Source organism: Paenibacillus polymyxa (assembly GCF_018614975.1).
Taxonomy (GTDB): domain Bacteria; phylum Bacillota; class Bacilli; order Paenibacillales; family Paenibacillaceae; genus Paenibacillus; species Paenibacillus polymyxa_E.
In genome coordinates this window covers 1-57,671 of record NZ_JAGGNR010000009.1, presented here as the reverse complement: position 1 = coordinate 57,671, position 57,671 = coordinate 1, and the positions used below count along the sequence as shown (strand labels likewise).

44 protein-coding genes (1 of these 44 running past the window's edge) are annotated in these 57,671 nt (G+C 46.9%); 16 read left to right on the top strand and 28 right to left on the bottom strand.

Annotated elements, in window-relative coordinates; translation table 11 throughout:
• Positions 1 to 1,118, bottom strand: partial view of a sugar ABC transporter substrate-binding protein gene (locus J7E78_RS07225; protein ID WP_215075611.1) — the 5' portion only. 169 nt of this gene lie to the left of the window's left edge; 1,118 of the gene's 1,287 nt are visible here — the first part of the coding sequence; it begins with the start codon at positions 1,116 to 1,118; its stop codon lies beyond the left edge, outside the window.
• Between the two features lie 445 nt (positions 1,119 to 1,563).
• Between J7E78_RS07225 and J7E78_RS07220 the strand changes: the two genes are divergently transcribed.
• Positions 1,564 to 2,598 carry a LacI family DNA-binding transcriptional regulator gene (locus J7E78_RS07220; protein WP_215075610.1) on the top strand — a complete coding sequence of 345 codons (1,035 nt, stop codon included), beginning with the start codon at positions 1,564 to 1,566 and terminating at the stop codon, positions 2,596 to 2,598.
• A 175-nt stretch (positions 2,599 to 2,773) separates the two neighbouring features.
• Here J7E78_RS07220 and J7E78_RS07215 read toward each other — a convergent pair whose 3' ends face one another.
• Positions 2,774 to 3,532 (bottom strand): SDR family oxidoreductase, encoded by a 759-nt coding sequence (locus J7E78_RS07215; protein ID WP_215075609.1) that lies wholly within the window; start codon positions 3,530 to 3,532, stop codon positions 2,774 to 2,776.
• Positions 3,533 to 3,958: 426 nt separating this feature from the next.
• Between J7E78_RS07215 and J7E78_RS07210 the strand changes: the two genes are divergently transcribed.
• Positions 3,959 to 4,552 carry a TetR/AcrR family transcriptional regulator gene (locus J7E78_RS07210; protein WP_215075608.1) on the top strand — a complete coding sequence of 198 codons (594 nt, stop codon included), beginning with the start codon at positions 3,959 to 3,961 and terminating at the stop codon, positions 4,550 to 4,552.
• A gap of 154 nt (positions 4,553 to 4,706) precedes the next feature.
• Here the strand turns inward: J7E78_RS07210 and J7E78_RS07205 are convergent, their stop codons facing one another.
• The 5 genes from J7E78_RS07205 to J7E78_RS07185 form a co-directional block, all read right to left on the bottom strand.
• Entirely contained in the window at positions 4,707 to 5,846 is a 1,140-nt protein-coding gene (locus J7E78_RS07205; protein WP_017690481.1) for a toxic anion resistance protein, read from the bottom strand.
• 20 nt (positions 5,847 to 5,866) lie between these two features.
• Complete coding sequence (locus J7E78_RS07200) at positions 5,867 to 7,555, bottom strand: vWA domain-containing protein (RefSeq protein WP_215075607.1); 1,689 nt, start codon at positions 7,553 to 7,555, stop codon at positions 5,867 to 5,869.
• Between the two features lie 12 nt (positions 7,556 to 7,567).
• Complete coding sequence (locus J7E78_RS07195; protein ID WP_251034884.1) at positions 7,568 to 8,299, bottom strand: hypothetical protein; 732 nt, start codon at positions 8,297 to 8,299, stop codon at positions 7,568 to 7,570.
• Positions 8,300 to 8,692: 393 nt separating this feature from the next.
• Positions 8,693 to 9,259 (bottom strand): Uma2 family endonuclease, encoded by a 567-nt coding sequence (locus J7E78_RS07190; protein ID WP_215075605.1) that lies wholly within the window; start codon positions 9,257 to 9,259, stop codon positions 8,693 to 8,695.
• Between the two features lie 82 nt (positions 9,260 to 9,341).
• The gene (locus J7E78_RS07185) at positions 9,342 to 11,663 is read right to left on the bottom strand and encodes a beta-L-arabinofuranosidase domain-containing protein (protein WP_215075604.1); all 2,322 of its coding nucleotides are present in this window, start codon (positions 11,661 to 11,663) and stop codon (positions 9,342 to 9,344) included.
• Positions 11,664 to 11,845: 182 nt separating this feature from the next.
• Between J7E78_RS07185 and J7E78_RS07180 the strand changes: the two genes are divergently transcribed.
• On the top strand, positions 11,846 to 12,610 hold the full coding sequence (locus J7E78_RS07180) for a helix-turn-helix transcriptional regulator (protein WP_215075603.1): 765 nt from the start codon (positions 11,846 to 11,848) through the stop codon (positions 12,608 to 12,610).
• A 128-nt stretch (positions 12,611 to 12,738) separates the two neighbouring features.
• Positions 12,739 to 13,251 (top strand): GNAT family N-acetyltransferase, encoded by a 513-nt coding sequence (locus J7E78_RS07175; RefSeq protein WP_215075602.1) that lies wholly within the window; start codon positions 12,739 to 12,741, stop codon positions 13,249 to 13,251.
• Positions 13,252 to 13,314: 63 nt separating this feature from the next.
• Here J7E78_RS07175 and J7E78_RS07170 read toward each other — a convergent pair whose 3' ends face one another.
• Positions 13,315 to 13,404 carry a hypothetical protein gene (locus J7E78_RS07170; RefSeq protein ID WP_311516955.1) on the bottom strand — a complete coding sequence of 30 codons (90 nt, stop codon included), beginning with the start codon at positions 13,402 to 13,404 and terminating at the stop codon, positions 13,315 to 13,317.
• 242 nt (positions 13,405 to 13,646) lie between these two features.
• Positions 13,647 to 15,401 carry a methyl-accepting chemotaxis protein gene (locus J7E78_RS07165; protein ID WP_215075601.1) on the bottom strand — a complete coding sequence of 585 codons (1,755 nt, stop codon included), beginning with the start codon at positions 15,399 to 15,401 and terminating at the stop codon, positions 13,647 to 13,649.
• A 301-nt stretch (positions 15,402 to 15,702) separates the two neighbouring features.
• On the opposite strand from J7E78_RS07165, the gene J7E78_RS07160 reads away from it, so the two are divergent.
• Both J7E78_RS07160 and J7E78_RS07155 read left to right on the top strand, forming a co-directional pair.
• Positions 15,703 to 16,332: a TetR/AcrR family transcriptional regulator gene (locus J7E78_RS07160; RefSeq protein WP_215075600.1), complete on the top strand. Its 630-nt coding sequence runs from the start codon at positions 15,703 to 15,705 to the stop codon at positions 16,330 to 16,332.
• Complete coding sequence (locus J7E78_RS07155) at positions 16,329 to 17,303, top strand: alpha/beta hydrolase (RefSeq protein WP_215075599.1); 975 nt, start codon at positions 16,329 to 16,331, stop codon at positions 17,301 to 17,303. Before J7E78_RS07160 ends, J7E78_RS07155 begins: the two co-directional genes overlap by 4 nt.
• 103 nt (positions 17,304 to 17,406) lie before the next feature.
• Here the strand turns inward: J7E78_RS07155 and J7E78_RS07150 are convergent, their stop codons facing one another.
• The 3 genes from J7E78_RS07150 to J7E78_RS07140 form a co-directional block, all read right to left on the bottom strand.
• Positions 17,407 to 18,759, bottom strand: coding sequence for an amino acid permease (locus J7E78_RS07150; protein WP_215075598.1), 1,353 nt, complete (start codon positions 18,757 to 18,759; stop codon positions 17,407 to 17,409).
• 138 nt (positions 18,760 to 18,897) lie between these two features.
• Positions 18,898 to 19,179 (bottom strand): hypothetical protein, encoded by a 282-nt coding sequence (locus J7E78_RS07145; protein WP_215075597.1) that lies wholly within the window; start codon positions 19,177 to 19,179, stop codon positions 18,898 to 18,900.
• A 155-nt stretch (positions 19,180 to 19,334) separates the two neighbouring features.
• Positions 19,335 to 19,790, bottom strand: coding sequence for a GNAT family N-acetyltransferase (locus J7E78_RS07140; protein WP_215075596.1), 456 nt, complete (start codon positions 19,788 to 19,790; stop codon positions 19,335 to 19,337).
• Between the two features lie 255 nt (positions 19,791 to 20,045).
• Between J7E78_RS07140 and J7E78_RS07135 the strand changes: the two genes are divergently transcribed.
• Together J7E78_RS07135 and J7E78_RS07130 are read left to right on the top strand one after the other, a co-directional pair.
• Complete coding sequence (locus tag J7E78_RS07135) at positions 20,046 to 20,621, top strand: GNAT family N-acetyltransferase (protein WP_215075595.1); 576 nt, start codon at positions 20,046 to 20,048, stop codon at positions 20,619 to 20,621.
• Complete coding sequence (locus J7E78_RS07130; RefSeq protein WP_215075594.1) at positions 20,618 to 20,965, top strand: DUF1801 domain-containing protein; 348 nt, start codon at positions 20,618 to 20,620, stop codon at positions 20,963 to 20,965. The genes J7E78_RS07135 and J7E78_RS07130 overlap by 4 nt, the downstream gene beginning before the upstream one ends.
• A 79-nt stretch (positions 20,966 to 21,044) precedes the next feature.
• Here J7E78_RS07130 and J7E78_RS07125 read toward each other — a convergent pair whose 3' ends face one another.
• The 5 genes from J7E78_RS07125 to J7E78_RS07105 form a co-directional block, all read right to left on the bottom strand.
• The gene (locus J7E78_RS07125; RefSeq protein WP_215075593.1) at positions 21,045 to 22,349 is read right to left on the bottom strand and encodes a DUF1963 domain-containing protein; all 1,305 of its coding nucleotides are present in this window, start codon (positions 22,347 to 22,349) and stop codon (positions 21,045 to 21,047) included.
• Between the two features lie 107 nt (positions 22,350 to 22,456).
• The gene (locus tag J7E78_RS07120; protein WP_215075592.1) at positions 22,457 to 23,635 is read right to left on the bottom strand and encodes an alanyl-tRNA editing protein; all 1,179 of its coding nucleotides are present in this window, start codon (positions 23,633 to 23,635) and stop codon (positions 22,457 to 22,459) included.
• Positions 23,636 to 24,013: 378 nt separating this feature from the next.
• Positions 24,014 to 26,161 carry an alpha/beta hydrolase family protein gene (locus J7E78_RS07115; RefSeq protein WP_215075591.1) on the bottom strand — a complete coding sequence of 716 codons (2,148 nt, stop codon included), beginning with the start codon at positions 26,159 to 26,161 and terminating at the stop codon, positions 24,014 to 24,016.
• Between the two features lie 209 nt (positions 26,162 to 26,370).
• Entirely contained in the window at positions 26,371 to 28,140 is a 1,770-nt protein-coding gene (dhaK, locus tag J7E78_RS07110) for a dihydroxyacetone kinase subunit DhaK (protein WP_215075590.1), read from the bottom strand.
• The gene (locus J7E78_RS07105; RefSeq protein WP_215075589.1) at positions 28,140 to 29,282 is read right to left on the bottom strand and encodes a glycerol dehydrogenase; all 1,143 of its coding nucleotides are present in this window, start codon (positions 29,280 to 29,282) and stop codon (positions 28,140 to 28,142) included. The genes dhaK and J7E78_RS07105 overlap by 1 nt, the downstream gene beginning before the upstream one ends.
• A gap of 303 nt (positions 29,283 to 29,585) precedes the next feature.
• On the opposite strand from J7E78_RS07105, the gene J7E78_RS07100 reads away from it, so the two are divergent.
• Together J7E78_RS07100 and J7E78_RS07095 are read left to right on the top strand one after the other, a co-directional pair.
• Complete coding sequence (locus J7E78_RS07100) at positions 29,586 to 30,620, top strand: PocR ligand-binding domain-containing protein (protein WP_215075588.1); 1,035 nt, start codon at positions 29,586 to 29,588, stop codon at positions 30,618 to 30,620.
• A gap of 105 nt (positions 30,621 to 30,725) precedes the next feature.
• Complete coding sequence (locus J7E78_RS07095; protein WP_215075587.1) at positions 30,726 to 31,715, top strand: aldo/keto reductase family protein; 990 nt, start codon at positions 30,726 to 30,728, stop codon at positions 31,713 to 31,715.
• On the opposite strand, the gene J7E78_RS07090 is transcribed toward J7E78_RS07095, so the two are convergent.
• The 3 genes from J7E78_RS07090 to J7E78_RS07080 all read right to left on the bottom strand — a co-directional run bounded on the left by J7E78_RS07090 (position 31,712) and on the right by J7E78_RS07080 (position 34,693).
• A complete protein-coding gene (locus J7E78_RS07090) occupies positions 31,712 to 32,590 on the bottom strand; it encodes a LysR family transcriptional regulator (RefSeq protein WP_215075586.1) in 879 nt (292 codons plus the stop codon). The two genes, J7E78_RS07095 and J7E78_RS07090, sit on opposite strands and share 4 nt — an antisense overlap.
• Before the next feature lie 127 nt (positions 32,591 to 32,717).
• On the bottom strand, positions 32,718 to 33,818 hold the full coding sequence (locus tag J7E78_RS07085) for a threonine aldolase family protein (RefSeq protein ID WP_215075585.1): 1,101 nt from the start codon (positions 33,816 to 33,818) through the stop codon (positions 32,718 to 32,720).
• A 14-nt stretch (positions 33,819 to 33,832) separates the two neighbouring features.
• On the bottom strand, positions 33,833 to 34,693 hold the full coding sequence (locus tag J7E78_RS07080) for a LysR family transcriptional regulator (protein WP_215075584.1): 861 nt from the start codon (positions 34,691 to 34,693) through the stop codon (positions 33,833 to 33,835).
• A 181-nt stretch (positions 34,694 to 34,874) separates the two neighbouring features.
• Between J7E78_RS07080 and J7E78_RS07075 the strand changes: the two genes are divergently transcribed.
• The 3 genes from J7E78_RS07075 to J7E78_RS07065 all read left to right on the top strand — a co-directional run bounded on the left by J7E78_RS07075 (position 34,875) and on the right by J7E78_RS07065 (position 37,419).
• Positions 34,875 to 35,864 (top strand): quinone oxidoreductase family protein, encoded by a 990-nt coding sequence (locus tag J7E78_RS07075; RefSeq protein ID WP_215075583.1) that lies wholly within the window; start codon positions 34,875 to 34,877, stop codon positions 35,862 to 35,864.
• A gap of 391 nt (positions 35,865 to 36,255) precedes the next feature.
• Positions 36,256 to 36,474 (top strand): bacteriocin immunity protein, encoded by a 219-nt coding sequence (locus J7E78_RS07070; RefSeq protein WP_215075582.1) that lies wholly within the window; start codon positions 36,256 to 36,258, stop codon positions 36,472 to 36,474.
• Positions 36,475 to 36,630: 156 nt separating this feature from the next.
• Positions 36,631 to 37,419, top strand: a complete 789-nt coding sequence (locus J7E78_RS07065; protein WP_215075581.1) for a formate/nitrite transporter family protein — start codon at positions 36,631 to 36,633, stop codon at positions 37,417 to 37,419.
• 245 nt (positions 37,420 to 37,664) lie between these two features.
• Here the strand turns inward: J7E78_RS07065 and J7E78_RS07060 are convergent, their stop codons facing one another.
• From J7E78_RS07060 to nirB, 7 genes are all read right to left on the bottom strand, one after another.
• The gene (locus J7E78_RS07060; protein ID WP_397330473.1) at positions 37,665 to 38,105 is read right to left on the bottom strand and encodes an acetyltransferase; all 441 of its coding nucleotides are present in this window, start codon (positions 38,103 to 38,105) and stop codon (positions 37,665 to 37,667) included.
• 148 nt (positions 38,106 to 38,253) lie between these two features.
• Positions 38,254 to 39,819 carry a glycoside hydrolase family 30 protein gene (locus tag J7E78_RS07055; protein ID WP_215075579.1) on the bottom strand — a complete coding sequence of 522 codons (1,566 nt, stop codon included), beginning with the start codon at positions 39,817 to 39,819 and terminating at the stop codon, positions 38,254 to 38,256.
• A 150-nt stretch (positions 39,820 to 39,969) separates the two neighbouring features.
• The gene (locus tag J7E78_RS07050) at positions 39,970 to 42,681 is read right to left on the bottom strand and encodes a beta-glucosidase (RefSeq protein WP_215075578.1); all 2,712 of its coding nucleotides are present in this window, start codon (positions 42,679 to 42,681) and stop codon (positions 39,970 to 39,972) included.
• A gap of 557 nt (positions 42,682 to 43,238) precedes the next feature.
• Positions 43,239 to 48,209, bottom strand: a complete 4,971-nt coding sequence (locus J7E78_RS07045; RefSeq protein ID WP_215075577.1) for a DUF4132 domain-containing protein — start codon at positions 48,207 to 48,209, stop codon at positions 43,239 to 43,241.
• Between the two features lie 24 nt (positions 48,210 to 48,233).
• Complete coding sequence (locus J7E78_RS07040; protein ID WP_215075576.1) at positions 48,234 to 48,653, bottom strand: hypothetical protein; 420 nt, start codon at positions 48,651 to 48,653, stop codon at positions 48,234 to 48,236.
• A gap of 339 nt (positions 48,654 to 48,992) precedes the next feature.
• Positions 48,993 to 51,125 carry an assimilatory nitrate reductase catalytic subunit NasC gene (gene nasC, locus J7E78_RS07035; protein WP_215075575.1) on the bottom strand — a complete coding sequence of 711 codons (2,133 nt, stop codon included), beginning with the start codon at positions 51,123 to 51,125 and terminating at the stop codon, positions 48,993 to 48,995.
• A gap of 20 nt (positions 51,126 to 51,145) precedes the next feature.
• On the bottom strand, positions 51,146 to 53,257 hold the full coding sequence (gene nirB, locus J7E78_RS07030) for a nitrite reductase large subunit NirB (protein WP_215075574.1): 2,112 nt from the start codon (positions 53,255 to 53,257) through the stop codon (positions 51,146 to 51,148).
• Positions 53,258 to 53,684: 427 nt separating this feature from the next.
• Between nirB and J7E78_RS07025 the strand changes: the two genes are divergently transcribed.
• On the top strand, positions 53,685 to 54,914 hold the full coding sequence (locus J7E78_RS07025; protein WP_215075636.1) for a nitrate/nitrite transporter: 1,230 nt from the start codon (positions 53,685 to 53,687) through the stop codon (positions 54,912 to 54,914).
• A gap of 120 nt (positions 54,915 to 55,034) precedes the next feature.
• Here J7E78_RS07025 and fabF read toward each other — a convergent pair whose 3' ends face one another.
• Complete coding sequence (gene fabF / locus J7E78_RS07020) at positions 55,035 to 56,273, bottom strand: beta-ketoacyl-ACP synthase II (protein WP_215075573.1); 1,239 nt, start codon at positions 56,271 to 56,273, stop codon at positions 55,035 to 55,037.
• A gap of 138 nt (positions 56,274 to 56,411) precedes the next feature.
• Between fabF and J7E78_RS07015 the strand changes: the two genes are divergently transcribed.
• Together J7E78_RS07015 and tnpA are read left to right on the top strand one after the other, a co-directional pair.
• A complete protein-coding gene (locus J7E78_RS07015) occupies positions 56,412 to 57,275 on the top strand; it encodes a helix-turn-helix transcriptional regulator (RefSeq protein WP_215075572.1) in 864 nt (287 codons plus the stop codon).
• Between the two features lie 190 nt (positions 57,276 to 57,465).
• Positions 57,466 to 57,671, top strand: a 206-nt coding sequence (gene tnpA / locus J7E78_RS07010; protein WP_215075571.1) for an IS200/IS605 family transposase, incomplete at its 3' end; no start/stop codon positions are given.

Genomic DNA, 57,671 nt, shown 5'->3' with positions numbered 1-57,671 from the left:
AGGAAGGCCTTGTTGATCGAGTCCTCCTGCAGCTTCGGATCAGCAGCTACGTTTTTGTTCGCAGGAAGTGTACCGTTCAGGTCAAAGTTCTCCATCTGGGCCTCTTCATTGGAAAGGAACGCTGCCAAGAGCTTCGACGCATTCGGGTATTGTGTAAATGCATTCACATAATAGGCTTTAACACCTGAGAAGGAGGTCATCGGTTTGCCATCAATTGCCGGAAGCGGAGCAACGCCAAAATCAATACCTGCATTGCGATAATCGGCAATGGTCCACGGACCGTTAATGTCCATCGCCAGCTTGCCGCTGGAGAATAATCCTTTTTTGATGTCATAGTTCACATCGCCCATCTTAAGTGGCAGCACTTCCGACTTCAGTGTCTGCAAGAACTGTCCACCCTTCTGGGCTCCTTCGTTATTCAGACCGAGATCCGCGCTGTCCATCCCGTTGTCTCCAAAAATATAACCGCCCTGTGAAGCCAGGAATGCATAGTTATAGTAAAATTGCTGCAATTCCCACATTAGCGCATACTGATTGGATTTCACATTATTGAACGTTTTGGCGAAACTGATAATCTCATCAAAGTTTTTCGGAGCTTCTGGATACAATGCTTTGTTGTAAAAGAGAGCATAGGTTTCCACGCTGTACGGATAGCCGTACAGGATATCCTTGAACGTCACCGCCTTCAGTGCGTTGTCGCTGGTGTTCTCTACGGTCTCTGCTTCGAATATGTCATTGGGCAGAATAAGTCCCGCCTCTGAAGCGCTACCAATCTTATCGTGTGGGAAAACAACGACATCTGCCGCCAGACCCGCCGGGCCATCCGTCGTTAGTTTGGTTACCTGATCGGTTGGAGGTAATTCCTCCATTTTGACCGTTACCCCATACTTCTCTTCGAATTTTTTGGCTCTTTGCTCAATAAAGCTGCTTTGATTTTTATCCTCCCAGATCACCAGGGTTGCCCCTTCTTCAGGCTGAAGGTTCTCGGCTGTCAGCTCTACAACTTCCTCCGGATTCTCACCTGCCGTAGTTGGAGATGGACTTCCGCCTCCAGCCCCGCACGCAGCCAGTGTAAAAGCCATCATGACGGACAATGTTGCCCCTTGCCATTTTCTCATGTAAAATGTCCCCTTCCCTCTGCTTGGTCCAACAAAGTTCGCGCTTTTCACCCTTTTGTCTGCGTATGTTGTCAGGTTTTGCATCCCATATTCTCTTTTGTACAAACGTTTGCTCAAATGGAAGACAAGATGACCTTTCCGTTCAATATGTAGGGGTAAACAAGTCAAGAAGTATGTAAATCCACCGATGTAAGCGCTATAATAACAATCACATCATACAATAACGAACTTTATTTGCACAAACGTTTGCACAATCCATATTTGCTCAATTTCAACCAATTTCCTTCTTCTACCTACAGTAATTTCCTGTTTCCTTGTTCAGACTCTTTCTTCCTTTATTTTACTTCGTATGCATCCCTTACTCGGCAGTTAGCAATTGATTTCTCGTATCCTTTGGATTACCATAGGAGAATATTTATACGATTGTTCAGAAGGGATTTTTTACATGATTACGATCAAGGATATTGCCAAATTGGCGGGTGTTTCCCCTTCTACAGTGTCACGGGTGATTTCCAACCATCCCAGAATCAGCACCAAGACGTCTCTCAAGGTGAAGCAAATTATGAAAGAATTGAACTACCATCCCAACATCATCGCGAAGAGCCTGGTTTCCAAAACAACACATACCCTTGGCATTATGCTTCCACGTCCTGCAGAAGAGTTGTTTCAGAATTACTTTTTCGGGGAACTGCTGCGAGGTATTATTGCACATGCCACCCGTATGAATTACGAATTGCTGCTAACAACCGAAACATCATCAGACAATGAACTGCACGCGATATCACGCCTTGTGCATGGCCGTAGAGTGGATGGTATTCTGCTGCTTGGGTCCAAACGAGATGATCCCATCATTTCTTTTTTGGAAGCGGAAAAGTTTCCTTTTGTGTTAATCGGTCGCAGTGAAGCTCATCCAAATGCCCCCATGGTGGACAACGACAATGTGCAGACCGCTTATGATGCGACTCATCATCTGATCGCTCAGGGACATACTCGAATTGGATTTGTCAGCGGTCCACCGGACATTACGTTATCGCATGATCGCATGTTAGGATACCAAAAAGCGCTTGCCCAAGCCGGGCTGGATGCCGATAGTGACTGGATCGTGGAAGGCGAATTTCTACAGGAAAGTGGATTCAGGGCGATGTCGCTGTTCATGTCCTTGCCGGACAGACCCACCGCAATCGTTGTCATTGATGACAATGTGGCCTTCGGAGTATTGAGAGCTCTTGCCGAGCTTCATTATCTGGTGCCTGAAGATATCAGCGTGGTCAGTTTTAACAATATTGCGTTATCTGAACTGGCTTCACCCCCACTAAGCTCTATAGATATCGGAACCTATCAGCTGGGCTATACAGCCGTTCAGGTCTTGTTGAAAATTCTAAGCGGGGAACCACAGCCTCATAATCCGGTCATTATCCCCCATCGTCTGATCGTGCGTGAATCCTCACTCTTTTCCAAGCCAAAGCCACCCTCAGATTGATTCATTTCGAGTATCCGTGTAGTAATGCAAACGTTTGTCCTACACGAACTATGAACTGTTATTCTCCACAGTATGTAGGTGCATAGGTGTAAAAAAAAGAAGCCGCATATCCTCATGCGGCTTCCTTAATTCACACACTATTTCCGTACTCCATGCTCGACTGCACTTGAAAGGATTAGTAAGAGCTCCAGCCAGCATCTGCTGTAACGACAGTTCCGTTCACGAAGCTGGCCTCGTCCGATCCGAGGAACAGGGCCACTTTGGCGATCTCTTCGCTCGTCCCAATGCGTGGGTTGGTTGCCATGCCCAGCTGTTGTCGCCCTGCACCGTATGGACTAATGCCAGTCATGGAGGTGCTGATATTGGTTGCCACGGCTCCTGGAGCAATCGCATTACAGCGAATGCCTTGCTCAGCATACATGTATCCTGTATTTTTGGTGAAGCCTACGACCGCATGTTTGGAAGCTGTATAGGCTGCGCCTGCACGTCCGCCGTGCAATCCACCTGCTGAAGCAATGTTCACGATGACACCTTTTTGTTTTTCCAGGAAGATCGGCAATACTTTACGCGTTGTCCGCATCACACTGGTTGTGTTCACAGCGAACAATCTCTCCCACTTCTCATCCGTTACATCTGCTGCCGGCTCCATGCCATCCATAATTCCTGCATTGTTAATCAGAATATCCACTGTACCATATGTGCTCACCGTCGTATCGATCAGATTTTGCACATCTTCTTCTTTGGCTACATTGGCCAGGACGACAATCGCTTCTCCGCCCTGAGCTTTAATATCATTTACTACCGCTTGTGCGGATTCCTCGTTAATATCCGATACAACAACTTTCGCCCCTTCTTGAGCATACAACGTGGCAATTGCTTTCCCCATACCTGAACCAGCCCCTGTAACAACTGCAACTTTATCTTGAAGTTTCATTCCATGTATCCTCCTTTGTGTATTCGTTTACAATAAGTTAACAAACAAATGTTCATTAACTCTTATCCTTAGTATAATAAGTCATAGCGTTTCACTTCAATCAGTAAAAGCTTGCCCAGTTGTACGTTAAACAACACTACTAAGCCCAAATGTACTTTAATTAATAAAGTGAACTATAGAGATTGAACTAAACATTTACACGAAACGGAGAGGACAGAAATAACCTGAAGAAGCGAAGCGTTCGTCTAAAAGCTTTCTGAAAGAAAGCTGCATCGGAAGCATAAACTTCGCCTTTATCCCCGGATTTACCATTTATAAAAGGAATCAAAAAATCTGGGGATAACAGTGATCGGAAGGTTGTTCTGTCATCGAAGTGATCAGTGTAAATATGCTTTAGTTCAACTTATATAGCGAGGAGGAAAATAGATGTCTGAAACTCCGAATTCAATGGACCGAAGAATCAAGAAATCAAAAGCTGCACTGAAGCATGCACTCATCCATTTGATGCAAAAACATCCCTTTAAAGAAATATCGATTACGGATATTGTGCAGCGAGCCGACCTGAACAGAGGTACATTTTACAGGCATTATCAGTACAAGGAAGACCTGTTCAATGAGATCATCAATGATGTGATTCAGGATCTGGTGACTTCTTTCCGCAAACCTTATCAGGATAAGGAAGAGTTTGAGGTTAATCTGATGCCGTCTTCGGCGATCACTATATTTGAGCATGTGCACCAACACGCACAATTCTACACATTGGTTGTGAAATCTGAGGCCTCCTCCAACTTTCAGCGCATGATCTGTGATGTTCTTCGGGATCTGGCTTTACAGGATCTGAACCACATCTTCCCGCAGCATATCAACCATGAAATATTGGCAAGCTACCAATCTCATGCGATATTCGGCATGATCATGGAGTGGATTCGTCAGGAATTCAAGCACAGCCCCGCCTACATGGCCGAGGAATTATTTAAGATCATTCATTACAAGCCTGACAATGTCGTGTTGAGAAACTGAGAATTTCAAATCGTCATTCTTCCCTATAAGGAATTCGAACAATACCTAGATCAGATATCAACTTAGCACCGATCATCATTCAAATCCTAAAAGCGACCATCCCCAAATGATGAATAGGGAATGGTCGCTTGGTTCGTTATAATAAATGTTTTAATTACAGCCCCAGCTTCTGCCCTTTCTCCAACCGCTGAATCTGCTGCTCGCCGGTATCCGCAAGTTCACGGAACTGATTAATCGTCTCACGCATTCTTGGCAAAGCCTCCTGCTTATAAAGACTGATTGAATCGAGCGCTGACAGCACATCGGTGAACGCCTGTTTCATCGTATCCACGGAGATGCTGGCTTCATACGCCTGCTTTTGGATGGCAATCCCCTGATCCTTGAGCATCTTGGATGTTCCGGCGATCAGATCGTTGGTTGTCTGGTTCAGCAATTCAATCTTCTGCAATACAATCTTCTGATTATACAAAGCACTTGCTACAGTAACGGCAATTTTCAATGCCGAGATCGTTACATTCTTTGCCCGGTCTACCCCTCGGATCAGTTCCTTATTATTGCGGATGACTACTTCAATCGCCATGATGCCCTGCTGGTTCACGACCAACATCTGCTGCAGATCCATCACCCGCTGACGGAGCGGGAACAGCACTTCTTCTGTAATAAAACGAACTTTCTCGGGGTCCTCATTGCGGACCTTGGCGGCTTCAATCTGCGCGTCGATGGACTCATCCATGAGCACGCCAAGCTGGATTTCCTTTTGCAATCTTTTGGTGAGCTCCCGCAGGTTCTGCTGTTCGATCTCAAGGGTCGTATTATCGTTACGCAGGGTGGACCTGCCTTTATCCAAAGAGGTTACGATGTCAGCGATGACTGCGTCCGCCTTCTGGTATTTCAGGAAATAGGCGCGAAGCGGATTGAACAATTTCCCAAGGAAACCGGTCTTGGCAAAGTCGACCACGCTCGGGTCGAGATCCTTCAGTTGCATATGCAGCTCAGTCAAGCCTTTGGCGACCTGACCGCCCTCGTCTCCTGTCTTGGACAGATGTCCAACGGAGACTTGAAGCAAGGCGTTTTTCTCGGAAGAGGATCTCATCGTGTTCATGCCAAAGCCGTCTATGGATTGCAAAATCTCTTTGCGTTTCTCCAGGGATTCGAGATCCAGTGTCATGATCATCTCTACGTTGGCATTTGCCACTTGTTGAAGCTCCGCGACCTCGGCGGGCACCGGTTTCACTTCTTCTTCGATCACCTTCTGAATTTCCTTCTGGCTCGGTATTTCCATTGAAAATGACATCTACAGTTCCCCCTTTAAATTTACATCTGTACGTTAAACAGGTTTCCGATCTTGTACACGACATCGTCGGTATCGGCATTGATGCTTGCAGCCTCGTTAATGCTGGAGATGCTTTCCAAAGCCTTGATGTCCGCGTTGTAGCCAATCGTATAGATTGGCACTTTGTACGTTTCAACCAGATCCCGAATATCCTTGAGGGTGTGACCTTCGTTGGTCTCGCCATCACTCAGGACAAAAATCAACGGCTTCACGTTTGGATCAGCAGCCATATAATCTTCCAGCATCTTCATCGCCACTACGATTCCATCAAAGGTCGCCGTACCACCGCCAGCTTGCAGACTATCAACTGTACCAACAAACATGGACTGCTGGTTCGTATCATACTTGGCAATCGGCAGATTCACGGTTACGCCGCTGGAGTAAGAAACTAATCCAATACTGTTCTCGGTGCCCAGGTACTTCTGACCTTTGCGCAGGGACTCCTTCAGTCGGTTAAGCGGTTCGCCGTCCATACTTCCGGATACATCCGTCACGAACACAGCGGCAATCGGTTTGCTGCCGTTCTTCTTCTCTTTCCATACTTTCTGCGCGGACAGCAACGTGCCGCCATCCACGGTAGCCAGTTCGGATTTGTAGTCCTGCAAACCGTTGAAGCCAAACTCTTCCGCCGATTGTTGGTACTTCGCCTGGGTTACGAATTCCGCGAACTTCTGGATAATCTCCTGTTTGTTCTGCGGCAATTGTCCCAATGCATACAGCGGGCTATCATGTCTCACGCCAAAAGGTGTAAAGACGTATCCACTCTTCAGATCAGCGGTATTCACATACGTCTGGTATTCGAGTACAAAGGCATCCAGTCTGCCAGACTTGGCAGACTCCCGCATTTGAATCGTTGTCGAGGCCGTAAACGGCACATTGGTCTGGAATTTCTCAAATCCCTCAATAGCCTTCTCACCAAGCGGATTGGCGCTGTCATACGTATTCAGTGCGGTCACCAGGAAATTCAGCCCTGTGGAGCTGGCAAATGGATCGGTATATCCCATCGCGAGTTCATTGTTGGCAATGGCTTCAGTTACGGTTTTTACATTAACGGAGCCGTACGTATCAACCAGTGCGTCATACTTGGCTTTGGAAATGACAATCCCCGGAACGTTCCCGACCAGTCGCTCGGACACCATCTGAACCTTCACCCCACTAGCCTCAACCATCTCGCCCCACAGTTCGTTAGAAGGTGTAAATGCATCCGGCATATACTTGCCCGACTTGATATAATCGGTCGCTGTTCCGGAGGCGATGTTGCGGATTTTGACCGACACCTTTTTCCCACCAACGGTAATGTTCGCTTTGTTGAACTCCTCGCCCACTTCGGTTAACCAACCGTCTACCCCGCTGCCCGACTTCTCTGTGGAAGAGAAGATTTCGACGTAATCATTTGTTGTATTCTCTACGGCAATTGCAAATTTGGAGATATCCGGCAGTGATTCTGCCACATCGACAGGGTCGAGATCAATCTGTCCTTTGACCGGCTCCGCCGTCGCTGGTGCAATGTCCGCGTACAGTTTACCCAGCTCCTTACCTGCATTCTCTGTGCTCACCTGTGTGGTTGACTTGCCAAAGTTCGACGTCAGTGTAATCCCTGCATAGACCAGACCGAATACAAGTACCAGCATTACAATCGATATGAAAAAAAACTTTCCCTTCTTGGCCATACGAGCAACCCCTCACTGTCTGTATAATTTGGTGTGCTTGATTAATTGATCAATCTCCTGCATACAAGGCATCTGTTCAATATCTCCGGCTTCAAAGCTGTCGAGCCGTGAAATCTCCAGTAACAGCTGATCCAGCTTGAGCAAAATCTCCTCATTGGTGTGTAGTGCATTCTTCACATACGACAGATAATCGTTGTATACCTTGGTTTTTTCCTGAAAAAGCTTCTGGGGAAGTGTGGAGGATTTGGATTTCATCATGTTGGCATAGTCGGCTTCATCAAATACATTCAACCGGTTCAGTACACTGCGGATGTTCAGGTATAACAGCTTCTCCACTTCCAATGTGACCGCAGCGAATTTCTTGTAGCTCAGTTCCCCGGGATCAAACCGCTGATGAAGCACATTCAGGAGTGTTTCTTTTTTCTTTTTCATCCGGTTAAGTTGGGACAGCCCCAGCGTGATATCTTCTTCGAGGACTTTGATGCGTCTATAAAAAGATAGTGCTTCCACATAATCTTCATGTGTTTCGATATGCTTCACGGGCAGGACTACCGGCTGTCTGAACAGCAAAATGTAACTCCCATACAAGAGTGCCATTGCACTACCGAACAGAATGGTAACGGATAGCGCCGTTGTGAATGCACTCTCCTCGAAATTCAGCCCGATAAAGCCGGGTGAGAATGCGAGAACATTCACAGCCACAATACCGAGGATTAATCCCAACAATTTTATGTACTTAATCATGTTCAATCATCCGACCTCCTTTCATGTTAAATATTGAAGCTTCATGTCGTCATTTTCCTGTTCAACTTATTCTTATTGTACATGATGTTAACGCTCTCAGGTGGATATGATTGGATATTTGAATACTCATAATATACGTGGTTTGGGCTTATCCCATTTCATATTTTCAGGGACAACGTGGAACTTGGCAGGAAATGTTGTGGTCAATCATAAAAAGTGAGTTCTACGATACAGCAGATTGTGGAGATGAAATGTTATCAGGTAATACGTGAAAAATAGCTATGCGTGTCATTTTATATATAAGACTTGTCTGAAAAATAGTAATGCAAAAAGGACGAATCGGAGATCATCCGGTTTCGTCCCTTATGTATTGGTTCACTTTTTTTGTTTCCTCTACCTGAGCTTGAACAACGAATCCCTCGGAATGTGCAAGTCAGGATATACGACGGAAATAATCGTTTCCTGCTCTGTATACAGATGACGGGTCTGGTAACTGCCATCCTCCAGCGTGTATACATGGACGGTTTGATTGCCGGGGTCAACAATCCAGTATTCGTTCACGCCATATTTCTGATACAAGTTAAATTTTTCGTTAAAATCCTTTAACGCAGTTGAAGGAGATAACACCTCGATAATTAAAGAAGGTGCACCGTGACAGCCACTTTTGGATATCTGGTCTTTGGAGCACACCACCGATAAATCAGGCTGTACAACTTGATCTGGTAGGTCATATTGTTCATTTTCGCTAAAATACACATCAAAAGGAGCAACAAACACGAAACATTCTCGATTCTGAAAAAAAGTCCGTAAGGAGAAGTGCAGCTCACCCACAATAAACTGGTGCAATGAAGTGGGTGCTGGAGACATATTAAAAGCTTTGCCGTTAATTAATTCCCATGCCCCCTCCCAAGTTAACCAATCCTGAAAGTTATAAGTACCTTTATTATCGGGTTTTGCCACACTTCCAACCTCCTCTATCACCTAACCGTAATTTATTTTCATTATAACATTGTGTTTGCGCCTTTTCATATCATGCCTCTTATTACGAAAAGATGGAATCCGGTTTGGTTCGCATGGTGCGTACCTCTACAACTTTCCCGGCACAACCATTGTCGCCTTTCGCCTGGAACATTACCGTAACGCTGTCTTTGCCTGATGTAACGGTCTCAGGAATATCATAGGTCACATAGAACACTTCGCCGATTTTGTTCATATGAATTCGCTGCTCCCCAATGAGTGTTCCATCTACAGTAATGGTGAATTGTCTGTCATATAACGTACCTTCCCGTTCAAACGGGGAATGATCTCCGCCCCAATAGGCCACACATAGGTAATTGGTTGCTTCACGATCCACTGCCAGTTGGTAACTAAAGTAAGCCCCACTGATGCCAAAAGCCTCTCGCCACATATGCAACTTCTTACGGGCATCTGTGGTTGAACCGTTGTAGTGCTCACCACGGCAGTTGCTATCCAGTTGATGTCCTATTTCATCCTGCTGACCGTCAGCCTGAACCCTGTCGATTGTGATATCATTCAACTCTTTCTCCAGCGCATCCCCTTCATCGTTAAACGGCCAGTACACGGTATAAAATTCGTGATGCACATCATAGAACGGAATAAGCTTCACGGCTTCGCCTGTGGAAGTGACATCTTGGCTAAGTTCAAATGTTAACGTGTCTGCATCTACAACCTTGATCCACTCTCGTACATCCTCCTGCTCCGTCCAGATCACAGGTACGGGGGCAGTCTTGGGATTCAGTGCTGTTTCGTCCACAATCGTATCCTCGGGCAGACCCTCGCTTCCCAGTGCACCGGCGAGTACTATTGGCCCGTACAGGAATGCCACCTTATGGGCATCATCCCGGGAGGTGTACTGGCGGAGTGACATCGGCAGTGTGATGGTAATGACATCGCCAGCAGACCATGTGCGGTCGATGGACAGATAGCCGGGTTCCATCCGTGTATACGGATGTTCCGTATCCCCGTTGACGGTTGCCGTCATTGGCTGTTGCAGCCATGAGGGTACGCGTAATCTTAGATGAGCCGAGGCGTTGCCTCCGGTGATCGTCAGGGTCACCTTTTCCGAATAAGGAAAGTCGGTTTCGAGCTTCAGGGATATTCCCTGAGACGTCCAATCCAACTGGGATGCGATATATAGGTTGACGTACAGGTCCAGCTCATCCTCGAAATAAATCGCCTCGGCATATTTGCCCGGGTTCTCCATGCCTGATCCTGTGCAGCACCACCAGGCGGTATCGTGAGTACCATAGATTTTGTAGTGGCCTTGCAGCGTTGATGCAAAATACGTTTTGTTCCCCGTATCGGGGTCCTGCGTGCCGAGGATGTGATTGTAGATGGCGTTTTCATAATAGTCCATGTAGGCGCTATCGTGATTCCAGGCGAAGAGTTGTTTCGTTAAATGCATCATGTTGTGAGTACAACAGCTCTCTCCTGTTTTGATCCCCAGACTCTCCATGCCCTTTGCTTCGTAATGCTCCGAGATGCTCGTCGCACCAAATACGTAAGAACGATGATGAACCGTAGTATTCCAGAAAAACTCCGCCGCGGTCCGATAACTCTCATGGGTATGATCCTGGTTGTAGATTTCGGCTGCACCGATTACTTTGGGAATCTGCGTATTGGCGTGTTTGCCTTGAAGATCGTCTTGCTTATGCTCCAAGGGTCTCAGGATCAATTGATGGGTGAATTTGTTAGCGATCTCAAGATATAAGGCTTTGCCGGTAATCCCATACAAATGTGCAAATACTTCATTCATGCCCCCGTGTTCACTTTGAAGCATCGTCTGGATCTGTTCTTCTGTCATCGGGAGCAAACCTTCTACTGCCCAATCTGCAAATCGAGTAACTACCTCAAGTGCCTGTCTATTGCCAGTGAGTTTATATGCATCAATCAGCCCGCGATAGATTTTGTGCACACTATACCAGGGAACCCAGTATTCACCGATATTGAATCCACCGATATTCTCTGCTCGAAAAGCCATGTGGAAAGGTTCTTCGGACAAACCACCGATGTACCCGCTCCCCGTGGTCTGCTGGATTCTCGCCAGTTCGGTGACCGCATAATCCAGTCTTTCTTTTAACGTCATATTCCCGGTCGCCTGATACGTTACAGCCAGGGCAGACAGATAATGTCCGAGGGAATGTCCACTGATGGTGCGTGCCTCCCATCCCGCATAGCGTTCTTTTCGGGCAGGTAAACCATGGGCTTCGAAGCATGGAGCCAGGAATCGATCCATGTCCAGCGATAACAGATAACGCTCTCCAACCTCTTGTGATGTTTGGAACACACCATTTAACAGATCTACATGCTCCGGTCCCAGAAATCCTTTTTTCGTATCAATCATTACACTCACTCCTTCTCGGGATGTAATAGATATCCATTGATTCTTGAGGGGTAAAATCCGTTTTATTATCCATATGACTAATACTCTTCAATCCACTGTAGAGCTTGAATATCCCCATACTATCAAATAAAATACAATTACATCAGACTCATAATCCAAGAAAAGGTGGATAAATCCGTCCTATGCAAAACCGACTGGAACATTACCTGTGCGGCAAGTTCATATCCGAAGGCAGCTGGAGCCACATGAGACGCAGCATGCCCGTTCACGAGATCATTTTGATGCTGGAAGGTGAGATGTACATCGCGGAAGAAGAGGAACAATATGTAGTTCGTGCCAACGATCTGTTGTTTCTGCGCGCCGGTCGCACCCATTACGGCTACCAGATCAGCGAAACACCCGTCAGCTTCTACTGGGTTCACTATGATGCCGTGCAGGCAGAATTCAGTCGCTTTAGGACACATGCCACCATTCAGGTGCCTTCCATGGCCAATCAGTTATTCAAGCAGTTGCTGCATGTGTCATCCTTCTCACCAGAGGAAGCCAACGCTGCTTTGTTACTGTTGTTCAAGGAGCTGGAGCGCAATATAGAGACGGATTATCGCCCGCATAATGCAATTGTGGACCATATCTGCAAGTGGGTCGATATTCATCTGCATACTAACATCACGGTGAGTCAGATTGCGGAAAATTTTAATTTTAATAAAGACTATATCTCCAAAATGGTGAAACGCGAGAAAGGTACTGGACTTAAAACTTATATCCTCACCGAACGAATTCGCCGGGCAAAACAGCTGCTGCTGAATACCAATGCCAGTGTAAAAGAAATTGCCGGACAGTGCGGCTTCTCCGATTACAAGCTGTTCCTGCGTATGTTCAAGCAATACGAAGGCAATACGCCAACCGAATATCGCAATCATCTGTATTCCACACAGCTCAATCGTTGATGCGCTATGATCTATAGAAATGACTGAGTTAACTATAGAAAATTTGAATAAATCGGATTGAATCCGTTAGGGTAAAATGCAAGAAACTACATTCCATACTTAACCCATAAGAGAAGGAGAATTATAAAATGACAACGGCTGCCGTTACGATTCATCCTGCCACAGAAGCAGACCATCCAGAGATTGTAGATATCCTTGTTGCGAGTTATGCCGAGTATCGGGAGACTTTTGAGCAAAATGAACGCTGGGAGGCCTACCTAAAAGATATTCGAGAGTCTGTGGTTAATCCGTACCTGACACAATTATGGGTCGCAAAGATTGATGATCAGATCGTCGGTACAGTTCAATTATTCGAAACAGCGCGCAAGGCTTATCCCAACTTTGAATTGCCAATCGATTATCCGTTTATTCGGCTGTTGGGTGTTGATCCAAAATGGAGAGGTCACGGGATTGCCAGAGTATTGCTCCAGCAATGCGTAGATTCTGCCAAAGAAATGGGCAAAAATACAGTGTATTTATATACGGGCGGTCAGATGGTCAATGCCATCCGTTTGTATGAGCGTTTTGGATTTACAGAGGATGAGGAATTCAGCTCCGAGAGTAGCGGTGGCAAGGCGATCTGTTACCGTTATGATTCCTAGTGTTGGGTAACAGCAACTCGCAAGCCGCGAGCGGAGAATGAAACGTAAAACCACGATCACCATTCAGTCCAACAAATCCAAATTGAGTACACGGTTATAGCGACCCTGGATACAGTACTCACATGTTCCACAACGGTACAACGGCTCTACCACGACTCGATCCCCTACACTGATACCGCTAAGGATTCGCCCAACGCTTCAGACAGGCGATAGAGCTGGATCATTGAAAAGTTTCAACCTAAAAAAGTGCTCCACCCTTTGAAGGAAGTTTGGGATGAACACCAACTTCTCCAAGAGCGGAACACTTTTTTTACTTTTCACAGTCACATAACAACCTATATTTTATACTCTTGTCTAACTACCTCTTGCGTTACTATTACTACACCTTACTCAAACTATACTTTAACTTTGCGCACGGCTTCGCTCATCTCATTCGTCTGCTGCTCCAGCATGGTGGAGGTCTGCGCCACCCTGTTGAACATGGCCGACTGTTCACGCATCAAGCGATAGATTTCATCCGAATGATCCGACACCTCGGCTGAGATCTGCGAGATCGTATTGACGGAGGCTGCGGCCTCTTCCGATCCTGCCGAGATTTCCTCTGCGGCAGCGGAGACTTCCTGAATGCGACAGGTCACCAGTTGGAACGCATCAACCACATGAGCAAATGCTTGCTCCGCTTCTTTGGTAATCGTAACACCTTGTCCAATCTCGGTTGCGGCAACCCCCATCTGTGAGCCAATCTGCTGTGATTCTTGTTGAATTCGAAGTAACAAGTCGGAGATCCGTTCCATGGATGTGCTTGAAGCCTCAGCAAGCTTCCGAACTTCATCCGCCACAACCGCAAAACCTTTCCCATGTTCTCCTGCATGTGCTGCCTCAATGGATGCATTAAGCGCAAGCAGCTTCGTCTGACTCGCAAAATCACGAACCGTGTGCAGGGCACCCTCAATTTCCTGGGAGTAGTTGTTCAGCACCTGAACCATTGCTACAACTTCACCTGAAACATTGGAGATGCTCTCCATCTGTGTTTTCATCAGTGTCATGCTCTGTTTACCAGACTCCGCTGTAGCAAGTGCACTTGTTGCCGCATCCGATACAACCATCGAGGATTCGGAAATATCCGTTATTCCTTTTGCAATCTCTTCCATCGCATTTGCACTATCGCTCACACCCTGCTTCTGCGTATGTGCCCCTTGCCTAATCTGTTCGACAGATTGGTCAACCGTCTTGCTCATCTCAAGCATCTCTTCGGTACTGCGATTAAATCCCTTCGTTGATTCAGATAAAATATCTGTGGTTACTGCTACGCCTTCAACCATGTTACTCACAATTTTATTCAAATTCCCGGACATATGTATCATCGCTTGATATGTTGTTCCAATCTCATCCTGGCTCCGCAAACGATATGACGTCAAAATTTGATTTGCTTCTGCAAGCTCACCCTTTGCCATTTTTTCCACACTCGCCTTAAGCGGTTGAAGTGGTCGCAGTCCCCTTACGATAAACCACATGACAACGGCAATGCCTATAAGTGTAATTAAAAGCAACAAAGCATAAAAAGGAATACTCGATTTCATAATATCTGACTCAATACTTCCGATCACCGATACTGCCGTATCGATACCAATTACACCTGTTACAGCGCCATTACTATCCAGCATGGGAGCATAAGAGGAAATATAGTTGCCATACTCCTCATTGTTAATGATGGAAGAACTGGCTGGTTGCCCCTGCAACAGCTTCTGAACAGCCTCCTGAGGGACATCCGTTACTTCATTAATCGGTGAGGCTTTATCTGCATCCTTCATGCCGTCCACCATAATAAGTGGCGTACCTTTGTCATCTATTTTGACGAAATACACATACATTGCACCAATGCGTACGCGAAAGTCATCCAGTTCATCACGAATCTTCAAGAATTCGTCATTCTCCTTGGGGTCCTTGGCAAACTCGGCATAAGATGCTGTATCCAGCTGATTCACATAACTCTGAGCAATCTGGATATTGTAACTCGATATGGCCTCCTGCGCAGCCAGCTTCATATTAGCCACCTGTAACAGCATACTGCCAACGGCTATAATCGTCATGGCCAGTGTAACGACTGCAACAATGCGTACAACCAAACGTTTCCTAAAAAAACCGATCATCCGCTCCTCTTCCTCTCCCGTGAACCCAAGCCTTTTTGACTAGGCAATACCCAAAAAACGCATGCTTGAAGCACTATGTATGGGAAAATAGTAAACGAATATGTCGAAATAGGCAAGAAAATATTGGGTTACCATAAAACGCTATCATGGCTGTGGTAGCTTTGTTAGCAGAAACTACATCTAGGCATACTTTCAGCAAATGATGAACAACTTACTATTGCCATACGGAATTAATTCGGATATATTATTAATTAATTGATCAGTTAATTAATTAAATTGAAATGATGAGAGGAGAATTCATTTGGCCAGACCCGTTAATGAAGAAAAGAGACTTGAACGGCGTAAACGAATCTTGAAAGAAGCAGTGATTCTGTTTGCCGAGAGCGGATATTCCAATACCACCACGGCTATTATCGCCAAGACGGCAGGAGTGACTTCCGGAACCATCTTTCAATACTTTCCAAGCAAAGAAGCTCTGTTCCATGCCGCTGTACTTGAACCGCTTGATGATATTCAGAAGAAATCACTTGCTTCTCTACAACAAAAAGGAACACCAGGTACGTTGATTAAAAACATGGTAGAAGAACAATTCAGTCATATTTACTTCTACACCAATGAGTTGCGACTCGCTCAATCTGTCTTGGGGCAACGAACCAGATTCCCCGAACTTACACAGAAAGTCCTTGAAAGCATAAAAATAATGACGGATACGATTGAAGCTGTCTATGCAAAGGGGCAATCCATGGGGGAGTTCAACAAACGTTTCTCTCCAGCAATGATCTCTCGGAGCTATATCTCCTTTTTGAATGGAGTAGCCTTGACTCTCGGGGAAGACATTCTGCATCATCCTGAGTGGGAGAATCTGAAGGGACATGCCTTTTATCTGTTTGCACCAATACAACATGATGACACACTGGAGGAATCTGAATGAGTCAACCCTCTTTACCACCCGTTCTGACATTTAAAGGTCGCATGGAGAAACACAAGAGACTGTTATGGGGCCTGGGGATTGCACTTGTGCTCATTGTGGCTCTTGTATTCTTTGTATCCTATAAAGTAGTAGACACGTTATTACACCATCCACGAGATACCAATGTCAGCTACGAGTTGAATATGGAGAAAACACCTTACGAAGAAGTCGAATTCGAGAGTTTAAAAAATGATAATACGATTCGAGGAACTTTCTTTCCAGCGAGTATATCTTCAGGCACAGCAAGTAACAAAACAATTATTGTCGTACATGGGTATACGAGTAATCGTTTAGTCAAAGGCCGTACTCCCAAGTTGGTAGAGCATTTCGTTCCAAAGGGGTATAACGTACTGGCCTTTGATCTTAGCTCACAGGGTAAGTCCGATGGAAATTTGATTACGCTGGGTCTACATGAGAAATACGATTTACTTGGGGCTGTAGACTATCTAAAATCCAGAGATCACGCAGGAGACCATATTGGAGTTATTGGCTTCTCTATGGGGGCTGCTACTTCTCTACTGGCCACAAGTGAAAGTGATGATATCCAGGCTGTAATTGCAGATAGTCCATTTCGTAATGCCGGTTTATTTCTGAGAGAGGGCCTGCCATTCTTCTCAGGTTTACCTGCATTCCCTTTCAGTTATACATCAACATGGATGGCCGATTGGGTCTTTAACGTTGATCTTGATTCCGTATCACCTATGGACGCGGTTAAAAAAATGCAAGACAAGCCCGTTATGCTCATTCACGGTACTGGGGATCAGCAAATAAGTTATAAAAATACAGAAAAGATCTATGAGTCTTTGAAAAATAATCCCAATGCAGAAGTATGGTATCCTCAAAATACGGAACACATTGATGCGATTAATCATTATCCGACTGATTATTTCCAAAGAATAGATCACTTTATGGATAAGTATGTAGGACAATAGATTGAATACCAAAAGACTATTAACACAAAGAACATCCCGGCTCGAATACCACCGCCGGGATGTTCTTTGTTACGTATTATCGCACATTGATATAACACCAATACTAAACTGTTCGTCCATTCGTCTTCCTGAATCGAATCAGGGACCATATAATCAGCAACGCGAGTACGGCAAGACAGATGCTAATGCTGAACCGATTACCTTCATCAAACACAAACATCACCGCAATCACACTAAGACATAGTACCACGACTCCGGTTATGTAAGGGAATCCCCAGACTTTGAAGGTCGGTTGCACCGGATATTTCTTCCGCAGTTTCAACTGTGATGAGGCAATACAGATCCACACAAGGATTACGACAAACCCCGGAACTGCGAGCAATACGCGGAAAAGTTGATCCTGCGCGAACAGGCCAAGCAAGGAACCTCCGAGCAAAACTACTGAGCACACCAGAAGTGTGTTAACAGGGCTACCATTGCGATTGGTCTGTGACAATGCCTTCGGAGCTTCCCCGCCCACTGCCATGGAGTGCATCATCCGGGATGCACCATAGATACCTGAATTCGCAGCAGACAGAACTGCCGTCACCAAAATAAAGTTCATTATGTGTGCTGCTCCCGGCAGGCCTGTAGAGGCAAGCACCTGTACAAACGGACTGCTCTCCGGCCCAATTTCATTCCATGGGATAAGACCACAGATGATGAGAATCGGCAAGGTGAAGAACAGAATAATTCTGAGCATGAAATTGCCCACGATTTTGGGCATCACTTTTTCTGCATTTTCCGTCTCGGTCAGGGTCAGACCAATCAGCTCCGATCCCCCGTAAGAGAACATGACCACAAGCAGTGCCGAGAAGATCGATGACCATCCGTTCGGGAAGAAGCCTCCTGCTTGCGTATAATTCTGCAGATATGGCGTGTTATCACTTGGGATAATACCAAAGATCAACCCTGCACCCAGGAAGATAAAAATAATGATCATGGCAATTTTGATCCCGGCCAGCCAAAACTCAAATTCCCCGAACACACCTACACTTAACAGATTAACGAGTATAATGAACGCCGCACAAGCCAGACTCAGCATCCACAGCGGTACTTCCGCGAACCAATACTGTAAAAAACTCCCGGCAGCAATCACCTCAATGACACATACCGATAACCACAGAAAGCAATACATCCATCCCATAACAAAGGATACTCGGCTACCAAATGCCTCCTGCACGAAGTCTTTCATATTTTTGTTCTTGTACACCGTAGCCATCTCCGCCATCGCGGCCATAACAACCAGCAGCAATAATCCGGCAAAAATGTAAGTGACAATCACGCCCGGACCCGCGAGTCCAATCGTCTCTGCACTGCCTTTGAAAATTCCTGTTCCAATGACACCACCCATAGCCATAAAACTGATGTGTCTTGGTTTAAGCTTCTTCTGTAGTGTTCCTTCTGTCTGAGCCAATTCAAGTCCTCCCGATGTAAAAAAACGTCTGTAATGCTATCTTGTTTCATAGACATAATGTCCAGTATACCCTATTGTCCATCAATCAGCCCAGAAGTTCCTTATGACCAATTCATCCCAAACCTCTAGAGACATAACCTATGTTTTATACCCCACAATCGCATGAAGCAATCTATGTACAATCCAGCTGATTAAACTGTACACTGCCCCATAGATGAACCAAGCGCCTATGTTACTACCCAATGTTGAAAGATCACTCGCGATATACAACAAAGGCAGCATAAAAGAAATAATCAGCGCTACCCATAGTCTAAACCATTTGGCAAAATAACTGCATACTCCAAGCAACACAGCAATGATGGGACATAACACCAAGACGGCAAACAGCGGATTCATATGATCAACCAACCAATATATCATCCACGACTCCCTCCACCCTTTTCATAGCATGGTCCATGTTGCATCATTGAGTTTATTCTACTCTTTTTCCAAACTTGAATATATATGATATGTTGCAAATAAAAAAACCAGCGTCTTGTAAAAAACAGAATACTGGTTCTCTCATGCGGATCAAATTAGATTGTTTTCGTCATAAACGTGCTGTTCGGGTCCAAAGTATAATCTGCAAATGGTTCACAATATTCAAATCCGAAGTCTTCGTACAGCTTCCGTGCCGGGATAAACGAATCCATTGAGCCCGTCTCCAGACTAATTCGCTTATAGCCACGGTCTGCAGCAACGCCCATAATATGGGCCAAAATCTTCCTTGCTACGCCTTTTCTCAGATGAGCCGAAGAGGTACGCATCGATTTCAACTCTGCATGCTCTGAGTCAAGTTCTTTGATAGCCCCGCAGCCGAGCAAGTCGTTCCCTTCCCAAGCACACCAGAAAGTAATTTCGGGCTTCTTTAGTCCATCCAGATTCAACGCATGAATACTCTCTGGAGGCGAATCTGCCGCCATCCCTTGCAAGTGCTCCGCAATTAAAGCCTTAACTTGGACTCCACTCAAATTATCCACTTTGATCTCCATAACGTACCACTCCCGCCGACATCTTTATTGGTTTTATCACTGAATGTATATCAATCATTTCATCTTACTACCGTGTTAGGTTTTATGACAAGAGGTTACTTATATCCACTGAAAGACGCTATTGTGATTCACCTGTAATTTCCAGTATGATGAGGCTATCAGATGCCAAAGGGGCGAGGTCTATTGCGAAATATACATAGAGTTAAATGTGAAACTAAGGTGAAGCAAGCTTAACCTATTTTAAAGGAGACCCCTATGACACTAACTACGGACAACCTGTTTTATAGCAAACGATTAAAGATGACGCCACCACGTCCTGAAGACGTGCAGACCATGCTGCAATGGAACGAAGACCCGGAGTACCTTCGGAATGTGGATACTGATCTTGCCATTCCCTATTCAGAGAAACAGTTGGAAGATGAGGGCGAAACGAAGAACAAGGAAGTTTACTTCAGACTGCGCACGCATCAAGAGGATACACTGATTGGTTTTGTCGTCATTCACAGCATTGAATGGAACAACCGCTGCGGACAGCTTGCCATTGGCATCGGACTTGCCAAACATCGCAACAAGGGATATGGCACGGAAGCGTTGAATCTTATTTTACGATATGCATTCTATGAGATGAATCTGGACAGGGTTGGCCTTGATGTCATCGCCTACAATGCCAAAGCAATCCGTTCCTATGAGAAGGTTGGTTTTCAGTTGGAAGGTCGGGCACGCTCAGCTGTATATCGTGATGGTAAGCGTTACGACCGCTTGATGATGGGAATCCTAAGACCAGAATGGGAAACACACAATCAGATCCATACGGAGGGTGAACAAGTATGACCAAGAATGCAGAAGTTACTGCGTTTATTGAACAGATTCAGATCCCCTGGCAAATACAAGTCGCTGAACAATTGCGCCAGTTGGTGCATGATACCATCCCTGACGTGCAGGAACGCGTGCAATACAAGAAACCTCATTTTTTGAAAAACGGAAAGTATGCTGCGGTCATCTCGCCTTCCAAACAAGCCATGTCTTTCACCATCTTCAATGCAACTGGACTCGATCTCCCCGATGGGATATTTGAAGGCCCGGAAGAACGAAAAACGATCAAACTCAAGGAAAAAGATACGCCGGACTATGAGTGGTTGGCTGGTTTGTTAAAGCAGGCATCTGCGGAATTGTAGATGGATGCGGTACAGCATGAAGGGGCACCCCCATGAAGTTCAAGAACTTCGGGATGCCCCTTATTGTTGTAGTCTGCCATCAAGATTGCTGGTACGATACGGCGGTCATCTGGCACGGCTCACATATGAACATGTAATACATACCCTCACCATATTCCTCAACCTCGCCCCAATCCAGTTGTGCGACAGCCTTCATTCTCGTGGAACAGCATGGACATGTTGGGTACTCCGCATCTTGAACCCATCCTGGATGGCCGCCGACCTGAGATAGCGATGGCTCCATCGCCCACTCACTGGCATGGAATGCATGACGTGATGAAGTCGCAATCCGAAACTGCCGGCCCGCATCCGGTGCAAGTTTACCATAGTCGTCCAGGTCAATCTCATCCATACCCACAGGCATGACATTATGTAAACTCCATAACGGTTCCCCTGCTGCGTCTAGCTCCATGTAAACCACACCGTAACTGCTACATATCACGCAAGTCCGTATCTGAAGTTGCTGGGCATGCCAAGACACGTCCTTCAGAGCGGGATGTTTAACATCCAGATTAATTAAGCTGGTTAACGCATTGCCACACCATGGACAGCAATTATTACTAGGGTTCAGCACCGAGAGTGAATCTCCAGTTAACTCCACGTTAGGTCCTTCACTCTCTTTTACTTTATAGAGTGAATAACTTGGGGTGGTGAATAATTCCCTGCACTGCCCGTCTTTTGTAAGCTCCCAACCAGCTTCAGTGGTGTAATGCTCAGGTGCCACGTGCAATTCACTCGCCCAAGATGGCGGAGACTGTCTCCACTGCCGGAACTGTTGCACGACAACATCATCTCCGATATGGGCCAGCATGAGCAATATGTGGTTCCGATTCTCATCATCGGTGTTCACTTGCTGCAAGAGACGTTCACGATCCTCACCCGAGGCACTTTTATACAAAATGGCAGGATAATAGATCTCCTGCTCCAGCAGCTCAGGAATTTCGGCAGTCAACGATATATCATGGTAGCAGACAAGGTATACCAGAATGTCTTTGCCTGTATCTTCATCACCTGTACGAATCTGTTGCATCGCATAACGCTTCATCTGATCTTGTTGCTCTACAGACAAGGATAGATATACCTGTTCTTCGGATTGTTCATAGGGTACATATCGAATTAGTGGATCGCGAACCTGAGGTTCATGCATGATTTTCAAAATTTCGACCGGGTCTGTGATCCCTGCATACAAGTTCACGTCACGTCGATTCGCTTCAATGTATCTCTGGCGCTCCTCGCGCCCCATCTCCTGCTTGCAAGGCATGCAATACCCTCCTGTTCTGGCAGCCGTTGCTGGTAAAATGGTATTGGCACACCCCTCCAGAATACACGGAATTCGTTCTGTCATGTTCCAACCTCCTTCAACTATTGGCAATGGAAAACACGCCACAATGTGACGTGCTTGTCCCTTACTCATATTTCAATATCTGCGTGTCTCATAAAGGAAAATGCGAATCAGTGATGTCCCAACTGGTCCTTGGTGAATTCGTAAAAGGCAAGTGCATCTTCACTGCTGGCAAAGCCTGCCTGAGCCATTTTTTCACTGCCGCCACCTTTGCCATGGTAGGCTCCAAGATTGCCTTTAAAGAAAGGTCCACAAGCCCATTCGGGCGGCTGTCCGTTCTGTGCCAGAACAACTTTGGCCTCCGATATGCTGGCAAAGAGTACAAGGCCTTCATGGTCTGCCGTCAGCTTGGTTGCCAGGCTCTGCATATCCTTGAGTGATTTGTCTTCAAAGATCTGAGCAATCACCAGCCCTTGCCGAGCAGCCAGAAGTTCCTCCGCATAATAGGCATCATTCATTGTTTTCACTGCATTCAGCTCGGTTTGCAGCTGCTTTTGCTCCAGTTCCATTTTCTCAATGCGCTCCAACAATTCGTCCTTACTGGTCTTTAATTTAACCATGATACTATTGAGCACATGTTGTGTGGAGGTGAATTCATTCAGCGCCCTTGTACCACATTTGAAATAAATGCGGGTGCCGCCCTTCACCTTTTCGGTTTTCAACAGTTTGATGATGCCAATCTCGCCTGTTGCCGACACATGGGTTCCGCCGCAGGCGTTATACTCCACACCCTCGATCTCGACGATGCGGATATCTTCCGTTACCGCAGGTTGCTTCACTAGTGGCAATTGTGCAGCCTCTTCTGCTGTAACCCAGGAAGTGTTGATGCGAGCATTACGATAGATCTGATGATTCACCTCTTGTTCAATGGCGGTCAATCGATCCGCACCCAGTTCAGCCGCAGCCACATCAATCGTGTCATACTCCGTACCGAGATGGAAACTGAGCGTCATCGCTTCAGCCATTTTCAACGTCATTGCCGATAACAAATGCTGTCCCGTATGCTGCTGCATATGATCGAATCTTCGCTCCCAATCCAGTTCACACTGGACTTCATTCTGTTCAGGAGCGCGTTCCAGTTTATGCCACACCTCTCCGTCTTCGATGTTCACATCAAGAACAGCGATGCCGCCAATTTGTCCCAGATCACAAGGTTGTCCACCCCCATGCGGGTAAAAAGCAGTCTCTGCCAATGAGACATATACGCCGTCTTCCTTGTCCACTCTGCCTGTAATCGTTGTATGCCACTCTCTGGTGTAAGCAGAGTCATAATAGATTTTTTGCGTCATTGAATCATCCTGATCCCTTCTCGTTCAAATGGTTTTTACCGATCTGCACCTAACCTCCAGATTACACTATCTGGAACCGCGAATCCAATTTTAAGGCACACAAGATCGGTCCTCCATATCAAAAAGACCGCTCTGTAAGCCAAGCTACAGAGCGGCCTCCTTACTTATATCCTCGTTTAATGTAACGTTGGATATGGTTTGACCCATAATTACACCGGAACGGAGATTGCAGTCACATTACTTATTATAGACACAAGAGCGAAGCAGACAGAAAGGACCTGAAGAAGCGAAGCGTGCTCCTTTATCACCGGATTTCTACCTTCAGGGAAAAATCATTAAAATCCTTGGATAAGAGAGATCGAAAGGTTTTTTTTTACATTAAACCAAATTCCAAAACAGTGCGGTATTCGCCACCGTAACCATGGTGAACAATAATGTGTTCACAAATGCGGCGAGCCATACATTATTCGTTTTTTCAAACAATTTGCGTGCATATACGGCAGCGATGATAAGACAAGGCACCAGTGCAAAGAGCAAAATGCCATTCAATGCCTGACCTGGATACAACGCCACACCTGTTATAAAGTCTTTGCCGTACTGCACTAGCAACCACAGCACCAACCCGCCAACATTCAGTACCATGGCCAGGAACATACCCCCACGTTTACCACGTGTATTGGCATTCAGGGCAACCGCGCTGACAAAGTAATATATCAGGAAAAACGGAGTATAACGCAATGCGGTAATGAAGTGTTCACTCTCGAACGTACGGACCGCAAACGTCCAGATCCGGAAATCTGTTCCGAAGATCGCCTGTACTACGAATAACAATGCGTATCCAATGGCTACCGCGAGTACTGCGGTTACCAAGCTGGCAATTATCGTAACAAGGTTCAGGCTGATACCATAATCGCTGAAGCGGGTTCCTGCATCCTTTTTGGAAAAATAGTGGAATGCAAAGGTCACCAGAATCATAATTAACGCCGACACCAGCGCCCAGTACACAATCTGGTTTGTTGTTGGTTCATTGAAATACGAACTTGTAACCACAATCTTATCTGCATAGTTGAAGATGACCCACATTACCAGAGATACGATCGCGAGAAGCACACTGCCCACCCCAATATTGTTTACCCTACGGCTTGCGGTATAGTTGTTTCTTTTGCTTCCAGCCACGACGAATCCAATAATGGCACCAAGCACACTCACGATCAGCAAAACCAGAGCAATGACGCGGAGTACATTCAGTCCACTCGCCTCTTTATCCATTAAGGTAGGGAACAAAATTGCCGGGATCAATGTACTGAATGCAATAGCGAGCCAATACATTGTTTTTTGTTTTCCATTGACCGCTGCGGACACGGTTGCAATCTCGCCTGTTGCCGCGTTACGCAAGAAAGGAAGTCTGAGCAGCAACGTAATCAGTGGAACAATCATCAGGAAGAACCCGATCAGCGCGACAAAATTAAAGGCTTCCTTAGCCCACCAGATCTGATTGCCAGAATCCAGATTCACATTTGTCTGGTTCGGCGACGTTACACCATTGAAGGCATGGGCATAAAAGTCGATCAGATGCTCGGTTGTTGTACGCGAGAAATGGTTCCATGGGTGCGTTTGATTCGGCGTAAACATAATGTGTTCACCCGTCTGAGAAGCACGTACCACCTTACCATCCACGGTCAGATCACCGGATGTTACTTCTTTAAATTGATCCGTCTCGCCTCTTGGCGCATCTGGCGTAATTCCAAGGAAAGCTTTACCCGAAGCAGTTGCAGCAAAGTCCTTACGAGTTACGGTACCTTGCACTTCTTTCTCTGCCGCTGTTTTTTCTTCATCTGATTTGTTGAAGAAGAATTCGTCATACTTACCTGCAATCATGCCTACAGTCCGACTGCCATATGCTGCTTGGAGCTGATCTTGAGGTGCAACAGCTGCGGCGTAGGAGAAATCCGAACCAGCGGAGATACCTGTATAGATCATGCGGTATCCGGTTTGCAGAGAACTCATCTCATCCATGTACATGGATAGCAACGTTGAGAAGCCACCCATGGAATGACCGCTAACCGCGACATAGGCATTGCCTTGCTCATCTTTTTTGGTGAAGTCTTGCTCATAGATATATTTGGCGGCATCAAATTGCGAGTAGATCCAGAACGTGCTGAAGAGGTCCTTCACAGGAATATCCGCACTCCAGCGGGAATCGCCGTGGTCGTACATGTCTAGTGCAAGCACGATGTAACCGCGTCGAGACATTTCAATGGCAGGTGCATCCTGCATTTCTTTGGTATTCAGATACCCGTGAGTTGTTATAATAACCGGACGTTTGTCATCTGCACCCGCGCCTTTGGGCATGTAGAGCAGGCCTGACAGTGTTCCGTGCTCAGCTTGGAATTTGATCTCTTTGACCTTCACGGAATAGAAGGACGTATTGAACATTCCAGCGAACAAACTGCCGAAAATAACCAAAACCAGTGATAAAACCAGCAACCCCTGCGGTTTTTTCAAGAATGATGTGACTGTTCTCATATAAAACTCCTTTTATAAATATAAAATGTTAGATAAATAAATGAACATATGCTTAAAAAATAAGCTATATCTATTTTGTGTAAATGATAACATGTAAAAATTGACTTAATATTACCTAAAAAAGGTACACATAAAGACGCCGGACATCCGGCGCCGTTACCTGTGTGAAGTACTGCATATGATATTGAATTTCTTCATTAAAACCATTCTTATTTCATGGACTCGGATAGCTCTGTGAAAATAACACCCAGCGCATACGCGCCAGCATCAGGGTAACCCAGGCTGCGGTCACCGACCGTACCTGCACGGCCCATACGCGCCACGATGTCTTCCGTTTTCTTCGCACCTTCAACGGCTGCTGCTGCACCTTTGGCAAATGCTGTTTTGAAGTCATCGTCAGACTCCGCACTTTGTGTCCAGGAATCGGCACACGGAACGAGTGCATCGATCAAGGTTTTATCACCTACAACGGCGCCACGTCCGAAGGAACGCTCTCCAGTGGACTGAATCCCTTGCACCGCTGCATGGATCATCTCAGCAAATTCAGCAACGTTTAATTGCTGTTTATCCCCTACAGCTTTGCCAGCCGCACGGAATGCCGAACCCCAGATTGGGCCGGATGCGCCGCCACAATATTCCATGATGACCAAGGAACATGCATCGAGGAACGAACCGATGTCTTTTTTATCTTCATTAATGATGTGATTCCATTCGCGTTTCAACTGACGGAAGCCTTTTGCCACACTCATACCAAAATCACCATCACCGGCATGGGAATCCAGTTCACAGAACGGTACTTCATTCTTGATGATGATCTCACCCATTTTATCGATCAGATAGACGACATTGTCCAGTGAAAATTGATTGCCTTCGATGACCGCAGCTGATGCATCTGTCTCCACTTCGTAAGATACAGGAGCGTCTTCACCCACAACAGCTTCCAGCGCTTCGGAATACGCCACTTTTGCTACTGGAGGGCCGGATACTTTAAATGCAGGTGTATCACTTTCCTTGAACAACAGCGTTTTTAGTTCCTCATCCAGTTTCAGGATCGTAACCGATGCACCCGCCATATCGATACTTGTCATGTAGTTTCCTACAAACGTAGTAGCGACCTGCAGACCTGCATGTCCTGCAAGCTCACGCTGAACGGAATTGTTGAGCAGGTACAGTTCTTGCAGTGGTGTTGCACCAAAACCATTCACGAGCACCGCAATCTCAGCGGATGCATCATTGTCCAGCTTCATATCTGCGAGCAACGCTTCAACCATGCGGCCTGCCAATACATCCGCTGATACCAATTTCTCCCGGCGAATCCCTGGCTCACCATGAATCCCTACGCCGAATTCCATCTCATCTTCTGCAATTTCGAATGTAGGCGTACCTTTGGCTGGTACGGTACAGGATGTGAATCCAAAACCAATACTGCGAACGTTCTGAGCTGCTTTCTCAGCAACGGATTTCACATCTGTCAGACTGCGGCCTTCTTCGGCTGCTGCTCCGGCAATCTTGTGAACCAGTACAGTTCCAGCAACGCCGCGACGTCCAACAGTATACAAGCTGTCTTGTACAGCGATGTCATCCTCAACGCGCACATATTGTACGTCGATGCCATCTTCTTCAGCCAGATGCGCTGCATTTTTGAAATTCATCATATCGCCGCTGTAGTTCTTGATGATCAGAAGTGTACCCTTGTTGCTGGCTGTTGCCTTAATCGCTTGATACACCTGAATCTGGGAAGGAGATGCGAATACATCTCCACATACCGCTGCATCCAGCATGCCTTTACCCACATAACCAGCGTGAGCCGGTTCATGTCCACTGCCGCCGCCGCTGATCAGGCTGACTTTATCGGCCTGAATCTCTCTGCGTTTGATGACTTTATATTTTTTCAGGAATTCCAGCTCCGGGTGTGCAAGCGCAATCCCGTTACACATTTCCATAACAACATGTTCGGCCTGGTTAATAATTTTCTTCATTATTTTACCTCCCGTCGAGCTGCTTTGTACTCACGGCCCATACGGTCAGCCGCTGCAATGGCAGCAGCCACTTCAGGAATAGTGATTGGGAACGGCATTGCGTGAATGGATTCTTCCGGAATACAAGCGATCTCGGCAACTTTCAACAGCTCTTCCTGACTAATCGTGTCTACACCGATATCTGCCAAGCTGATTGGCAGTCCTACTTCGAGACAGAAGTCCATGACTTCATGCAGCTCTTCGGTTGGTGCATTTTCAAGGACGAGCTGTGCGATTGTACCGAATGATACTTTTTCACCATGGAAGAAATGATGTGTACCCTCCAGAACAGTCAAGCCGTTGTGGATCGCATGTGCTGCCGCCAGACCACCACTTTCGAATCCAAGACCAGACAACAGAATGTTGGTCTCAACGATGTTTTCCAGTGCTTGTGTCACAACGTTGCTGTCACTCGCTACTTTTGCTTTTGCACCGTCAGTCAACAGCATTTCATAACACAGTTTTGCCAGTGCAAGCGCCGCATTGGTACCTACTGCAGATGGGGTATATCCTTCGCGGGAACCCATTGGCAGACTTGCGTTTACACGTGAATAGGATTTCGCTGTTGCTCTTGCTTCGAAGTATGTAGAGAGCGCATCTCCCATACCGGATACGAGGAAACGTGTTGGTGCATTGGCAATTACCGTTGTATCCACGAGAACCACACTGGGGCTTTGTTTGAAGTAAGCATAGTCATCAAAAGCACCTTCTGGGGTGTACAATACAGCAGAGTGACTTGTCGGTGCATCCGTTGCCGCAATCGTAGGGCAGATGATCAGCGCTTCTCCTTCAGCTACACATTTCGCCGCATCGATCGCTTTACCCCCACCTAGACCGATCGTAGAGTCACATCCTTTTTCCTTTGCGATCGCTTGCAGACGAGCAACTTCCTCACGGGAACATTCCCCTTTAAAACCGCTTTCAACAAACGTAATATTGAATTTCTCCGCTGTTGCATCAAGCTTTGCTTTGACACGCTGTACATCATCCGGATGTGCAATCAGTAAGGCAGATTCTCCGAAGGATTTAACAAAGTACCCCAGGTTCAACAATTCGTCTTCGCCTTGTACATATTTGGTTGGGCTGATAAATGCTTTTCTCATAATAATATATGCCTCCTAATGATATGAATTGGTGTAGTGATTACATCAAATTTTAATTTCTTACAATTGACCTTAATATAACGCATGAGCAGCAGGTTTACAGTGGACTTTGATAACAAATTATTATAATTTACAATCGTAATTTTTTGCTTTTTGACGCAATCATGGTATCTTATTGTCATGAGATGGTTGAATTTTGACCTCCCAATATACATTACCCGTCATCATTACATCTTAATATGTACAACTTGCTAACTTTTAACGGCCTAAATTATAAATCAGGTTAGATATGGAGGTTGCCCAATGATTAAAGAATATCTGCATATCAATAAAATTTTGGACCTTAATAAATGGAAGCGTCTACAAGATTCTCTTGCAACAGTAACCAAACTGGCGATCCTCACCGTTGATTATAAAGGCATTCCCGTAACCAGTCACAGCAGCTGTCAGGCCTTCTGCCAGAATGTGCGCAGAGACCCCGAGCTTCTCCCCTACTGCCAAAAATGTGATTCGCGCGGTGGTCTGGAAGCCGTTCGGTTGAATGAACCTTATGTGTATCTATGCCATTTCAATATTATAGATATCGCGATTCCGATCACGATTGATGGGAAATATATCGGTGCCGTCATGGCAGGACAAGTGAAACTCGCCGACCCGGAAAAGGGTAGCGACTTGGAGCAAATTGTCACGTCCAAAAACGTACCCATGCATGCAGCCAAGCTGGAGGAATTAAAGGACGATTACGCCCAACTTCCTATCATGACCTATGAAGAGATTGTGAAAATCTCTAACATGTTGTCCCTGCTCTGCAACTACATTGTGGAAGAAGCGCTAAACAAAAATCTGTTAGTTGAGATGTTCGAGAAAGCTTCGGGTAATCAGGAGTCTCTGAACCTCTCCACCATTCTGCCGGGTTACTCCATTCGTAATATCGAGTCGATCAAAAAAGAGATGACCAATGCGATAGCAGATGCCTATCTGAAGAACAGCCCAAGTGACACGGAAAGCTCCAGTCCGATACTTCAGCCTGCTTTTGAGTACATTCACAGTCACAAAAGTGAACAAGTTTCGCTCAAACAAATGGCCGATCTATGCCACCTGAGTCCGAGTTATTTCAGCAGACTGTTTGCCAAGGAAACGGGTGAGAACTTCACAACCTACCTGGCAAAACTTAAGATAAAGTGGGCCAAGCAATTGCTGGAGGTCACCGACATGCCTGTCTCACAGATCAGTGATGAGCTGGGATTTAATGAATCGGGATATTTTATCAAAATATTCAAAAAGTTTGAGGAGATTACGCCCGCTCTCTATCGCAAATACATCCAGGAAAAAATGTAGATTCACTGATACTTTTTTCGTATCAAAGATGAGGTTAAAAGATATTTCACCTATTAATCTGCCATTGTTACAATGGAGTCCAGATGACTTAGGGAGGCGACATGAATGGAATATCGCAAATTAGGAAACAGTGGATTAACCGTCAGTGAGATTTCACTCGGCAACTGGATTACGCATGGAGCGCAAGTCGAGGATGGAATAGCAGAAGCTTGTGTGCGAACCGCATTGGAGGAAGGTATTACCACATTTGATACCGCAGACGTGTACTCCAATACCAAGGCAGAAACCGTACTGGGACAGGCACTTAAGGATATACGAAGAGAGAGTATTGAACTGTGCACCAAAGTCTGTCACCCAACCGGCACAGGTCATAATGACCGCGGACTTTCACGTAAACACATCATGGAAGCCTGCAATGGTTCATTACGGCGGCTACAGACTGATTATATCGATGTCTATTACGCTCACCGTTATGATTACAACACGCCGCTGGAAGAGACGTTTCTGGCATTCTCCGATCTGGTGCGTCAGGGCAAAGTCCACTACATTGGCGTAAGTGAATGGAACGCGGATCAGATTGCACGAGGAGCCGCTTTGGCACGGGAACTTCATGTACCCTTCATTGCAAGTCAGCCCCAATATTCGATGTTGTGGCGTGTGATTGAGCAAGAAGTGGTGCCTGCAAGCGACCAAGCAGGACTTGGACAGATTACATGGTCTCCTCTGGCTCAGGGTATACTATCAGGCAAATATGCGCCTAACGCAGCATTACCCACCGGATCACGCGCAGCTGCTGAGGCAGGAGCACCCTTTTTCAATAAACTGGCTGGTCAGTGGTTATGTGAAGATGTTCTTACTGCTGTGCAGCAGCTTGTTCCACTCGCTAAAGAGATTGGTCTAACTCTCCCCCAACTCGCTGTGGCGTGGGTTCTACAGCATTCGTATGTCAGTTCCGTCATTATCGGTGCATCCCGGCCGGAGCAGGTAGTGGAAAATGTAAAAGCCTCCGGTGTGAAACTAGACCCTGAGATCATGACTCGCATCGACGAAATATTGAATCCATGGATTGAGCGTAATCCAGCCAAGACGGGTTAAACACATTCATCAACAAAGTTCATAAAGCGGGATATTACTTCCTGATTCATATCCGTCCGCCATGCCGTGTACAACGGTACGGAGGGCGGATTTTCTTGTAATGGAAGAAAGACCACACCCTTTCGCTGGAAAACATCCACCGAAGAGGGAACAATGGAAATGCCCATGCCCGCCGCAACGAGATTCACAATCGTATACATCTGGACTGCTTCCTGTGTAATTCGAGGATCTACGCCATGTGATCTGCAATAATCCAGAACCAGTCGATGGAACGGAGAACCCAGATGCCTTGGGAATAAAATAAAATCTTCATCCGCCAGTTCTCGAATTGAAACTTGAGCCTGAGAAGCCAACGGGTGATGATCTGGCAATACAGCAATCAACGTTTCCATCTGGCAGGGGCGGAACGAGACATGACGAGTCTCTTCCTGATACCGCAGAAATCCGATATGGATCTGTCCGTCTTCCAGTGCCTGTAATTGTTGGGACGAAGTCATCTCACGTAATGTCAATTCAATCTGCGGGTACGCAGCGCGAAATTTCCTAAGGACATCCACCATAATGCTCCCCGAAGCCGAATCCACAAAGGCTACGGTTATATGCCCGATGATGCCTTGATCTGCCTTTTTCGTAAGCTGAACGGATCGTTCGAGCTGGGCCATGATCAGTCTGGCCTGTTCCAGAAATACGGCACCTGCCGGGGTGAGACGAACCATTTTTCTGGTGCGCTCCAACAGCTTCACACCAAGCTCATCCTCTAAATTCTGAATCTGCTGGCTCAGCGGTGGTTGCGTCATATTTAATTTTTCCGCTGCACGGTGGAAATGAAGTTCTTCTGCCACGGTGATAAAGTATCTTAACTTTCGGATATCCATAAGCCGATTGCGCATCCTTCCGTCTACCCTGTTAATTCATCTGTTCCTGAACCCAGATTGCCGACTCAGCCAAGGCACTATAGCAAAATGCTCTACCAAAACAGAGTCGACCCTTAAAATAAACTTTTTATCCCACCTGTTTACGCAACTCTTCATCCAGCCATTCCAGTGCTGCACGCAGCTTATCCTGGGGAACTTTCTCATAACGATCACCCGTAGACAATTCAAAGGCACAGCTGTTCCCATTTGTTTTGTTCAGATATGAAGTCATTCCTATGCCATACTGCTGAGCCATTTGCACAAGAATTGGTTCAACTTCGGCGGCAGCGAGCGCAAAGTGCACATGGAACATATTGGATACAGGCAACTCGGGTAATGTTTGTATCCCGTGACACGCATTCAGTAGGAAGGCGAGTTCTTGAGCCTGCTCATAATAAAGCTCCATTTTGCCAATCCGTTCATTGAAATAATACTGGGAACTCAGAATATACGGATACAGGCCGATCAGATCTCCGCCGTGCCGCCGTTTCCATACTTTCGACTCTTGCATCACATCCGTGTCTCCGGCCAATATGGCCCCCGCAATACCTCCAATGCCTTTGTAAAAGGAAACATACACGCTATCAAACAAACTGCAGATCTCCGCAGGTGTCTTCTGATAATAGGGAGTGATCTCAAACAGGCGTGCCCCGTCCAGATGCAGCTTAATCCCGCGTTCACGGCAATAGGCCGAGATCGCTTCCAGTTCTTCATACGCTGGCAATTGCCCACCAATCTCACGTTGTGGCAGTTCCAACAGCAGACAAGCAATGTCCTGATCAAGCGCTTGAACATCTTCCAAACGAATCAATCGGTCCTTGTCCGCAAGTAAAATCGATTCAATCTGGTGTAACTCTTTTAGTCCCTCTTCCTCATGGATTTCAAGATGACACAGAGGGTGATAAGCTACACGTTTTACACCTTTGCGGTCACACCAGATCCGTAATGCAATCTGCTGTGCCATCGTTCCGCTTGGAAAAAACACCGCCGATTCCTTGCCGAGAACGTCAACCATCTGTTGCTGAAATTCTTCAATGATGGGGCCGTTGCCGTAGTGGTCACTGAACAACTCCCCATCAATCTGGTCCAGTACATTCTGAAGTACCTTCACTTGGCGACTGCCGTGACCGCCTACAATAAAATCTGCCTGATTAAAGGCATCAGCCAACGTTAACGCAGTTTCTTTCAATATCACTCACTCCTTTATAGTTCTGGTTCTGTAATGATCTGTACCAAAGCGCTGAGCGCACTAGATATATGTTCACCACGGGAATACACAAATCCTACTTCCAACCGGCAATAGGGATCAGGCAGAGACATCACCGCGATCTCACCTCTTAATTCTGCTTTGGTAACCGAAGAACGTGGCAGCAATGATACGCCGAGCCCGGCAGATACCCCATTCAGAATCGTGTCCAGTGTTCCATATTCCATGATGTTAAGCGTGTGGATACCCTGATCTTTCAAAAAGGATTCCGCCTGATCACGATGTGTGCATCCGATCTCAAAAAACAACATCGGCCTGGACAATAACGTGTACATCTCATGCGCTCCAGGTTCAGCGATCAACACCAATTCCTCGTCATACATCTTCATATAGTTCAGCTCAGGATGATCAATCGGGCCATATATTAAGGCTCCATGCAATTCATGTTGGATGACCTTCTGGTTCAGTTCATGAGTCCCACCCGTGACAAGTGAATGCTGTACTTCCGGGTAGCATGAACTGTATTCAGCCAAGAGCGGCGTGAGGAAAGTGGAAGCTGCTGTCTCTATGGCACCCAGACGAAGCATGCCAGCTGGTGGGTTACCCACTTGCGTGGCCTGCTCTGCTTCATATAATAATTCCAATATTCTATCCGCATATCCAAGCAGGTTCTCTCCTGCTGGTGTAAGCGACATCCCCCGATTGGAACGATGAAATAGCGGTACTTGCAGTTGAGTCTCCAACTGTTTAATCCGTGCTGTTACATTGGACTGCACATAATTAAGTGCGAGTGCAGCTTTACTGATACTACCTTCGCGGGCAACCGCCTGAAATATTTTCAAATCACCTGCATCCATACCCTGATCACCTGCTCGTCGTTATATCGGCATTCTGCATCATCCGATTCATGCAAAGTGCTTATCTATTATTTTCAATGATACTGACCATCATTTTTGTTCATTTTACGTGAATCTGCTCCGTCTGTACAATGAGGCTCAGTAGTGAAATCTGGCTACACAGACAGGAGGAATATTAAATATGAAATCTATCGTACATTCGGCCCAGAGCGGCCTTGCTGGTCTTCAATATACAGAGTCAATCTCTCGGGCACCAGAAGCCGGGGAAGTGCAGATTCAATTAAAATCCGCTGGTATCAACCATCGGGATCTATTTATCATGGCAGGACGCGGCCCTCAGGACATCCCACTCGTTCCCGGTTCCGATGGAGCAGGTATTATCGTAGCGATTGGCGAAAGCGTAAGAGGGTTCGCGATAGGAGATGAAGTCATTATCCATCCTACGCTCGGTTGGGAACATGCATCTGAAGTGCCGACCGTACCCGATATTGTTGGTGGTCCTACGGATGGAACGCTCGCGCAATATATAACGTTACCTGCTGAAAATGCCCTGCCTAAACCAGTCCACCTATCCTGGGAGGAAGCTGGCGTGCTGTCCCTTTCAGCGCTGACGGCCTATCGCGCCTTATTTACTCGCGGTGTATTGAAGAAAGGTGAACATGTGCTCATTCCCGGTATTGGCGGTGGTGTTGCAACCTATGCTCTGCTCATGGCGGTAGCCGCTGGTGCCAAGGTGACTGTCACTTCCAGAAGTGAAGCCAAAAGAAATGAGGCACTGCGCTTGGGTGCTACCCATGCATTGGATAGTCATGCCGATTGGAGTACACAGAACGATCTGGAACCTGTGGACATCATCTTGGATAGCATCGGACAAGCCATGTTCCCGAAATATTTTGATATAATCAGACCAGGTGGACGTATCGTGATGTATGGTGCAAGCTCGGGGGATGATCTGACCGTACCAATTCGCTCTATCTTCTTCCCGCAGATCAGTCTGATCGGCACCTCTATGGGCAGCCGTGAGGAGTTTATCCAGATGCTGCAATGGGTGGAGGAACATGACATACATCCTGTAATTGATAGCGTATATCCGTTACAGGACGCAGCGAAAGCGTTCGAACGTATGGAAAAAGGCGAGCAATTTGGTAATCTGGCTATCCTTATGGAGTGACATCTATTTTGAGATGGGCCTTCATGAATTGTTGAATTGATTTACGATAATGGGGTGAATCCATCTGACCCGTCTCGCTAAACGTATACTAATTGTTCTTATTGTTATTATCATTGTGGCCCAAATTCCTGTGTTAAAAGAAACCTTAGCCCGAGGAGTTACTACGTTATATGTGAAGATAAAGTATCCCGAACATTCCTTTCAATTCCAAGACTTCATCTACGAGTCTCATTTCGGTAACTATTTCATTTCTTATACTGATCAAGACGAACAACGCATTAGTCTGATGCTTGAGCCCAAATTTTTACCAGTGCTCATTATATATGATCCATTGAATCAGCCCATGAAAGACTAGTTGGTTCACGCTATGAATCATTCAGGAGGTATCGATATGGACAATCCATTACATTTGGTCGAATTGGTTCGCAAACTGATGGACTCTGAAGGAACGGAAGCCGAGTTGGATGACATGTTGACGGAGCTACAACAGCAGGTTCCACATGCGGAGATCAGTAATCTGATTTTCTGGGATGATCGAGACCTGACGCCTGAACAGATTGTGGAAGAAGCCTTGGCTTCCCGTCCAATCATTCTTCCGCCCAAGCCATAATATAACTCTGGAGGTGAACGGGTACGGGTACGGGTACGGGTACGGGTACTGCATTCAAATCAAGGAAGTAATAATCAATAAACCAAGTTCCCCCTCCCCAATTTCCATAATTTCGTTATAATGGTAAGCAAGACACCATGTTATTGGAGGAGAATTATGGAAACGGAAGCTTTACGCAATGTGGAACAACTAGCTCTGAAGAAACACAAGATTTACAAACAAAGTTTAATCAGGTACCTTGCACGCTCCATGCTTGCCAGTATGTTTATCGGATTCGGCGTCATCGTGGCGTTTAAGACAGGTAACTTCTTTTATATGGAGCAGTCCCCGTTTACCTATCCGATGGCAGCAATTACATTTGGCGCGGCTATTATTCTGATCGCCTACGGTGGCGGTGACCTGTTCACAGGCAATACGTTCTATTACACGTATGCGGCGCTGCGCAAGAAACTGCGCTGGTTTGAAGTCATCAAGCTGTGGATTGCGAGTTATAGCGGTAACCTGATGGGTGCGGCCGTGTTTGCCCTGTTAATCTACCTGACGGGATTGTTCGACTCGTCTCAGGTGAATGGGTTTCTGTTAAGCGTGGTGGAGCACAAGATGGAAATCCCGACCATGCAGCTCTTTTTCCGGGGAATCCTGTGTAACTGGCTCGTATGTATGGCGTTTTTTGTTCCGATGTTCATGAAGGAGAATGGAGCCAAAATGTTCGCCATGATGCTCTTTGTGTTCTGCTTCTTCATCTCGGGATACGAGCACAGCATCGCCAATATGTGTACATTCGCGATTGCACTTGTGCTGAACCACCCGGGGACGATCTCATTTGAAGGTGTGCTTCACAACCTGGTTCCCGTGACTTTGGGTAATCTGGTGGGTGGTGTGCTGCTGATGGGCTTTATGTATTATGCGGTGAACAAACCGTTTCTGGATGAAGAGACACATTAATCTTTGGCAAAAAAAGATCTCCCTTCCAGCCCGGTCCATCGACCGTGGCTGCTCGGTATGCAAAACCATAAACACCCCGGCAACCTTCTCAAGGAGAAGGTTGCCGGGGTGTTTATCTATGGGCAGGCTCACGGATAAGCCACCTGCCCTCCACACGCTTAGCCATGTGATACACAACCACATGGCTCCATGCTGGTCGTAGTCATTTATCCCGTGTTTAACCAATGATAACTCTCAGCCTGTTCCTACTGGATCTCCAGATGCAACAGTGGAAACGGGTTACCGGAACTATCCAATGCGGACCGCCCCGTCCTTACAAATCCCATCTTTTCATAGAATCGGGCTGCCCCACTATTCTGCTCATTGACATCCACCTTGAGGTGACAACCTTTGATTTTGAAAGTATGGTTTATTAGCAGACGTCCCAGACCCTGTCCGTGTTGGCTCGGATCTACAAATAACATCTCGATAAAGTTATCATCCACACCAATAAAACCCACAGGTTGTTGCTCCGTATTCAGCGCTTCCCAAACCTCGACTTGTCTTTGTTGCAACACATCACTCACCACTTTTTTGTAGAACTGAATGTGAGGCTCTTCCAAAAACGTATGGGTTGCCCGAACAGCACTCTCCCAGATCTCGACCAATCTGTCATAATCTTGTTCCCGATATGCAACGACTAACATGTCCAACGTATGCTCCTTTTCTAATAAAAGGTTATGTAAAAGCCCGATCCTAAGATCGGACTTATTTAATACATCAAAATTGAAATAACTCTACGTGTATTTTACCATGTCCATCATTCAATCTGTACCCATAATTTCCAATCTTAAGTCAACGCTCTACCCCCGTTTTTGACTTCCAACGGAAGGTTGCTGCCGATTGGGAAGGCAGTATATATTGAAACGAATCTCCGCCCATGAATACATCAAAGGAAACTTCATCCTCACCCGTGTTAGCTGCAATCAGCACCATTGTTCCATCCGGATTGCGAAAGGCTACGTTCTCGAGCTGGCCCTGTTCTTGCGTGGAATCAACTCTTACGGCTCCCGTACGTACATAACGGCTGATGTGGCCTAACGCATAATACTCGACATTTCTAGTGATTTCATTACTCTCCGGGTCAATCGTCATAACTCCACGACAGTTCTCACAGCCACCATTCGTGGGTCCACCTTGCGGATCGAGTGCGATGTTCCAGAGCAGCACATTCTTCGCCCAGTTGCGCGGTGCACCAATGATGAGATTGGACATCTGCCAGCTCAGATTCTCGCCAAAATCAGGACTCCACTCCCCACCACTACATTCGGTAAAATAGATATTTTTGTCTGGGAAGCGCTCATGCACTTCCGACATGGCAGATGAATCACCTGCATAACAGTGGAAAGCAGATCCATCGATATAAGCAGCAGCCTGTTCATCACCAAGCACTTTGCTGGTATATTCGACCGCCTGATCCCAGTTATGATCATACGCGATGATTCGTGTATCCAGCCCCGCATCCTGTAGCGCCGGGCCTAGATAATCCCGTATGAACATCGCTTGTTCTTCGGCGCCCATACTCATACTCGGATATTTATCCGAGGTGAACTCCGGTTCATTTTGCAACGTGATCCCGTAGATGGGAATGCCCTTTGTCTGATAAGCTTTGATATATTTCACAAAATATCTCGCGTACGCTTCATACACCTGGGGATCGTTGTAATCCAGATACCAGCCATTAGTGGTTTTCTCCCCATACTTCATCCAGGCCGGGGCCGTCCACGGTGTGCCCAGCACTTTAAGATCCGGTTTCAAACCAGCTACATGTTCCAGCATGTTCACAATTTTCTGATCTTTATTGATCGAAAAGTGTTCCATGTCATAATCCGTGCCAGACTCGATATCATCATAGGTATAACTTGAAGCCACACCTGATTCATCTACCGAATAATCGGAGGCACCAATCGTATGACGCACCATATCCATGTTCAGCCCTTCAGTCGTAAACAGTTTCTTCAGTAGTTGTTCTTGTTCTTTCTCTGGAAGTTGGTTGATCAGATGTGCCGACGAACCCGTCATCGCTGCGCCAAATCCATCCATGGTCTGATACGTCTTGTTCGGGTCAATCTGTATGGTGAAATCCGATGAAGACGTGTCTGAATCCTGCGTTGAAGAAACTGAAGAGCTTGGGTCTGCATCATGGTGATCTGTAATTGGAATGGGCTTCTGTGATGTAAGCAGATTTTGCTGATCTCCCGTGGTTAACCAGACTTCGGCCGCTCTCTGCTTGTCCACAACCGTTAGCGGAGCGGGTTGTTCACTTCGATTGAGGATAAGCCAGATTCCTACACCGACACAACAAACAGCGATTAACAGAATGATCCATCGTTTGGGAAGTTCTCGCCAATCTATGTACATTACGCTTCACTCTCCTTCCATTGTGGAAAAAGTCGCGGCCACTAGGCCACGACTCAATTTCCTAATATATATGAAGTAGAACAAACTGCATTTGACGCAAATAACTTCACTGGGAGAACAACCTTTTGATCGATCTCCTAGATTGCTCTTTTATTTACCGGACTTGCTTCCGATATTCACACTACCTGTCAGACGAATATCATCGGATGCACTACCAACATACACTTGAACTTTACCCTTAGGCATTACCCATTCATGCGATGTTTCATCCCAATAGGACAATGCGCTGCGATCCAGTTGAATGTTGACCCGTTGCTGCTTGCCTGCCTTCAGATCGACCTTCGCCCAACCAGCAAGTTGTTTCTCTGGTGTTTCAACTTTAGTTGGCAGATTGCCAACATAGACCTGTACAACTTCTGCACCGGCAACTTTACCTGTATTCCGCAGGTTGAGGGATACTTCTACGGTTGCTTTGTCGCCTTTACCTGTGTTCTTCACATGCAGATTACGATAATTAAAATCGGTATACGACAGCCCGTGTCCAAAGGCAAACGCCGGTGTCATGCCTTCTTTGTCATATCCTTTGTACCCTACAAAGATACCCTCGGAGTAGTTGCCCACCCCATTCACACCCGGGAATTGTTCCGCAGTGGATACCGGGGTCTGGGAATCATCTGATGGGAACGTCACCGGCAACTTACCGGACGGATTCACATCACCGAACAGTACACGTGCCACTGCATTACCTTGTTCCTGACCTGCATACCAAGCCTGAACGATGGATGGCACTTCTTTTTGCCAGGAATCCATTTCAACAGCACGACCACTCATTTGCACCACGATTGTTTTCGGATTGGCTGCCGCTACCTTACGGATCAGCTGCTCTTGGTTATTCGGCAGCTCCAGATCGGAACGGTCTACGTAACCTTCACTGTCATACGTACGTGTTACCACGACGGCAACATCGGATTTTTTCGCCAGCTCAACTGCTTTTTGCATTTTGATATCAACAGCGTCTTCTGGAGCTTCCCAGCCAAAACGAACCTGTGCACCCATATCATGATTGGTCTGTACCGGGAAATCCGTACGATACTCAATTCGAATATTGTGGGACTCGCCTTCTTTAAACGTGATTTCTTTCTTCGTTGTACTCAATGTTTCACCTTGATTGTCTACGAGTAACTCATCATCCACATACAGTTTCGCAGAACCGAGACTGGTCAGGGACAGTTTATATTCACCCGTTTGAGGTGTTGTGATCGCCCCTGTCCAACGAGCAGACATTTTGGCATTGAATTTCGTTGGTGTCACCGGAAGCTTGGAAGATTGTGCGTTAAAACCTTCATAGTTGTAGAATCCAAGATTCATATTGACCTGATGATCTGTACGGACCAGAGAAGGGTTACCCTCCATATCTTTATTCGTCCAATATTCAGCACGCAGACCGTATTCCGCACGATCTGTGCCATAGTCTCTTTCACTTTCCTGAGCATCCCCTGGTGATAAAAGAGTGGAAGGTACAGCAGATGGTCCATTAAATGCATCTCCTGCGGAGATTGGATCGGTTCCGGCAGCATATTTTACATCCACACCGTTACCGGCACGGTTACGAATGCCTTGCAGCGGACTTACAGTATACGTCGGATTAACCAGACTGCTACCTCCACCAGCAGCCGATGCGTTATCTGCATCCGGTCCGATGACAGCGATGGATTTTACATTTTTCTTGGACAGCGGAAGCATATTTTCGTTATTTTGCAAGAGAACCATGCTCTCTTCTGCAATTTCACGTGCCTGTTTGCCATCTTCCTTGGCATTGATCTTTGTATTGGTCACAGGGTTGTCGAACAGCCCTTTATCGAACATTTGAAGCAAAATACGTCTAACCTTCTCATCAATGGTTTGCTCGCTGACTTCGCCATTGTTCACGGCTTCCAGCAATTTCTCTCCCCATTTGCCATACGGCTCTCCAGGTGTCTCCAGATCCAGACCCGCATTGGCGGATTTGGCTGTGCTGAAGTTTGCACCGTAGTCACTCATGACAAACCCTTCGAAGCCAAACTGATCTCGAAGGACATCGGTCAGCATCTCCTTGTTCTCACAAGCGTATGTACCGTTCACCTGGTTAAATGAACACATTGCCGAACCAAGATCAGCTTTTTCGACCATCGCTTGGAACGGACGTGCATAGACTTCCTGAATCGCACGTTCGCTGGCTGTTGCATTGGTCGTGAAACGTTCCGTCTCCTGGTTGTTCAGGATATAGTGTTTTGCTGTAGCGATAACCGGATTACTTTGAATCCCGTTTACATACGCTGCACCCATGCCGGAAGCCAGTAGCGGATCTTCCCCGAGAGATTCGAAGTTCCGGGAACCCCATGGTGTGCGTGCAATATCCAGCCCTGGGCCGAGAACTACATTATGTGTTGTATTATGTGCTTCCTGACCGATCAGATCGCCATATTTCTTGGCCAGATTGGTATTCCAGGAAGCCGCAAGCGCGATGGGTGCGGGCAATGCCGTGGACTTTTTGTCCTGCACATCCGGATTAGCCACACGTACTCCTGCGGGTCCATCTGCCATCTGTAATGCCGGAATGCCGAGGCGCTCCAATCCATCATTATAGAAACCATAATAGTTATTTACTTTACCGGTTACGAATCCAACTTTCTCCTCCAGTGTCATCTCCTTGAGCAGCAGCTCAGTGCGTTCCTCCGCAGACAAGGATTTGTTCATCCAAGGCCGATTGGCCCCGGATTCCACCTCCGCAGCGAAGGCGTGCAGCGGCATAGCCGCAACCGCCACGATGATTAATAACACAAACCATCGTTTGAGGAAAATCAGATTGAGTCTTCTGTTCATGTTGTAAGCTCTCCTTCTCTCTTGATCATTTTTCTTGTGCACATATTGAATACATGTATACAAGGGAATGCAAACTGGCTTGATCCCAGTCTTTCAAGCATTCAGGTCGTCCTGCACATGGCTTCTGAAACTGCAGCCTGCAAGCAAGTCAGCAGATTTCGCTTCCTAACGATAGCCGACATGATCACGAATTACATCCCCTTAAATTTGGTAAATGACCGATTAGAACAAGCCTAGTGCTTTAGAATCACTACATAAATAATTCAGATAACAGAATAAGAAAACGAATTATTTACAATTCCGTAACTACTTTTGAACAAATTATTTACTTTTAAAAACAGTCAGTTCGACCCACTCCCGTTCAACCAATTAATTCAATTAATTATCAGATTAAGGAATATGATTAGACGCTCTGGGTCCTAGGTCTATTTGAAACCGGAACCAATCAGGCCCATTGAAATATCCAAAAATATAAAAGCAACTGAAGTCCCTTTTAACAGGTTCCTCAGTTGCCTTTATGATTCATATAGGGCGGTTCAATTCTAGTTCGTTCACTTCTAGTTCTGTAACTGTGCAAGAATCTGCGGGTCCTTAATCTTTTTATCTTCGGCGAGCAGCATCACCTTGGACAGAATCTCAGCCGTTCTCGGATCTTCATCGAGGAATGGCAGGAAGATTCGACCCCGATGCTGACTGTGTACCGGTATGATATGAAGTGCACCTGTGGCTTGTTTGAACACATTGCCACTACCCAGATGAACAGCATACTCACCCAATTCACCATCAATCCGTGCGTAATTCCCGTCCAGACGTACATTGTCAATCTTCAGCAGACGCAACGATTCATTCACAATGACGTGACGCATCTCGATTGTTGTCAGGCTGGCTTCCGGATCTACGCCTCCCACATGTGCAACGCTGACCACCAGATCGATATCACGCATGACTTCGGAGAAGAACGTCAGCGGCACATCTTGCAGCGCTACAGGTTTGTAGCTCTTGCGATCGTAGAACTGCACCGTCTCCAAGGTAGGTGCCTCGGTATCTGCTGGTGAGAACCAATCTGCCATGGCATAGAGATTCGCGATCAGATTATGCTCATAGCTTACCTTCTGCAGGCCTTCTTCATAACTGACAGTCCATTGGCGTCCTTTAAGCAGCGCTACTGCTTTTTTCGGTTGAATCTGATACCCGGCGTATCGGCGAGACACCGTACCATTAGCCAATTCGTCCTCGTTAGGAAGATACAGCTCACGGAATACCTGCTTGAACGGCTGACGCTCCTGGCGGGTGAACAGATCCCGCTGGAATTCACTCCAGCTTCCGCTCTGATACAGATGAAGCGGATGAGCAATCAACAGTTGATCCTGTTCCGCTAGTGCCTGGATCGTCCCCTCCGGTCCTGGAGCAACCAAACCACTGGACGATACATCGAATCTCCCCGTCTTGTCACCTGACTGGAATACAAGTGTTCTTACCAGCGGATATATAACCGGATTTTGCATCAGTCTGGCAATTTCCTGACGTGTAAAGGATGTTCCAGCAGTCATCGAACGTTCCAGCTCCTGTCGTGCCCGGCGATACTGATCCACCAGATCCGATTTGAGCTCTTTCAGTTCAGCGATATATCCATCTTTTTTGAACCGGGCAGGTACAGATTTGAGTGTCTTGCCTTTGCTAACGATAACCATCTCGGGTTGGCCTTCCTCATCAATGACCAATTGCGCTGTCGTGTCAGCATCCAATGCATGAGGTTCAAAGAAGGATTTCATCTCATCCAACTTACGTGCTTCCATGTCCCACATCAGACGCGTAACATCGGCATAACCTGCATTACGAGCAAGGTTGCCCAGTGCAATCTGTGATGCCACACCTTCACTGGCACGGCGTTGTGCACCGAATTGTTTGCTCTGCATCAGGAACTTCTGAATGAAGTCGTATCGCTCACGCAGATCCTGTTCGCGATTTACAGCGAATGGAATCAAACTGTAGGTTAACAAATGATCCTTGTTTCGCTTGTCTGACACGGACTCACGCATATCGTCCAGTCGAAGCTTGCCTAGTGCAGCATCTGCGAACAATTGGGATCTGCGGTGGTTAGATCCCCCGGAAATGTACTTGGCACAATCGTATAACAGATTGAATCGTTCCTCACCGACAGCAGCATAGGCTTCTTCAAACCAAGCGATATCAAACGCACCTTCATTAAAGTCCTGTGGTGAGATTGGAGAATAGTGGGCCACGATGGTTTCTTTCTCCGCAGTAAAGCGTTCATTAATATGAGCATGGAAGTACCAAGCTGCACTGCGTAATCCTTCCCATCCCAGATGTTTCGCTACAATCTCCATCCACTGCGGGGCGTACATGGCTGCTTCCAGCAATTTTTTCTCATTCACCGGATACTTCTGTAGCAATTCCCCAAGACGCTTCTCATCTTCTCCATCCCGTGGATGACAATTCTGAATTAGATAACTAAACGTCTCTTTACGTGTTGTGTTGTCTCCATAGCTATAGATATATCCACGGACAAATGTATCCTGATCCATCGCAGAGACCAGATGTACCCAGTGTTCCATGCCTTCAATTCGATCCAGTTTCATGGCAAGTGTGCTTACTTCTGTAGAGAGTTCTCCCCGGGTCAGCTCAATCTCCAGAATCCGATTAACGACCGTATCCCGTAAGTGAATCAGCTTCGGATCATTTGCGATCCCTTCTGTACGAGTGGATGTTAAGTTCCGAATAAACAACAGACGATTCCCACCGACCAGAACCTGTCGATATATCTCTTGATCATCAATCAGGTTTAACTGGTACGCACGCAGGAAATCTTCAAGTGACAGTAAAGACAGCGGTTGACTACTCTCTACTAGACTGGTGAACTGGTAAGCTGTCTGGAAGAAACGTTTGAAGCTGTTATCGTCATGGATTTTGCCACGAACTACATAATTCCAAGGTCCAGTCAGGATATGAAGCATGCCTGACTCTTTTTCGAGTGGATCAGCAGGCATACTCGCGATGATGGAGGCCCAGGTTCTCTCAGCTATTTCAAACGTGTCGATCGGATCGCTATCCAGAAATGCCGCCGATATCAGTGCCACTACCTGGTCCTTATACGGTAACGAATCCAGCATCTGCTGCAGTTTTTCGATGTCATCCAGAGCATATATCTGTTCAGCAAACGTCTTGCGCCAGCCTTCCAGTAACGGAATCTTTTGCAGTTCTTCATAGCCATACTGATCATGGAAGTAACTGTAATGGTCGCTCAATTTGCCATTGAAATCCCGGAGCTGTATACCCATATACAACTGCATCAGTTCCACACTGCTAAACCCGGCATGTTGAATATAGTTCTCCCATACGTCATGAAGCGGAAACTGTTCCATCTGCTTCATTTCATTCCGCTCTCCATACGGAACCTTGGAGCGAAGACTCGCTCCGACTAACAATGTGTCTTTGTAGCCAGCGTAGTACTCCACTTCATACTCATAATCCCTGTGTTCATGCACTAATTCACTAAGTTCCTCCAGAAATGGTCTGGTCTTATCCAGAGAGAGTGTAAAGATATCTTTCGGAGTATGGCCCTTGAGATCACGCTTCTCATCCAGCAATGGCTCACGTCGCTTCGGATCAAATAAACCAAATCCATTAGAAGCTGTGTAACGACTCCCCTGATCGGTCAACTTATCCAGCAGTTTCTGTTCCTTGGCAGTGGGTGTCTCAATCAGCTGCGCCAATGGCTGCAATAGCTCCTGCTGATCTATCCGCTCTGGATCTGCCGCAATCTCGGTCAACAATTCGAGCGCACCCAGTCGTTGCAATTCACTCTTGGCCTGCAAAAGTCGCTTCAGTGAGACCGTCAATTGGTCCACGGGTTGAAGTAACAATACATGGATGACCTTCTGACGAAGTGAACCCGTCTTGAGCTTCATCAACGTCTCCATCTGTTTCATCTCTTCAACCGTCAACGTGAGCAGCTTTGCCTTGGCGAGTGCACTCTCCCGATTACTCATACTTTTATCAGACAAACTCTCAAACACAAACTGTCTTTGCACCTCATTCTCCGGATGCTGAACAAACTGGGACAACAGTTCTCCGCGCAGTTCCGGGCTTAATCGATCCTTAATTGCAATGACTTCGCCGATCCATTCCGGGTCCATATCATAGGCGGCCAGATATAACATTTTCTTGACTACATCATCCGTATCAATCCGGTAATGAACATACTCAAGTACACCCGATGGTCCACCTGACCCGCCTTTTGGAATGGCAGCCAGCATCTGTTTGAACCGATCAAAGTCCTGACGACGCAAGGCCTTATCTTCAAGCGCAGGTAATGGCCACACGTACACGCTACGCTGATTCTCTCCATTCTCGAAACTCCAGTTGTACATATACATCGCATCATAGTTGGTCACAATCCAGTGCATCAACTCGGTATCCTGCGGCTCCAGATAACGACGTGCAATGTGCAAACGAAGCTCCCTGTTCTGGCTGTTAGCCAGCACGTATTGGGCAACAATCTTCTGATATAACTGACCTTGATCCATAATCTCAATCATCTTGCTCTTCAATTCATTCTCTTCAATGACCGCTGTCGCCCACAGGCTGATAAAGAGCTTGTTGGCGTTTGCTTCCTGCTGCCAGGCCTCGCGTACTTCTGGATGCACAAGCGCCGCATGGGCCTGTTCAATCAACTGTGCGGCAACACGCTGGTTGGCTGCTTCTATGCCGATCCCCATCCATACGGCGAGCGCTCTTACCACGGAACTGAAACGAATCAGGTTGTTGTCGATAATGATTTTTAATATGTAAATATAGGCTTCTAGTGTCCCTTCATCCATCCGCTCCACAATGCTTTGGCGCAGTCCTTCCTGCAACCTTGCTGCAACCAGAAGCTCACCCACCATCTGATAGGCATCCGCCTGATCGCTCATGAATATGCCTTTGATCATTTCATGGGTTAACAATGCCGTCTGATTGTCACCATATATAATATCGTGCAGTGCCTGCTTCATATCTCCACCCTGATGATCCAGTTCGTATGCGATACAATCCGCTAGGACCCCACGGATCTCATGCAGATAATCCAGCTTGTACTCACGAAGTGAAACATATTCACTCAGGGAGAAATTCTTCATTTCCATTCGGAACAATCCCATCAGTTTACGGATAACCTGTTCTACATGCTGCTTCGGATCGGACGTGCGGAAAGGCCTACGTTCATAGTTGTTACTGTATGGGAAACGAGTCGCACGCTCTGCGATATAACGGAATCGTGCAACCAATGACTCGCTTGCCAGATGCTGGAGAACATCCAATAGTGGCTGGAAGAGTGGTTTCTGCGTTTCTGCAGCCAGTCTTCCAAGCAACTTATCAGTATTCAAAAACATCTTTTCGTCTCCACGCAAATACGTAGACCCGGCGATCTCCACAACATAGTTTGCCAACTCAAGCTGTACCCCTGTTAACGTCTTTGCTTTTTCCTGTAATTCATCCATATACACCTGAACTTGCTCTTCCTGATTCATCCTGTTCTCCTCCTTGATCGCTCTCTACCACAGACGTCCCGCAAGCATTGTAAAACGGATAAACACTACATTATCGCCGTCTTTTACAACAAGAGACTCGTCCAGCCCCTGCAATTCTTCTTCGTTGAGAAACACTTTGTACAATCCATCCTCATGGGCGGTTATAGCTGTCTCCATCGCAAATTTCAGATCAGGAACACTCTCGTTATAAACTGCACCAAATCCGACTTTCCCCGCCGCTCCCTGAGCCTCAATCTCATCCGGCATCAGGTAAGCAAGTAACTCTGCTTGTTGGTTCTTGTCCTGAAGAGCTTTTACTTGCAGAGCCACCATATTCTCAATGAGCTGCCTTAGCGTATGAGTTGTTTCCGGAAGTTCGGCAGCTTGCTTGGCAAGTACCGGCTTGCGCTTACCCAGACTTTTTACCGTTATCCATACGTTCACTGTCTTGCCCCCTCTGTCCTGCCCTATTTGAAGAAGCTTCCATAAGCCCCGATATCTATACCACAATGCGTAATAACCTAAACTCGAAATGACTGTCTATCTCAAAATATAATTAAAAATACGTACATATGTACCCCTAATGAACATCATAACTAAAATTCAAACCATATTCATGAGCCAATCCTCATGTTTACGTGGAACCACGGAACTATGGCCTACTTGCGTACATATACGCAAAAAAAGCCGCACAGTCTCATATAAATATGGACTGCGCAGCCGCTTGCTACCATTAGAGTAGCATATGACACGTGGAAATCTGTATTCTGAAACCTCTATAAATCATCTGACCAATCGCAACGGTCGAATGGTTACGGCTGCTGTCTTGAACCCAGGCATCCGGCAGAACGGGTCCAATTCTGGTCTGGTCGCCCGGTTCACATTTTGAATGCCTCCCCAATGCATCGGCACGAACAAGGTATCCTCTCGAATCGAATCCTTGATGCGCGAACGAACCGTGAAGCTTCCGTACGTCGATTGAATCTCTACCCACTCTCCATCGTGAATACGATAACGGGCAGCGGTAACTGGGTGAAGTTCGACAAAGTTCTCCAATTCACGAGCTGCCAGTGCCGGACTGCGATGTGTCTGCACCCCTGTAAGATAATGAGGCAGCACACGCCCATTGGTGAGAATTAGGGGGAATTTCGGCGATACATCATTCCATCCCGGACTTGATTCAAATGTGAATGCCGCTCTGCCATCCGGGTGGGCGAATCGTTCACTGAACAGCAGTCCTTCTCCCTGCTCCTCCGGGGCAGAACACGGCCAGTATACACCTTTCTCGTTACGCAAACGTTCATAGGTAATACCATAGTAATCAGCCACTCCACCGCGACTCGCCACACGAAGCTCATTAAAGATGTCCTCAGCACTGTCATATTGAAAGTAAGAGGCCTTGCCCACTTTTGCAGCAATTCGGCATAATATATCCCAATCATCGAGCGTTTCTCCTGGCGCAGGTCGCCCCTGTTCACGAAGTAGAACACGCCCCTCCAGATTGGTGAGTGTACCTTCATTCTCCATATAAGACGTAACCGGAAGAACCAGATCAGCCATGCGCGCTGTCTCAGACAGAAACATATCTGCCACGATCAGAAAGTCCAGCTTGCGCAGACCTTCTTCCACCAAACGCACATTGGGATTGGATACGACCGGGTTGGAGCCCATTACGAGCAACGCCCGAATCTCCTGATCATGGACTTTCTCCATCATCTCGTAGGCCGAGACTCCTTTGCCTGGCAAACTTGCAGGGTCCACGCCCCAGACGGATGCCACATAGGCACGATCGGCTTCATTTTCAATGGCTCGATAGCCCGGCAGCTGGTCAGCCTTCTGCCCATGCTCCCGTCCGCCCTGCCCGTTCCCCTGACCTGTGATGGCACCATATCCACAGCCTTCTCGGCCAATTTTGCCAGTCGCCAGCACCAGGTTCAGAAAGTGCCTGACGGCCATATGCCCATCCGTCTGCTGCTCCACACCACGCGCTGTCATGATCATACCCGTCTTTGCCTCACCATAGGCCATCGCCGCCTGACGAATCAGGGCCAGCTCCACCCCACATGCTTGTGCCGCCTGTTCGAGCTGCAGATCAGCTAACTCTTGCATCAATTGTTCGTACCCATGAGTTCGTTCACCTATGAAACGAGGGTCCACCAATCCGTCATCCATAATCACCTTCAACATGGTATCTGCCAGCAGAGCATCCATGCCAGGCTTCACCTGCAAGTGAAGATCGGCAATGGCTGCTGTTGCCGTCTTGCGGGGATCAATAACGATAATGAAGGCTCCGTTCTCCTTCGCTTGATTGAAGTATGGCAGAAGGGTAGGTTGGCATTCTGCAATATTGGTACCTGCGAGTACTATACAACCTGCCTTGGGAATATCGGATAGGCGGAACGTCAATCCACGGTCCATCCCAAACACTTTACTGCCAGCTGAAGCCGCAGCTGACATGCAGAACCGTCCATTATAGTCGATATACTTTGTCCCCAATGCAACCCGGGCAAATTTTCCGAGCAGGTAGGCTGTCTCATTGGTCAAAGATCCGCCTCCGTAGACTCCGACCGTATCTGCTCCGTATAAATCCCTCAAGTTCTGAAACCGCTCTGCGATGGTCTGAGTGGCCTCCTCCCAGGAACAGGGTTCAAGCTCACCATTGCGACGAATCAGCGGATGCATTAATCGTTGTCCACTAAGTGCATGCTGATGAGCATTCATACCCTTGACACACAGTCTGCCCTGAGAGGCTTCATTCGGGACACCCTGGACCGTGTACTCACCACGACGCTGGCCCGCAACAGGTGCAGCCAGTTCTTCAACAGTCATCTTGCACTGCACACTGCAATACGGACACTGGGTTTCCTTAACATAGAGCTTGGAGGCTATTGGTTCTGAACTTACGGATAATCCCATCTTCCATCCCCGCCTTTCATCTATATATCAACTTGAAGCGTAGCTGCAAGTTCCTTCTGCAACTGATCATCCAGTAGCGTTTCCCGAATCGACATGAATCCCAAACGCTCCGTCCAGGCCCATAACGGCTCATCATACCAAGCGGTTTGGCGATACCATTGAAGGCAGGCTGATGCGAGTGTGGCTGCTTGCACCTCTGTTTCAACCACCCCGAGCAAGCCACCTTGTTTGACCGGATGTTCTGCATGACCGCCTGCGTAAATCTCCCATCCAGCCGGTGAAGCCAGCAAGCCGATATCTTGCACCAGTGCGCTCACCAACGAACCAGGACCCGGTGCGACGCCTATATTCACCGGCGACGGCATCGCAGCGCCGATCCAACTTGTACGAAGTTGTGTAGCCAATCCCCTGGCATCCCTCGCATAGGAAGACAACGGGATCTGATCATCCCAACGCACCTGAACCTCTGAGTGACCTTCGATCTCTCTAACAACCATCGTTCCACCGGAGACCTGTAAGTAATAATGAATTACGGGGCGACATACCGTGCAGCCATGCTCCGAACCCCAACCCAGCTTCTGCAAGATCAAAGATATGTCTGGTGGCCATGTCTCCAGAACATCGATGTCATCCAGCATTTCCTTCAGTTCTGCATGCCCAAGCTCCGTACAACTGCAGACCGGCATTGAAACAGGTTTATCCGGTGTAGCCCCTGCGCCACCGCCGCTTTTTTCCAGATTATGTGTATGTTTCAACAGCACAGCCACCATCGGGCGACAACCCCCGCATGAACCTGAAGCCTTCGTCTGCTCCTTCACCTGATCTGCCGTCTCGAGGCCCTGTTCCTGAATAGCCTTCATAATGACAGCCTTGGTCACATTGTTACAGGCACATACGGTCTCCTGAGCTGGTAATGCCGCAGCAGCCATCTCAGCCGGGTCCGGGGCCCCTTCACGCGGAGCCAATTCCGCTACATCCGCACCTCGTTGCACCAGTCCAAGCAAAGCCGTTCCTTCGGCTGTATCTCCAAATAAAATGGCGCCGCGCACTTTGCCAGCCTGCATCAGTACTTTTTTGTATGTGCCTCGAATGCGATCCAGATGTTGAATGGCAGTCTGCATGTCTTCCCCGCTAATCTCACCCGCCGAGAAAACATCAACTCCCGATACCTTCAGTTGTGAGTAAGGAATTGAACCCTTGTATTCAGGCGTTTCCTGTCCACAGAGTGTACGTGCGAGTACTTTCCCCTGCTCGTATAAGGGGGCGACCAGACCATAACTGATTCCCCGATGCTCAGCACATTCCCCAACTGCGTATATATCCGGTACACTGGTGCGCATGTAGTCATCTACTATAATTGCCCGATTGGTGGCGATTCCACTTCGTCTGGCCAGATCCACATTTGGCCGAATCCCTACAGCGACAATGACAACCTGAGCTTCAAGCTTGGAGCCATCTGTGAACAGCAGCCCCTGGGCCTGCGATCGTCCGGTAATTTTCTGCGTATTTTTGGCCAAAAGAAAGGACATACCCTGCCCTTCAAGTACCTGTTGAAGCATCGCGGCAGCCTTCTGATCCAGCTGCCGGTTCATAATGTGATGTGCGTTATGGACCACCACAGCTTCCATGCCCAGATGAAGCAACCCGCGCGCAGCCTCCAGCCCAAGCAATCCGCCACCAATGACTGCGGCCTTGCGATAGGTTTTGGAATAATCAGACATGCGCGTACAATCATCAATCGTTCGGAAGGACATGACCCGCTCTTTATCCATTCCCGGAATCGGTGGGATAAAAGGTGAAGACCCTGTCGCCAGAATCAGGATATCATAGGTTTCTTTTAGTCCGGATTCCGTCTCGATATATTTTCCACGGGTATCAATGCGGTGTACCGTTTCACCTGTACATAGCCGTATATGATGCTCGGCATACCAGGTCCAATCATTGATAATGATATCCTGTAACGAATGCTCACCCTGCAATACTTTCGATAACATGATCCGATTGTAGTTGGGACGGGGTTCATTACCGTAAATTACAATCTCATACATATTAGGCTCCAGTGCGATGATCTCTTCGACACATTTCACTCCAGCCATGCCATTCCCGATAATCAACAGTTTGCCTCTGCTCATAGGCTGCCCCCTATCTCTCTCACTCCTGAAAATAAACAGAAAAATCCCTTCTCCATGATTCGGAAAAGGGCACCGTTGCCTCCGGAATCCACACGCCATTGTGTAGATTCATATTAGATTCAGATTAAGGGAATCTCAATTTAATGTCAACTAAATTAACATTAAAAATGCGAATAACCATTAAAAAATGAATTATTTAAAATTACATGTAATTTTTGTTGACATATACATTTTCTCTTGATTATAATTTGAATCAAAATCACAGTGCTGTGATCAACTCAGATGCGGGAACACAATGACGTGTACCGCCTGTCGGCAACGGGGCCGCAAATCGTTCAGATCTGGACGAATTGCGGTCTTTTTCTGCCTCAACACGCACATAGACAAATCACGAAGATCTCAATTGGATGAGGAGCGATGATGGATGATGGAGAGCAAAAGTTTTTGGAAAAGCGGGCATAAGCCCACCCTCTTCGGGGCGTTTATGTATTTTGACATCAGTTTTATGATATGGGGGATGCTTGGTCCACTCGCAGTTGTCATTGCATTGGACTATCCGATGACTCCGCTGGAGAAGGCCAATCTGGTCGCATTGCCTATTCTTGGCGGCTCCATCCTGCGGCTTGTGCTTGGCTTCATGTCGGATTATATAGGTCCGAAACTGACCGCACAGATCGGGATGCTCGTCACCCTTGTTCCCTTATTACTCGGCTGGTTATGGGTAGACTCCTTAAGCCAACTGTACGTGGTGGCACTCTTGCTCGGTGTCGCAGGCGCCTCCTTTGCTGCTGCGCTACCTCTGGCAGGCCAATGGTATGGCAAAGAGCATCAGGGTCTGGCCATGGGTATTGCCGGGGCGGGTAACAGCGGAACCGTACTCGCGACGTTGTTTGCCAATCGCTTGGCTACGCATTTTGGCAGCTGGGAAGTTGTGTTCGGACTTGCTATTATACCGATCGCTATTGTATTCATCCTCTTTTCTATCTTTGCCAAGAATAGCCCTAACCGGCCTGAACCCAAGAAATTGTCCCAATACGGAAGTCTGCTTAAACAAAAAGATGCTTGGGTATTCTGTGCCTTCTATTGTGTAACCTTTGGTGGCTTCGTTGGATTATGTAACTATCTCACCATCTTCTTCAACACCCAGTATGGACTATCTCCTGTTCGAGCCGCAGACATTACCACCTTCTGTGTAATCGCAGGCAGTTTCTTCCGACCTGTCGGGGGTTATCTGGCGGACAAAATTGGTGGAACCCGCATGCTAACTTTCCTGTACACAGGAGCCTGTATTATGCTAATTGGCGTATCCTTCATGCCACCTCTGCCTGTGGTGGTAGTCATGTTGTTCCTCGGTATGATGTGTCTGGGAGCCGGAAATGGCTCCGTGTTCCAACTGGTTCCCCAACGCTTCGGCAACGAAATTGGTCTGATGACTGGTATTGTAGGTGCCGCTGGCGGATTGGGCGGGTATGCACTGCCACTGATTCTCGGTCAACTGTACAGCAGCTATCAATCCTATACACCAGGTTTTGTCATTCTTAGCCTGATTGCAGCAGCTTCCCTGTTCCTGGTTCTCTTCATGCAATCCCGCTGGCGTGTGAGCTGGTTGAATCGGGGCAACAAAGGCATGGCCGATTCAACATCCCTCTCTTCCTGAGGTGTACAACCACTCGGCCGTAACCAAGATACAGTGTTTACGAGTGATCCATAAGTAACCAAAGAAACAGCGTTGCCCCATCAGGCAGCGCTGTTTCTTTGGTTACGGCTGTCTTTTTACTTAAGATGAATACTTTTGAAGAACAATAACCGCATTATGTCCACCGAAGCCAAATGAATTAGACATCCCAATCCACAAATCCGCTCTTCTTGCCTCGTTTGGTACATAATCCAGATCACATTCAGGGTCCCTCTGCTCCTGATTGATAGTTGGAGGAATGATGCCATGCCGCAGGGTTTGAATAAGTGAGATCGCCTCCGCACCACCTGCTGCACCAAGCATATGTCCCGTCATGGACTTATTCGCTGTGACTGGAATATCATAGGCACCTGTCCCGAAAAGTTGTTTAATGGCTCTTGTCTCAGACAGATCACCCGCCTCCGTACTGGTGGCATGAGCATTAATCACATCAATATCTTCAGGTCCAATCTGAGCTTCTTTCAGTGATGCTTTCATCGCCAGATATGCACCCCGCCCTTCCGGGTGGGTAGCTACCATATGATATGCATCTGAACTGGCACCATAACCAATCACTTCGGCAAGAATATTCGCTCCTCTTCCCAGTGCATGAGATAGTGACTCAACAACCAAAATTCCAGCGCCCTCCGCCATGACAAAACCGTCTCTCCCTGCGTCAAATGGACGACTTGCTGTTTGGGACGCTTCATTTCTTGTTGATAACGCTGTCGCATTACCGAAGCTTGCCAGCGACACCTCGGTTACAGCCGCTTCTGTTCCTCCAGCAATAATGACATCGGCTCCGCCATGACGAATTAACCTGAAAGCCTCTCCAATGGCGGTATTTCCAATGGAACAAGCTGTTACTGGCGACAATGTCGGCCCCCAGCAGCCAAATCTCATACTGACCATAGCCGCAGCCATATTGGAGATCATCATAGGTACCAGTGTTGGGCTGACGCGCGCAGGTCCCCGATCAGACAGGACCCTGCCTTGTTCCATCAATGTCTGGATGCCGCCTATGCCTGAACCAATATATACACCTACCCGTTCACGGTCCAATTCATCCATCACAAGACCCGATTGCGATACAGCCTGATCCGCAGCAGCAACAGCGAATTGAACGAATCGGTCCATGCGTCTTGCTTCCTTGCGCCCAAATTGCTCTTCACCATCAAAATCACGGACCACACCAGCGATTCTCGTCTTGTACGAAGCTGTATCAAAATGTTCTAAAGGCGATACACCTGATCTGCCCTCAATTAATCCATTCCAGAATGTATGTACATCATTTCCCAAAGGAGAGATGATTCCCATACCTGTAATCACGACTCGTTCCATGTCCATCCTCCTTCAGCGCTCTTGTCTACCTTGCTCTTACGCTCTGCCACTAATAGTGCACTTTTGAATATCCTATTACAAGTTGTCAATTATAATAGTATAATGACTACCATGATAACGAGGATTGAAGGTGATGGATTGAACTATGATGTCAGGTTACAGGCATTGTCCACTTTTCTGAAAACACAGCGTTCCAAAATTTCTCCCGAATCGGTCGGTTTACCCACTGGAAGTCGGAGAAGAACGCCCGGGCTGAGGAGAGAAGAGGTTTCCCAACTGGCAGGCGTGAGTACCACATGGTATACCTGGCTTGAACAAGGTCGGGATATACAGGTATCCCATTCCGTGTTGGATAACATTGCTTCAGCACTGAGGCTTACTGCAGATGAACGAAAGTATCTGTTTTCGCTCGCCATGGAACATCACTCGGAGCTGCCCACACCGGAAGAAGAACCTGTTCAACTTCACCCTTCCCTGCAGAAAATTTTGCAAGAACTTCATCACTGCCCTACTGTGATCTCGGATCGGCGTTGTTACATTGTCGGCTGGAATGATGCTGCCCGGCATGTTTTTATGGATTTTGAACAGATTGCTCCCGAACAGCGGAATATGATCAGTCTGTTATTTGATCGAAAGGAGTTTCGCAGGCTCGCGGTGAACTGGGAGGATTTTGTTAGCGGATTTCTGGCGATTTTTCGTGCTTACTATGGCCAGTACGTTGATGATGAATGGTATAATTTATTTCTGGATGACATGATGAACAGACATCCCGATTTTCATACCCTTTGGAAACAAAGCAGCGTCAGCAGTGCCCCGGACGTATTAATCGAATTCAGGCATTCCAAAGCAGGCAAAATGTTGTTTGATCTGACCTCGTTGCAGGTTCAGGGTAGTTCCGATCTGCGTTGCAGTGTCTACACCCCTGCGCCAGAGACCGCTACCGAGCGCAAACTGATGCGCCTGATCCAGCGTGAAACTGATTCACATCTTGGCAAGCATTAAATCGGAGCCTCTCACCTTCTTGGAGTCCTGTTAGAGTCTTGACATCCTCATGTTGCATGTTTTAACCCTAAGTTGTCAAAATTCCCTCACTTCTAAAGTCATGGGATGAATGGCAATGGTCTTCCCTTTTGGATTAGCCCAGGCTATAATATAATTGTTCAGTCGTAATATAAAAAAGGCTGTGATATATGTGGAATTAGACTCTAATAATCATTCAGTGTTCTCGCTTCATTATCATCTTATTCTAGTCGTAAAGTATCGGAGAAAAGTAATAAGTGATGAAATATCGAATAGGTTGAAAGAGATATTCGAATACATTCAGTGCAATTACAATATCACGTTACAAGAATGGAATCATGACAAGGATCATGTTCACGTTCTTATGAAGGCTCACCC

Coding starts and splice junctions, on each gene's coding strand:
- J7E78_RS07100 (WP_215075588.1), top strand. CDS start 29,586: ATGATTAAAGAATATCTGCATATCAATAAAATTTTGGACCTTAATAAA.
- J7E78_RS07115 (WP_215075591.1), bottom strand. CDS start 26,161: ATGAGAACAGTCACATCATTCTTGAAAAAACCGCAGGGGTTGCTGGTT.
- J7E78_RS07175 (WP_215075602.1), top strand. CDS start 12,739: ATGACAACGGCTGCCGTTACGATTCATCCTGCCACAGAAGCAGACCAT.
- J7E78_RS07220 (WP_215075610.1), top strand. CDS start 1,564: ATGATTACGATCAAGGATATTGCCAAATTGGCGGGTGTTTCCCCTTCT.
- J7E78_RS07155 (WP_215075599.1), top strand. CDS start 16,329: ATGAGTCAACCCTCTTTACCACCCGTTCTGACATTTAAAGGTCGCATG.
- fabF (WP_215075573.1), bottom strand. CDS start 56,273: ATGGAACGAGTCGTGATTACAGGTATGGGAATCATCTCTCCTTTGGGA.
- J7E78_RS07060 (WP_397330473.1), bottom strand. CDS start 38,105: ATGTTAGTCGTTGCATATCGGGAACAAGATTATGACAGATTGGTCGAG.
- J7E78_RS07145 (WP_215075597.1), bottom strand. CDS start 19,179: ATGATATATTGGTTGGTTGATCATATGAATCCGCTGTTTGCCGTCTTG.
- J7E78_RS07180 (WP_215075603.1), top strand. CDS start 11,846: ATGCAAAACCGACTGGAACATTACCTGTGCGGCAAGTTCATATCCGAA.
- J7E78_RS07055 (WP_215075579.1), bottom strand. CDS start 39,819: ATGTACATAGATTGGCGAGAACTTCCCAAACGATGGATCATTCTGTTA.
- J7E78_RS07200 (WP_215075607.1), bottom strand. CDS start 7,555: ATGGCCAAGAAGGGAAAGTTTTTTTTCATATCGATTGTAATGCTGGTA.
- J7E78_RS07215 (WP_215075609.1), bottom strand. CDS start 3,532: ATGAAACTTCAAGATAAAGTTGCAGTTGTTACAGGGGCTGGTTCAGGT.
- J7E78_RS07140 (WP_215075596.1), bottom strand. CDS start 19,790: ATGGAGATCAAAGTGGATAATTTGAGTGGAGTCCAAGTTAAGGCTTTA.
- J7E78_RS07050 (WP_215075578.1), bottom strand. CDS start 42,681: ATGAACAGAAGACTCAATCTGATTTTCCTCAAACGATGGTTTGTGTTA.
- J7E78_RS07205 (WP_017690481.1), bottom strand. CDS start 5,846: ATGTCATTTTCAATGGAAATACCGAGCCAGAAGGAAATTCAGAAGGTG.
- J7E78_RS07125 (WP_215075593.1), bottom strand. CDS start 22,349: ATGACAGAACGAATTCCGTGTATTCTGGAGGGGTGTGCCAATACCATT.
- J7E78_RS07105 (WP_215075589.1), bottom strand. CDS start 29,282: ATGAGAAAAGCATTTATCAGCCCAACCAAATATGTACAAGGCGAAGAC.
- J7E78_RS07090 (WP_215075586.1), bottom strand. CDS start 32,590: ATGGATATCCGAAAGTTAAGATACTTTATCACCGTGGCAGAAGAACTT.
- J7E78_RS07080 (WP_215075584.1), bottom strand. CDS start 34,693: ATGGATGCAGGTGATTTGAAAATATTTCAGGCGGTTGCCCGCGAAGGT.
- J7E78_RS07045 (WP_215075577.1), bottom strand. CDS start 48,209: ATGAATCAGGAAGAGCAAGTTCAGGTGTATATGGATGAATTACAGGAA.
- nasC (WP_215075575.1), bottom strand. CDS start 51,125: ATGGGATTATCCGTAAGTTCAGAACCAATAGCCTCCAAGCTCTATGTT.
- J7E78_RS07120 (WP_215075592.1), bottom strand. CDS start 23,635: ATGACGCAAAAAATCTATTATGACTCTGCTTACACCAGAGAGTGGCAT.
- J7E78_RS07185 (WP_215075604.1), bottom strand. CDS start 11,663: ATGATTGATACGAAAAAAGGATTTCTGGGACCGGAGCATGTAGATCTG.
- J7E78_RS07075 (WP_215075583.1), top strand. CDS start 34,875: ATGAAATCTATCGTACATTCGGCCCAGAGCGGCCTTGCTGGTCTTCAA.
- J7E78_RS07095 (WP_215075587.1), top strand. CDS start 30,726: ATGGAATATCGCAAATTAGGAAACAGTGGATTAACCGTCAGTGAGATT.
- J7E78_RS07165 (WP_215075601.1), bottom strand. CDS start 15,401: ATGATCGGTTTTTTTAGGAAACGTTTGGTTGTACGCATTGTTGCAGTC.
- J7E78_RS07210 (WP_215075608.1), top strand. CDS start 3,959: ATGTCTGAAACTCCGAATTCAATGGACCGAAGAATCAAGAAATCAAAA.
- J7E78_RS07070 (WP_215075582.1), top strand. CDS start 36,256: ATGGACAATCCATTACATTTGGTCGAATTGGTTCGCAAACTGATGGAC.
- J7E78_RS07025 (WP_215075636.1), top strand. CDS start 53,685: ATGGAGAGCAAAAGTTTTTGGAAAAGCGGGCATAAGCCCACCCTCTTC.
- J7E78_RS07130 (WP_215075594.1), top strand. CDS start 20,618: ATGACCAAGAATGCAGAAGTTACTGCGTTTATTGAACAGATTCAGATC.
- nirB (WP_215075574.1), bottom strand. CDS start 53,257: ATGAGCAGAGGCAAACTGTTGATTATCGGGAATGGCATGGCTGGAGTG.
- dhaK (WP_215075590.1), bottom strand. CDS start 28,140: ATGAAGAAAATTATTAACCAGGCCGAACATGTTGTTATGGAAATGTGT.
- J7E78_RS07135 (WP_215075595.1), top strand. CDS start 20,046: ATGACACTAACTACGGACAACCTGTTTTATAGCAAACGATTAAAGATG.
- J7E78_RS07065 (WP_215075581.1), top strand. CDS start 36,631: ATGGAAACGGAAGCTTTACGCAATGTGGAACAACTAGCTCTGAAGAAA.
- J7E78_RS07195 (WP_251034884.1), bottom strand. CDS start 8,299: ATGATTAAGTACATAAAATTGTTGGGATTAATCCTCGGTATTGTGGCT.